General features: G+C 67.5%; 61 protein-coding genes and 1 riboswitch (1 of these 62 only partly in view). Of the genes, 25 read left to right on the forward strand and 36 right to left on the reverse strand.

Translation table 11 applies throughout. The features are described from left to right. The first annotated feature begins 266 nt into the window (after positions 1-266). Both GV792_RS29875 and GV792_RS23860 read left to right on the forward strand, forming a co-directional pair. Positions 267-1,586 carry a hypothetical protein gene (locus GV792_RS29875; RefSeq protein WP_163826584.1) on the forward strand — a complete coding sequence of 440 codons (1,320 nt, stop codon included), beginning with the start codon at positions 267-269 and terminating at the stop codon, positions 1,584-1,586. Between the two features lie 4 nt (positions 1,587-1,590). Next, complete coding sequence (locus tag GV792_RS23860; protein ID WP_163826586.1) at positions 1,591-2,373, forward strand: ESX secretion-associated protein EspG; 783 nt, start codon at positions 1,591-1,593, stop codon at positions 2,371-2,373. 126 nt (positions 2,374-2,499) lie between these two features. Here the strand turns inward: GV792_RS23860 and GV792_RS23865 are convergent, their stop codons facing one another. Further along, positions 2,500-2,925 (reverse strand): DUF4189 domain-containing protein, encoded by a 426-nt coding sequence (locus tag GV792_RS23865; RefSeq protein ID WP_163826588.1) that lies wholly within the window; start codon positions 2,923-2,925, stop codon positions 2,500-2,502. A gap of 278 nt (positions 2,926-3,203) precedes the next feature. Here GV792_RS23865 and GV792_RS23870 point away from each other — a divergent pair, with 278 nt between their 5' ends. Together GV792_RS23870 and GV792_RS23875 are read left to right on the forward strand one after the other, a co-directional pair. After that, complete coding sequence (locus GV792_RS23870; protein ID WP_163826590.1) at positions 3,204-3,647, forward strand: DUF4254 domain-containing protein; 444 nt, start codon at positions 3,204-3,206, stop codon at positions 3,645-3,647. Between the two features lie 204 nt (positions 3,648-3,851). Beyond that, a complete protein-coding gene (locus tag GV792_RS23875; RefSeq protein ID WP_163826592.1) occupies positions 3,852-4,697 on the forward strand; it encodes a helix-turn-helix domain-containing protein in 846 nt (281 codons plus the stop codon). 91 nt (positions 4,698-4,788) lie between these two features. Here the strand turns inward: GV792_RS23875 and GV792_RS23880 are convergent, their stop codons facing one another. Both GV792_RS23880 and GV792_RS23885 read right to left on the reverse strand, forming a co-directional pair. Then, the gene (locus GV792_RS23880; protein ID WP_163826594.1) at positions 4,789-5,976 is read right to left on the reverse strand and encodes an MFS transporter; all 1,188 of its coding nucleotides are present in this window, start codon (positions 5,974-5,976) and stop codon (positions 4,789-4,791) included. Between the two features lie 174 nt (positions 5,977-6,150). Further along, positions 6,151-6,558 (reverse strand): winged helix-turn-helix transcriptional regulator, encoded by a 408-nt coding sequence (locus GV792_RS23885; protein ID WP_163826596.1) that lies wholly within the window; start codon positions 6,556-6,558, stop codon positions 6,151-6,153. Positions 6,559-6,620: 62 nt separating this feature from the next. Between GV792_RS23885 and GV792_RS23890 the strand changes: the two genes are divergently transcribed. Both GV792_RS23890 and GV792_RS23895 read left to right on the forward strand, forming a co-directional pair. Further along, positions 6,621-7,475, forward strand: a complete 855-nt coding sequence (locus GV792_RS23890; RefSeq protein ID WP_163826598.1) for an NAD(P)H-binding protein — start codon at positions 6,621-6,623, stop codon at positions 7,473-7,475. A gap of 52 nt (positions 7,476-7,527) precedes the next feature. Beyond that, on the forward strand, positions 7,528-8,511 hold the full coding sequence (locus GV792_RS23895; protein WP_163826600.1) for a hypothetical protein: 984 nt from the start codon (positions 7,528-7,530) through the stop codon (positions 8,509-8,511). Between the two features lie 52 nt (positions 8,512-8,563). Here GV792_RS23895 and GV792_RS23900 read toward each other — a convergent pair whose 3' ends face one another. Both GV792_RS23900 and GV792_RS23905 read right to left on the reverse strand, forming a co-directional pair. Continuing rightward, positions 8,564-9,385, reverse strand: coding sequence for a class I SAM-dependent methyltransferase (locus GV792_RS23900; RefSeq protein ID WP_163826726.1), 822 nt, complete (start codon positions 9,383-9,385; stop codon positions 8,564-8,566). 141 nt (positions 9,386-9,526) lie between these two features. Then, complete coding sequence (locus GV792_RS23905; protein ID WP_163826602.1) at positions 9,527-10,132, reverse strand: TetR/AcrR family transcriptional regulator; 606 nt, start codon at positions 10,130-10,132, stop codon at positions 9,527-9,529. 115 nt (positions 10,133-10,247) lie between these two features. Between GV792_RS23905 and GV792_RS23910 the strand changes: the two genes are divergently transcribed. Beyond that, a complete protein-coding gene (locus GV792_RS23910; protein WP_163826604.1) occupies positions 10,248-10,805 on the forward strand; it encodes a dihydrofolate reductase family protein in 558 nt (185 codons plus the stop codon). A gap of 67 nt (positions 10,806-10,872) precedes the next feature. Here GV792_RS23910 and GV792_RS23915 read toward each other — a convergent pair whose 3' ends face one another. The 6 genes from GV792_RS23915 to zapE all read right to left on the reverse strand — a co-directional run bounded on the left by GV792_RS23915 (position 10,873) and on the right by zapE (position 16,297). After that, positions 10,873-11,328 carry a hypothetical protein gene (locus GV792_RS23915; RefSeq protein WP_163826607.1) on the reverse strand — a complete coding sequence of 152 codons (456 nt, stop codon included), beginning with the start codon at positions 11,326-11,328 and terminating at the stop codon, positions 10,873-10,875. After that, positions 11,325-12,599, reverse strand: coding sequence for a DUF58 domain-containing protein (locus GV792_RS23920; protein ID WP_163826608.1), 1,275 nt, complete (start codon positions 12,597-12,599; stop codon positions 11,325-11,327). The genes GV792_RS23915 and GV792_RS23920 overlap by 4 nt, the downstream gene beginning before the upstream one ends. Further along, positions 12,596-13,558: an AAA family ATPase gene (locus GV792_RS23925; protein ID WP_163826610.1), complete on the reverse strand. Its 963-nt coding sequence runs from the start codon at positions 13,556-13,558 to the stop codon at positions 12,596-12,598. The genes GV792_RS23920 and GV792_RS23925 overlap by 4 nt, the downstream gene beginning before the upstream one ends. A 28-nt stretch (positions 13,559-13,586) precedes the next feature. Next, complete coding sequence (locus GV792_RS23930) at positions 13,587-14,084, reverse strand: hypothetical protein (RefSeq protein ID WP_163826612.1); 498 nt, start codon at positions 14,082-14,084, stop codon at positions 13,587-13,589. Next, positions 14,081-15,004, reverse strand: coding sequence for a DUF4129 domain-containing protein (locus GV792_RS23935; protein WP_163826614.1), 924 nt, complete (start codon positions 15,002-15,004; stop codon positions 14,081-14,083). The genes GV792_RS23930 and GV792_RS23935 overlap by 4 nt, the downstream gene beginning before the upstream one ends. A 174-nt stretch (positions 15,005-15,178) precedes the next feature. Further along, entirely contained in the window at positions 15,179-16,297 is a 1,119-nt protein-coding gene (zapE, locus tag GV792_RS23940; protein WP_163826616.1) for a cell division protein ZapE, read from the reverse strand. A 145-nt stretch (positions 16,298-16,442) separates the two neighbouring features. Here zapE and GV792_RS23945 point away from each other — a divergent pair, with 145 nt between their 5' ends. After that, entirely contained in the window at positions 16,443-17,057 is a 615-nt protein-coding gene (locus GV792_RS23945) for a TetR/AcrR family transcriptional regulator (RefSeq protein WP_163826618.1), read from the forward strand. Between the two features lie 44 nt (positions 17,058-17,101). Here the strand turns inward: GV792_RS23945 and GV792_RS23950 are convergent, their stop codons facing one another. The 8 genes from GV792_RS23950 to GV792_RS23985 all read right to left on the reverse strand — a co-directional run bounded on the left by GV792_RS23950 (position 17,102) and on the right by GV792_RS23985 (position 25,015). Further along, entirely contained in the window at positions 17,102-17,533 is a 432-nt protein-coding gene (locus GV792_RS23950; protein WP_175584730.1) for a type II toxin-antitoxin system VapC family toxin, read from the reverse strand. Further along, positions 17,499-17,777: a type II toxin-antitoxin system Phd/YefM family antitoxin gene (locus GV792_RS23955; protein ID WP_163826620.1), complete on the reverse strand. Its 279-nt coding sequence runs from the start codon at positions 17,775-17,777 to the stop codon at positions 17,499-17,501. The genes GV792_RS23950 and GV792_RS23955 overlap by 35 nt, the downstream gene beginning before the upstream one ends. Positions 17,778-17,907: 130 nt before the next feature. Then, positions 17,908-19,089 (reverse strand): lipid-transfer protein, encoded by a 1,182-nt coding sequence (locus GV792_RS23960; protein WP_163826622.1) that lies wholly within the window; start codon positions 19,087-19,089, stop codon positions 17,908-17,910. Beyond that, positions 19,090-19,515 carry a MaoC family dehydratase gene (locus GV792_RS23965; protein ID WP_163826624.1) on the reverse strand — a complete coding sequence of 142 codons (426 nt, stop codon included), beginning with the start codon at positions 19,513-19,515 and terminating at the stop codon, positions 19,090-19,092. It lies immediately after the preceding gene. Beyond that, positions 19,512-20,462: a bifunctional MaoC family dehydratase N-terminal/OB-fold nucleic acid binding domain-containing protein gene (locus GV792_RS23970; protein WP_163826626.1), complete on the reverse strand. Its 951-nt coding sequence runs from the start codon at positions 20,460-20,462 to the stop codon at positions 19,512-19,514. The genes GV792_RS23965 and GV792_RS23970 overlap by 4 nt, the downstream gene beginning before the upstream one ends. A gap of 24 nt (positions 20,463-20,486) precedes the next feature. Then, on the reverse strand, positions 20,487-21,650 hold the full coding sequence (locus GV792_RS23975; protein WP_163826628.1) for an acyl-CoA dehydrogenase family protein: 1,164 nt from the start codon (positions 21,648-21,650) through the stop codon (positions 20,487-20,489). Then, a complete protein-coding gene (locus tag GV792_RS23980) occupies positions 21,635-22,696 on the reverse strand; it encodes an acyl-CoA dehydrogenase family protein (protein WP_163826631.1) in 1,062 nt (353 codons plus the stop codon). The genes GV792_RS23975 and GV792_RS23980 overlap by 16 nt, the downstream gene beginning before the upstream one ends. Positions 22,697-22,756: 60 nt before the next feature. After that, complete coding sequence (locus GV792_RS23985; protein ID WP_163826633.1) at positions 22,757-25,015, reverse strand: acyl-CoA dehydrogenase; 2,259 nt, start codon at positions 25,013-25,015, stop codon at positions 22,757-22,759. 203 nt (positions 25,016-25,218) lie between these two features. Between GV792_RS23985 and kstR the strand changes: the two genes are divergently transcribed. From kstR to GV792_RS24020, 7 genes are all read left to right on the forward strand, one after another. After that, positions 25,219-25,875 carry a cholesterol catabolism transcriptional regulator KstR gene (kstR, locus tag GV792_RS23990; protein WP_163826636.1) on the forward strand — a complete coding sequence of 219 codons (657 nt, stop codon included), beginning with the start codon at positions 25,219-25,221 and terminating at the stop codon, positions 25,873-25,875. 107 nt (positions 25,876-25,982) lie between these two features. Beyond that, positions 25,983-28,556, forward strand: coding sequence for a trehalose-phosphatase (otsB, locus tag GV792_RS23995; RefSeq protein WP_163826638.1), 2,574 nt, complete (start codon positions 25,983-25,985; stop codon positions 28,554-28,556). A gap of 162 nt (positions 28,557-28,718) precedes the next feature. Then, a complete protein-coding gene (locus GV792_RS24000; protein WP_163826640.1) occupies positions 28,719-29,612 on the forward strand; it encodes a metal ABC transporter solute-binding protein, Zn/Mn family in 894 nt (297 codons plus the stop codon). Positions 29,613-29,874: 262 nt separating this feature from the next. Further along, positions 29,875-30,741 (forward strand): metal ABC transporter ATP-binding protein, encoded by an 867-nt coding sequence (locus tag GV792_RS24005; RefSeq protein WP_163826730.1) that lies wholly within the window; start codon positions 29,875-29,877, stop codon positions 30,739-30,741. A 29-nt stretch (positions 30,742-30,770) separates the two neighbouring features. Next, entirely contained in the window at positions 30,771-31,649 is an 879-nt protein-coding gene (locus GV792_RS24010) for a metal ABC transporter permease (protein ID WP_175584739.1), read from the forward strand. Positions 31,650-31,756: 107 nt separating this feature from the next. Then, positions 31,757-32,929, forward strand: a complete 1,173-nt coding sequence (locus GV792_RS24015) for an acyl-CoA dehydrogenase family protein (protein ID WP_163826643.1) — start codon at positions 31,757-31,759, stop codon at positions 32,927-32,929. A gap of 52 nt (positions 32,930-32,981) precedes the next feature. Continuing rightward, a complete protein-coding gene (locus GV792_RS24020) occupies positions 32,982-33,791 on the forward strand; it encodes an enoyl-CoA hydratase/isomerase family protein (RefSeq protein ID WP_163826645.1) in 810 nt (269 codons plus the stop codon). A gap of 71 nt (positions 33,792-33,862) precedes the next feature. Here the strand turns inward: GV792_RS24020 and GV792_RS24025 are convergent, their stop codons facing one another. From GV792_RS24025 to carD, 6 genes are all read right to left on the reverse strand, one after another. Beyond that, a complete protein-coding gene (locus GV792_RS24025) occupies positions 33,863-34,141 on the reverse strand; it encodes a DUF4190 domain-containing protein (protein WP_163826647.1) in 279 nt (92 codons plus the stop codon). Between the two features lie 136 nt (positions 34,142-34,277). After that, entirely contained in the window at positions 34,278-35,249 is a 972-nt protein-coding gene (gene rlmB / locus GV792_RS24030) for a 23S rRNA (guanosine(2251)-2'-O)-methyltransferase RlmB (RefSeq protein ID WP_163826649.1), read from the reverse strand. After that, positions 35,249-36,655 (reverse strand): cysteine--tRNA ligase, encoded by a 1,407-nt coding sequence (cysS, locus tag GV792_RS24035; RefSeq protein ID WP_163826651.1) that lies wholly within the window; start codon positions 36,653-36,655, stop codon positions 35,249-35,251. Before cysS ends, rlmB begins: the two co-directional genes overlap by 1 nt. Before the next feature lie 97 nt (positions 36,656-36,752). After that, positions 36,753-37,217, reverse strand: coding sequence for a 2-C-methyl-D-erythritol 2,4-cyclodiphosphate synthase (gene ispF / locus GV792_RS24040; protein ID WP_163826732.1), 465 nt, complete (start codon positions 37,215-37,217; stop codon positions 36,753-36,755). Between the two features lie 2 nt (positions 37,218-37,219). Further along, positions 37,220-37,927, reverse strand: coding sequence for a 2-C-methyl-D-erythritol 4-phosphate cytidylyltransferase (ispD, locus tag GV792_RS24045; RefSeq protein WP_163826653.1), 708 nt, complete (start codon positions 37,925-37,927; stop codon positions 37,220-37,222). A 3-nt stretch (positions 37,928-37,930) separates the two neighbouring features. Continuing rightward, positions 37,931-38,419 carry an RNA polymerase-binding transcription factor CarD gene (gene carD, locus GV792_RS24050; protein WP_058853337.1) on the reverse strand — a complete coding sequence of 163 codons (489 nt, stop codon included), beginning with the start codon at positions 38,417-38,419 and terminating at the stop codon, positions 37,931-37,933. A 397-nt stretch (positions 38,420-38,816) separates the two neighbouring features. On the opposite strand from carD, the gene GV792_RS24055 reads away from it, so the two are divergent. Then, positions 38,817-39,545 carry a hypothetical protein gene (locus GV792_RS24055; protein WP_309138590.1) on the forward strand — a complete coding sequence of 243 codons (729 nt, stop codon included), beginning with the start codon at positions 38,817-38,819 and terminating at the stop codon, positions 39,543-39,545. Between the two features lie 88 nt (positions 39,546-39,633). Continuing rightward, positions 39,634-41,004, forward strand: coding sequence for a DNA repair protein RadA (radA, locus tag GV792_RS24060; protein ID WP_163826655.1), 1,371 nt, complete (start codon positions 39,634-39,636; stop codon positions 41,002-41,004). 6 nt (positions 41,005-41,010) lie between these two features. Here radA and GV792_RS24065 read toward each other — a convergent pair whose 3' ends face one another. Together GV792_RS24065 and GV792_RS24070 are read right to left on the reverse strand one after the other, a co-directional pair. Further along, positions 41,011-41,682, reverse strand: coding sequence for a hypothetical protein (locus tag GV792_RS24065; protein WP_163826657.1), 672 nt, complete (start codon positions 41,680-41,682; stop codon positions 41,011-41,013). Positions 41,683-41,804: 122 nt separating this feature from the next. After that, positions 41,805-42,428, reverse strand: coding sequence for a carbonic anhydrase (locus tag GV792_RS24070; protein WP_163826659.1), 624 nt, complete (start codon positions 42,426-42,428; stop codon positions 41,805-41,807). 101 nt (positions 42,429-42,529) lie between these two features. Here GV792_RS24070 and GV792_RS24075 point away from each other — a divergent pair, with 101 nt between their 5' ends. Further along, positions 42,530-43,447 carry an A/G-specific adenine glycosylase gene (locus GV792_RS24075; protein WP_163826661.1) on the forward strand — a complete coding sequence of 306 codons (918 nt, stop codon included), beginning with the start codon at positions 42,530-42,532 and terminating at the stop codon, positions 43,445-43,447. A 42-nt stretch (positions 43,448-43,489) separates the two neighbouring features. Here GV792_RS24075 and GV792_RS24080 read toward each other — a convergent pair whose 3' ends face one another. After that, entirely contained in the window at positions 43,490-44,269 is a 780-nt protein-coding gene (locus GV792_RS24080; RefSeq protein ID WP_163826663.1) for an alpha/beta fold hydrolase, read from the reverse strand. Positions 44,270-44,348: 79 nt separating this feature from the next. On the opposite strand from GV792_RS24080, the gene GV792_RS24085 reads away from it, so the two are divergent. The 3 genes from GV792_RS24085 to GV792_RS24095 all read left to right on the forward strand — a co-directional run bounded on the left by GV792_RS24085 (position 44,349) and on the right by GV792_RS24095 (position 45,883). Then, positions 44,349-44,669: an antibiotic biosynthesis monooxygenase family protein gene (locus GV792_RS24085; protein WP_163826665.1), complete on the forward strand. Its 321-nt coding sequence runs from the start codon at positions 44,349-44,351 to the stop codon at positions 44,667-44,669. A gap of 36 nt (positions 44,670-44,705) precedes the next feature. After that, a riboswitch (cobalamin riboswitch) is annotated at positions 44,706-44,858 on the forward strand. A 30-nt stretch (positions 44,859-44,888) separates the two neighbouring features. Next, positions 44,889-45,092, forward strand: a complete 204-nt coding sequence (locus GV792_RS24090; RefSeq protein ID WP_163826667.1) for a CbtB domain-containing protein — start codon at positions 44,889-44,891, stop codon at positions 45,090-45,092. Then, positions 45,083-45,883, forward strand: coding sequence for a CbtA family protein (locus GV792_RS24095; RefSeq protein ID WP_163826669.1), 801 nt, complete (start codon positions 45,083-45,085; stop codon positions 45,881-45,883). The genes GV792_RS24090 and GV792_RS24095 overlap by 10 nt, the downstream gene beginning before the upstream one ends. Positions 45,884-45,978: 95 nt before the next feature. Here GV792_RS24095 and GV792_RS24100 read toward each other — a convergent pair whose 3' ends face one another. Genes GV792_RS24100 through GV792_RS24115 form a run of 4 tightly spaced genes read right to left on the reverse strand, consistent with a single transcriptional unit; the run spans position 45,979 to position 47,965 of the window. Next, on the reverse strand, positions 45,979-46,422 hold the full coding sequence (locus tag GV792_RS24100; RefSeq protein WP_163826671.1) for an OsmC family peroxiredoxin: 444 nt from the start codon (positions 46,420-46,422) through the stop codon (positions 45,979-45,981). Positions 46,423-46,479: 57 nt separating this feature from the next. After that, positions 46,480-46,935 (reverse strand): SRPBCC family protein, encoded by a 456-nt coding sequence (locus GV792_RS24105; RefSeq protein ID WP_163826673.1) that lies wholly within the window; start codon positions 46,933-46,935, stop codon positions 46,480-46,482. A 59-nt stretch (positions 46,936-46,994) separates the two neighbouring features. Beyond that, positions 46,995-47,315 carry a DMT family transporter gene (locus GV792_RS24110; RefSeq protein ID WP_163826675.1) on the reverse strand — a complete coding sequence of 107 codons (321 nt, stop codon included), beginning with the start codon at positions 47,313-47,315 and terminating at the stop codon, positions 46,995-46,997. Positions 47,316-47,317: 2 nt separating this feature from the next. Beyond that, complete coding sequence (locus GV792_RS24115; RefSeq protein ID WP_163826676.1) at positions 47,318-47,965, reverse strand: FMN-dependent NADH-azoreductase; 648 nt, start codon at positions 47,963-47,965, stop codon at positions 47,318-47,320. 109 nt (positions 47,966-48,074) lie between these two features. Here GV792_RS24115 and GV792_RS24120 point away from each other — a divergent pair, with 109 nt between their 5' ends. Beyond that, complete coding sequence (locus tag GV792_RS24120) at positions 48,075-48,683, forward strand: TetR/AcrR family transcriptional regulator (protein WP_163826678.1); 609 nt, start codon at positions 48,075-48,077, stop codon at positions 48,681-48,683. 3 nt (positions 48,684-48,686) lie between these two features. On the opposite strand, the gene GV792_RS24125 is transcribed toward GV792_RS24120, so the two are convergent. Both GV792_RS24125 and GV792_RS24130 read right to left on the reverse strand, forming a co-directional pair. Then, the gene (locus GV792_RS24125; protein WP_256668148.1) at positions 48,687-49,559 is read right to left on the reverse strand and encodes an ABC transporter permease subunit; all 873 of its coding nucleotides are present in this window, start codon (positions 49,557-49,559) and stop codon (positions 48,687-48,689) included. Next, complete coding sequence (locus tag GV792_RS24130; protein ID WP_163826680.1) at positions 49,556-50,455, reverse strand: ABC transporter ATP-binding protein; 900 nt, start codon at positions 50,453-50,455, stop codon at positions 49,556-49,558. The genes GV792_RS24125 and GV792_RS24130 overlap by 4 nt, the downstream gene beginning before the upstream one ends. A gap of 171 nt (positions 50,456-50,626) precedes the next feature. On the opposite strand from GV792_RS24130, the gene GV792_RS24135 reads away from it, so the two are divergent. Together GV792_RS24135 and GV792_RS24140 are read left to right on the forward strand one after the other, a co-directional pair. Beyond that, positions 50,627-52,459, forward strand: coding sequence for a histidine kinase (locus GV792_RS24135; RefSeq protein ID WP_309138591.1), 1,833 nt, complete (start codon positions 50,627-50,629; stop codon positions 52,457-52,459). Next, positions 52,456-53,118: a response regulator transcription factor gene (locus GV792_RS24140; RefSeq protein WP_163826682.1), complete on the forward strand. Its 663-nt coding sequence runs from the start codon at positions 52,456-52,458 to the stop codon at positions 53,116-53,118. Before GV792_RS24135 ends, GV792_RS24140 begins: the two co-directional genes overlap by 4 nt. Positions 53,119-53,132: 14 nt before the next feature. On the opposite strand, the gene GV792_RS24145 is transcribed toward GV792_RS24140, so the two are convergent. Next, positions 53,133-53,537, reverse strand: a complete 405-nt coding sequence (locus GV792_RS24145) for a MerR family transcriptional regulator (protein ID WP_163826684.1) — start codon at positions 53,535-53,537, stop codon at positions 53,133-53,135. 64 nt (positions 53,538-53,601) lie between these two features. Between GV792_RS24145 and GV792_RS24150 the strand changes: the two genes are divergently transcribed. Next, positions 53,602-54,507: an NAD(P)-dependent oxidoreductase gene (locus GV792_RS24150; protein WP_163826686.1), complete on the forward strand. Its 906-nt coding sequence runs from the start codon at positions 53,602-53,604 to the stop codon at positions 54,505-54,507. 77 nt (positions 54,508-54,584) lie between these two features. On the opposite strand, the gene GV792_RS24155 is transcribed toward GV792_RS24150, so the two are convergent. After that, positions 54,585-55,275, reverse strand: the final stretch of a protein-coding gene (locus GV792_RS24155) for an ATP-dependent Clp protease ATP-binding subunit (protein ID WP_163826688.1). 1,865 nt of this gene lie beyond the right edge of the window; 691 of the gene's 2,556 nt are visible here — the last part of the coding sequence; its start codon lies off the right edge, out of view; the stop codon is at positions 54,585-54,587.

A 55,275-nucleotide genomic window follows, 5' to 3' on the forward strand; every position in this document is an offset into this window, starting at 1 on the left:
ACGGCCCGCCCCCACCCCCAACAACCCCCGGCTGCTCGGGTGGTGACCCACCTCGCACACCTTGCGCTCCCCCGAGGACCTACGACCTGTGCGACATCGCCACACCATGTGCGAGGCCATATACCTAGCCCTGGGCTTCAGTGCCGAAAGCCTGTGTGCCAGGCCCGTAGCCATATGTGTTGATACCGGTACGCCGTGGGCCACTAGAGGGGGCGCACGCTGGTTGGTAGCGTGTATCGACCAAGGCACTATCAGGGCGGGGTGGGATGAGCGACGACTACGAGGAGTACCGGCGCAAGGTCATCGATGCGCAGCGTCAGTGGAACTACGACCGGTCGGCGATCTATTTCGCGCAGGCATTTGTCGCTTCGAAATTCGATGGCCAATACGAGGATCCACGGATCAAAAGTCCGGATGATTACGACACTCTGACTCTCGCCCAAATGGTGGAGAAGGTCAACGGCATGAAGCCGGAGCTGGTCGAGGCTGCGGGGACGGCTTGGATGCAGATCAGCAAAGACATCAAGGACGCGGCCGCCGCGTTCAACACCGAGTTCCAGAAGACTGTCGGCGGCGAGGGCAAGAACCCGGCTTGGGGTGGTGCTTCCGGCGCGAAGGCTGTCGAGGCCGTGAATAACTACGCGGAACGCACCGAACCCCTCGGCACTGCCGCCCACCTGATCGGCATCAAGCTGAACGAAATGGTGACCGGCCTGCATCAGACCAAAGCCCTGATGCCCACCGCCGAACCGCCGAAAGACCTGGACGGCAAGGTTCTCCCGCCCGACGGGATCATGAAGGAAGGCGACTACACCACCGAGGAAGCCGAGGACGAGGGTCGGCGCATTCTGCGCACCGTCTACGGGCAGGTCGCGAATCAGACCGACCACAACGTCCCGGTGCTTCCCGCCGCGCCGAAGGTCGTGGATGACGGTGGTGGCCAGCCCTACGTTCCGCCCGGCACCGGCGGCGGCGGTGACGACAACAGCGGCGGTGGCGGCGGAACCGGCGGGGAGAACGGCGGCGGTACCACTTCCGGCGAAACCGGCGGCGAGGAGACCGGCGGCGAGACGACCACGGAATCGGACGACCCAAGCACAACTGCGGCCGGGACCGATACGCAGAGCACGCCCCAAACCACCAGCACACCAACGGATACGAGTAAGGCCGCGACCACCGGTTCGACCGGCTCGCCCACCGGCACCGGGTATGTCCCTGGCGGGTCGGGGCGTTCGGGTGGAGGTTCCGGGTTCCCCGGGCGCGGCGGCGGAACCGGCGGCGGGTCGTCCAGCGGCGGCGGCACCCCTGGCGCGGGGCGCAGCCTGCCCGGCGGTGGTACGCCACAGGGCGCATCGACACCCGCTGCGGCGTCGGCCGGGAAGTCCGGCGCGGCCGGGGCCGGTCGGATGGGCGGTATGCCGATGGGCGGTATGGGTGCCCCTGGGCGCGGTGGCGGTCAGGATGACGAGAAGTCGGGGCAGTCGGCGATCAAGGAGTACCTGATCACGCAGCAGAACGGCGACGAGCTCACCGGGTTGGATTCGATGCCGAAGACGGTGCCGCCGGTGCTTGGCGCCGAAGGGTGATCCGATGAGCGAATGGCGTTTCACCGGACTGCAATTCCAGATCCTCTGGTCCGCTTACGGTTCCGATCGGCTCCCTTATCCGCTGCGGTATCGGCCGGTCGCGGACAGCTTCGAGGATCTGCGGAGGCAGCGTGAGGCGGCGGTGGCGCAGCTGCTGGACGGGTTCTACTCGGTCGAGCTGATGCGGGTGCTCGAGGTGTTGCGCGAACCCGAAGCGCGGGTGGAGATCAAGGGGTTCGGCGAGAAAGGGTCGGGGACGACCTACCGGTTCCACGGTGCGGTGAACGGTTACTCCGGTGCCGCGCTGGTGCAGCTGGCGGGGACCTCCGATGACATCGGTGGTGACGTCATCGTCCGTGGTTGTGCTGCCGATGACCTTGCGGCGCAGGCGCTCGCCGCACTGCCGACCGCGCAGGCGGGGACCGCGCCGCCGGTGGAGGTGCGGCGCGAAGATCTGAATGCGGACCGCTCACGGTATGTGCGCAGCCAGGGCGAAGCCAGCCTCACCCAGCAGTTGGACCGGGTGTTCAAACGCACCCGCAAGGCGTTCGGCGAGGTCATGGTGTTCCCCGGGGCCGCCGTCGATTCCAGGCCCGCGTTCGGGCGCAGCTTCTGGTGGATGGACTACGAGGACGGGCGCTACTACGTCAAAACCGGTGATCCGATCATCGCGAAACCGGCGAGTCCGGCGGCGCTCGGCAATGAGATCGGCCGGCTGATCTCGATCACCCAGCGGTTCTATCGGGAAGACCGCGACCACGACGAATACCTGCGGTCGCGCCGATAAGGCTGCTCAGCGGGGCGCGGACAGGGCGCCCATCGATCACGACCCGAGCGGGCCGCCGGTATCACCGCGATCTCATATGCGGCGAGCCCGGACCCAACCGGGTCCGGGCTCGCCGATGTACGCCTGTCAGCGGGCGTTGGCGGTGCAGACGACCTCGACAACCTTGGCGCCACTCAGGTCGGCCGAGCCGACGTTGGCCAGCAGCGCGGTCGGGTGGACCTCCGCGAGCTTCCGGAAGGCGGCCTGCTCGGCCTGTTCCCGGTTCGCGCCGGACGCCGCGGCCACACCTTCCTTGTTCTCCACCAGCGCACCGCAGCCGTTGGCCCAGGAAATCAATACCTGGCAGTCGGACTGGCCACAGTTGGCGAGCGCCGCGCCGCGCGCAGCCTCGTCACTGGCCTCGTCGACACTCACGCCGTACAGCACGGTCTGGCCACTGAACGCGATCGCCGCGTACTGCCCCGCCGCACTCGCCGAGCCCGCGCCGAGCACCGACCCGGCCGCAAGGCCGAACGCCACCATGGAAAAGCCGACCTTGTTCATCACGCTCATCGATTGTTCTTTCCGCTCGAACAAACCTCCGGAACCGGAGTCGCAGTATCTTTACAACTTTCTGAGAAGTTGGCAATTCATATCCCGAATTCTCCACACACCGGTATCATCTCGGCCCTGTTTAGTTCCGATCCGCTGTGCTACCGCTGTGGTACCGGCCGGTCACCGACAGCTTCGAGGATCACGCAGACACCCTGCAGCGGGCATCGACCAGGGAATACGCGCAAGGCTCGGCACATCGCGGTTCGGTCTCGACCGAAGCGTGTTTCGTTGGCGCGGTGTCGAATCACCCTCTGCCCGAGAAACATCGACTCCTGCACGCCTGCCGCACCCAGATGTACACCGACCATCCGATGCTGCGACTGGCATATCAGCTGACCGCATTGCACGAACGCCGGCTGTGCGGCTCGCGCGAGACGATCGGCGACCGGGAGGCAATCGACGATATCGATACCGAACGGCGACGGCTGGTCCGCGATATCGACAGCTGGGTCACCGCCCAACTGCCACCGACCCCCGGCTCCGCCCGGCTGCACACCGAAACCCTCGGCGCGATCGTCGACCGACTGGCGCGATACACCGCCGACGCCTACGCGGCCCTCGCGGACGCGTCGAACGACCTCGGCGACGCCTGGGAACGGCTGGCCGAACTCGCCGTGGGTTACGACGACCTCGCGTCGGAACTGGTGGCCGGGCGGCGGCGGCTACCGGGGGCGCCATAGCGGCCAGCCAGATGCGCCGCCGCATGCCGGAAGGGTCCGCGTTACGCCGAACCATGTTGCACAGCCATGCGATTTAATCGGTGCGTCTCGCTCAACAACTCCGGCGCCCTGGTCGGGAAGGGCCGACGAGGGTGCGTCGGCGACCGCCCGGCTAATGCCGGACACCCTTGGTACCGTATTTCGGCAAGAGTTTCGGTATGAGGGATGGGCACGTTGGCGCAGGTCGATGCGGGTCGCGGCGGGCTGGAGGATGTGCTGGCCGGACTCCAGTGGCGGTTCGCCGGGCGGGATGTGTTCACGCTAGCGGCCGGACAATTGGTGTATCCGGGCGGCGAGTCGAGTGCGCTTGTCGTGACCGAAGGGCTCGTTCGCGTCGAAGGCCTCGGTGACGCAGACGATCTGACGCACGGGGATTTCCTGTTCGTGCCGTGCGCGCGGCGGTATGCGGTCAACGCGCTGTCGGAGGCGACGGTGCTGTGTGTGCGGCTCGCGCCGGTCGGGTCCGGTAGCGCCATGGACGCGCTGCCGTCGCGGGTGCTGCTGACCGATTTCGTGCAGCACGCGCCCCTGGCCGCGACCATGATGCAGCACCTCGTGGAGCAGTGCCCGGACCCGGAAGGGGTGCAAGGTGATCGGGTCGCCACCTTGATGGCGTCGATGGCGATCGAATCCTGGCATGCGCGCGGATGCGCACCGAAACGGTGGCTGTTGCGGGTGAACGAGCCGGGAGTGGCGCGGGCGGTGGCGGCCATGCACGCCGATCCAGGGCAGGAGTGGACCGTCGAGGCGCTGGCCCGCGTCGCGTTGGCCTCGCGGTCGGGATTCGCCGCACGATTCCAGGCCGCGACCGGGCTCACGCCGGGGCGCTATCTGACGCGACTGCGGATCGAGCGGGCGCAGCGCTTCCTGATCGAGCAGGACGCCGCGATCGGCACCGTCGCTCGACGCCTCGGCTACTCGTCGGAGACCGCATTCGGCCGGGCATTTCGCAGGCATACGGGCCACACCCCGTCCGAATGGCGGCGTGCGGCCCGTGTGCCCACGGTGTGATCGGTTTATGTGAGGCGGCGCGGCTCAGCGGGCCGTCCTCGGACCGAGTAACGGCGTGCGGAGCGCGTGCCCACGGCGTAGGCGGGATGCGTCAGGCGGCACGGCTCAGCGACCGCCGGAGCGCGACCCCGCCGAGCAATGCCGCCGCGGCGGCGAGAACGAAGGTCGCGGTCGGGCCGAGACCGTCCACCCCACGCCCACCGATCGCGGAACCCGCGATGATCGCGAGCTGGAAACCGCCGACCACCAGACCACTTCCGGCCTCCATCCGATCCGGCAGCACCCGCGACACCCACACCTGCACCAGGTTGAGGATGCCACCGAACGCACCTCCCCAGAGGATCACCGCGACATAGGCGAGCGGCGCGAGCGCAGCAGAAGCGATGATCGCGACCAGCGACAGCCCGATCGCCACCGGAACCGCCACCAGCAGAATGCCCAGGTGTCGATCAGCGAGCGACCCCAGCACGAAATTGCCGATCAAGCCGCCGACACCGAACAGGGCGAGCAGCACGGCGATCGCGGTGGGACCTGCGCCGAGCAGCTCATCGAGAGCCGGACGGATGTAGGTGTAGCCGGCGAAATGCCCGCCGATGACCGCGACCAAGCCGACCAGCCCCAGCATCACGCCCGGCGCCCGCACCGCGCCAGCCATCGCCGACCAGCCAACTCCCTGCGTCGGCGTGATCGGCGGCAACGCCACCCGCACCGCGACCGCCGCCACCACCGACAGCACCGCAGCGACCACGAACACCACGCGCCATCCGGCATAGGTGCCCAACAACACGCCGAGCGGCACACCGGCCACCGTCGCGACCGTCGTCCCCGCATTCACGATCATCATCGCCTTGCCGAGCCGAGCGGCGGGCACCAGCTGCGCCGCGATCACCAGCGCCATCGACCAATATCCGCCGACCGCAACGCCGAGCAGCAACCGCGCGATCAGCAGCAGCACGATATTCGGCGCGAGTGCCACCACGATGTTCGATACGGCGGCAGCGATGGTGAGCGCCACCAGCAGCGTGCGGCGATCGAGGCGCGGGAACAGCGAACCCAGACCGAGGGCGGCCAGCAGCGCGGTCAGTGCCGTCGCGCTCACCGAAAGCCCGACCACGCCCTCCTGCACACGCAGATCGTTCGCGAGCGCGGTCAGCACCCCTGGAGGTAGGAATTCGGCCGTCACGAGGGTGAAGCTGCCGAGGAACATGGTGAGCAGGGCCGGCCAGGCCCGGCGGATGGACTCGGGTGCCGAAGTTGTGGCGGTGAGCGTTGTCGTCATGCCAGATGCAACAGCCGCGCCGCGGCCCGCACGCGCCCCAAACGCCAGGGCAGTCGACTCAAACGCCAAGGGTTCGGCGCGCGAGTGGACCTGGCTGCGGGGCTCTCGGTCAATGCCGCAGTCGTCTGCCGCTCGGCCGGGTCGTACGGGCGGCACTGGTGCGGCGCGGTCGGATCAGCTGCGCGGGTTCGAGCCTGACGTCGAGCCCGATTGGAACTCCACGATCGCCTCGGCGTTGGTCGCCACCCAGCCCAGCAGCCCACGGAGTCGCTCCGCGGCTTCCTCGCCCATCGGGGTGAGGGTGTAGGTAACGCTCGGTGGGGAGGTGGGTTCGACGCTGCGTTCGGTGAGGCCGAATTCGGTGAAGCTGCGCAGGTTCTGCGACAGCATCTTCTCGCTGATGCCGCCGATGCGGTCGCGCAGGACGTGGAAGCGCAAGGGGCCGTCGCACAGGGCCGACAGAATCAGGACGCCCCAGCGGCTGGTCAGCTTGTCGAGGACGGTGCGGGCCGGGCAGTCGCTGTCGAATACGTCACTGCGGGCCGGAGCGGCACCCGTGCCTGCCCGGAAACCTACCTCCATGGCATGAGCTTACCTTCAGGTAGGGCCTTACCGATCGTAAGCTTCCTGCGTACGTTCGGCGCATGACGCGAACACAGCGAGTTCTGGTGATCGGGGCGACCGGGCACGTCGGTGGGCAGGTCGTTGCGCAGCTCGCGCCGACCGGGGTGGCCGTGCGGGCGCTGGTCCGCGATCCGGCCGCGGCATCACTGCCGGCAGGAGTCGAGATCGCGCACGGTGATCTGGGTAGCCCGGACACTCTGGCCGCGGCGCTGGACCGGGTGGACTCGGTGTACATGACGTGGCCGATGCTGTCCGCCGACGTCGCCGATTCGGTCGTGGAGGTGATCGCGGAGCACGCGCGGCGCATCGTGCTGCTGTCATCGGCCGCGGTGCGCGACGACCTCGTCGAGCAGGACAACCCGATCGGCCGGGCGCACGCGATCATCGAAAAGCCCCTCAGGGAATCCGGCCTGGAATGGACTTTCCTGCGACCGCATGGCTTCGCGACCCTCACCCTCGAGTGGGCGCCGCGGATCCGCACCGGCACTGTTGTGCGCGGGGCGTACGGGGCGGCGGCGATGACCCTGCTGCACGAGGCGGATATCGCTGCCGTCGCGGTGCGGGCGCTGACCAGCGACGGGCATGCCGGAGCGCGCTACGAGCTGACCGGTCCAGCGCCGCTGAGCAGAGTCGAGCAGGTCACGGCTATCGGTGCGGCACTGGGGCGTCCACTGGAGTGGGAGCAGATCACGCCCGCACAGGCCAAGTCGGAAATGGAGTGGATCGCACCGGAATACGCGGACATGATTCTCGATGGGCTCGCGTCGATGGTCGAGGCACCAGGGCAGCCGACCTCGACGGTGCGGGACGTCACCGGATCGCCTGCGCGGACATACGCGCAGTGGGTCGACGACCATATCGCGGACTTCCGCTGAGCGGACGGCCGATGCACATGCCATGATCGTCGGATGACACCGAGAAAGGCCCATGGCGCCTAACCGCCCGCTGACGCTCGCGGCGGAACTCCCCGAGCGATATGGCGAATTCGATGTTCTCGCTTCGACTATCGACCATCAAGGTCGGTTGGTCGCATTGCTCGTGGATCCCCGGCGACATACCGCGCCTGGACAGCATTGGCGTCTGCCGGTTGTGCGCTATGACGCGGTCGCCGTGATCTGCGACGGACGCGCTGTTCACGAGATCGCGCTGCGGGATCTCGATCAATGGTTCTCCGAGATCGATACCGTCGGCGACGGTGTCGTGATCGCCGCTGCACGCTGCCATCCCGTCGACATCGACTACGAACGGTGGCTGGATTCGATTCCCGAGGAAGAGTTCCGGCTACCGGCGAACCTGCGGATATTCGATGCCGATGGGAAGGCGTTGGCGGCGTTCTACATCGGGGACGCGATCGAGCAGCTCATGAGCGATCCCTACGGCCGCATCTGGACCGGGTACTTCGACGAATCGAGCTACTGGGCACCCAACCCGGACGGCACCCGCTCGCACGTATCCATGCCCGGCCTCGCCCGCTGGGACAGCTCCGGTACACCGTGGTTCGCGCCGCCGCACACGCCGGGTGTGGTGTGGATGGACTGCTATGCGATGAATGTCGGGCGGGACAGCGTCTACGCCTGCCCGTACACCGACTTCCCGCTGGTCGAGATCGATTCCTCGGACACGGCCGTCGTGACACCGAATCCCGTCACGCGATGCGGCGGCCTCGCCGTCTCGGGCCCCGACCTCGCGTTCCTGGACCAGCGGCGCGACGGGGAAGGGTATCGCTGGGAAATCCGGCGGGCGTCCCGGGGGAACGGGACCATCACCGAAACCACCCGCGAGCCTCTGCTCCTCCCGGGCGGGCGGCAGCCCAACGGGTGGGCGCGCGGAAAGATCGGGCGCGACGAGACGCTGTGGATGCGCGAGGACGGGGACGAGCGGCGGTGGTACCGCTACGAACTCGAGGGGTAGACGCATCCCATCTGGCGAGCTATTCGTTGCCGGGTCAGACACCCGGTAATGACTAAGACCTGCGGGCGGTGAGTAGCAGGTACTCCCATTCCATCCGGCCGTTCGTATCGCGGAAGCGGTCGGCGACGTCGTCCAGCGCCTGGTCGAGGGCGGCCACACGATCGGGATCGTTCGCGAGGCTCTGATAGACCGCGATGGTCGGGCCGTAATGCGACTTGAAGTATTCACGGAAAGTGGTCCGGTCCGAGAAGGCGTCGACCAGGACGGCCTGCCGGACAGCCACGACATCACGCACCCGATCACCGAGGAGACCGCGAACGTGATCCTCGTTTCCCCACAGTGGCGGCGGTTGCGCGCCGGGCGGCGGAGGTGGGGCGTAGGGCTTCATGGTGGCGAACATCTGGCCGATGAAGCCTTCCGGCGTCCAGTTGATCAGGGCGATAGTGCCGCCCTGGCGGCAGACCCGGGTCAGTTCGTCGGCGGCGGCCTGGTGGTGCGGGGCGAACATGACACCGACTGCGGACACGACGGCATCGAACTCACCGTCGGCGAACGGCAACGCCTCCGCATCGGCCTCCCGCCACTCGAGCTCGGCGCCGCTGCGTGCGGCCAGGCGCTGCCCGGCGGCGAGCAGATCCGGAGTGAGGTCACTGGCGACGACCCGCGCACCGGCGAGCGCCGCCGGAATCGCCACATTCCCGGAACCGGCAGCGACGTCGAGTACCCGATCACCCGGCCCGACCCCGCTGGCCTGCACCAATGTCGGTCCCAGGTCGGAGATGATCTCCGTCGCGACCGCGGTGTAGTCGCCGAGGGCCCACATTTTGCGGTGCTTGGTCTTCAGCTCGCGGTCTGCGGTGATGTGCTCATTCATGTCCTTCTCCCATCCGATGATGGTTTCCAGCATCTCGCTACCACCGCCGCAGTTCCAGACCCCGCCGGAAACCATCACCTGGTTATGGCCAGGCTCGATCCGTCGCGGTAGTCGACGCGGGCGGTGATCAGGACTATGGCGTCAGGCCCTGTTGGTCGAAGAGGGATCGGCGATAGCCGCGAGGGCGGCGTCGATGACGTCGTCGAGGCGATGGGGATCGAGTTCTGCCCGTGCGGTCACGTGCAGGCCGGTCATCAAGGCGACGAGTAGCCGCGCCTGTGTTGCGCAGTCGATGTCGGCGCGGACCTCGCCGGATCGCTGGGCCCGGCGCAGGGCCGTCTCGATGCCCTGTTCCAAGGCTTGCAGGCCCGAGTGGACCAGTTCACGAGCCTGCTCATCATTCGGCAGGAGCTCTATCGCCGAGTTGCCGAGCATGCAGCCGCGACCGGGGGTGACGGCGGCGGCATCCAGCACAGCTTCCAGCAGGGCGCGGACGGCGTGAAGTGGTGAGCCCCCTGCGATGAGCTCGGCGGCGGCGCGCGAATCATCGACGTAGTCGCGGAGCGCACGCAGGAACAAGTCGTGCTTGCTGCCGAGGGCGCTGTGCAGGCTGCCAGGGAGTACGCCGAGCTCATCGGCCAGCTCGCGCATGGACGTCGCCGCGTAGCCGCGGCGCCAGAAGAGTTCTTTCGCCCCTCTGACGACTGCTTTTTCGTCGAAGCCGCGGGGACGACCGGTCCGTGTCACATGGTCGAGCCTACTACTTATTGACTGTGCGACCAAAAACTGCGAAGGTCTTTTTGGTCACCCAATCAATAAATCCGCCGCGGGGCGATCTCGCGGCAAGTGAAGGAGCACACCGATGCGGGACATCTTCTTGCACATCAACGTCTCGTTGGACGGCTACATCTGCGATGCGGCGGGCGATATCGACTGGGCCTTCGCCGACGCGGAGTTCCAGCAGTACCTCGACGACCTACTCGGATCCATCGACGGAATGATCTTCGGCCGGGTCGCCTACGAACAGCTCGCCGCCTATTGGCCGACCGCCGGGGACGAGGCGACGGCCACGCAGCGGAAAATGATGCACGAGCTGCCCAAATTCGTGCTGTCGCGGACGTTGAAATCCACCGACTGGCACAACTCGCACCTGCTCGGCGCGGACCCGTTCGCGGCAATTCGTGAGCTCGCGCAGCAGCCGGGACGGCCCATCGCGTTGTTCGCCGGCGGGTCCGCCGCCACAGCCCTACTCGAAGCGGGTCTGCTCGATGAACTCCGACTCGTGCTCAACCCCGTCCTGCTCGGCGGAGGCACCCGTCTGTTCGATGGCAGTTACCCGAAGACGAACTGGTCGTCGACCGAGACTCGCCAATTCGCCGGAGGCGCCACACTACTCAGGTACGAGCGAGCGAACCGATGATCGGTGGGAGGTCCCGGCAGACCAGTCGGCCCACGTAGTCCTCTGCCCCGAATCCCCGGATTTCCGCTCACCTGGCGGCGATTCGGGGTTCGGTCCCGTTGGCCGAGCGGCGGGCGAGGCTGTGGATGAGCAGGCTGAACAGCAGGATCACCAGAATCGGGGCGGCTATCGGTGCCCACGCTTGGTGGTAAGGGAGGAGGGCCGCGGCTGCGGCGATGACGGTGAAAGCGACGGCGCCGGTCACCGAGGGGATCGTCGTCGGAACCACGCCTACCGGAGCGGTGACAGTGGCGGTGTTGAGCAGGTAGGCGGTAGCCACCAGACCTGTTGCGGCGGCGGCGAGTACACCGGAATCGGCCAAGGCGAGGACGCCGACGGCGAGCAGGACGGCGGCGACGGCGGCGGGGCGGAACCACCAGCCCGCGGCGACAAGGGCCATGGCCGGCACACCCGCCCATGGCGTCATCAGAGTGATCGAGCCGATCAGCAGGACACCGGAAAGGACGGCGAGGAAACGGATCATCGGCGCACCCGGACGGTTCGGCGGTGCTGGGGAAGCAGACGCATGATCTGGTCCAAACGGGTGTCTTCCGGCCACGACACGATGTCGACGCCGACCGTGCCCATATCGCGGTACATGGTGGCGCGCTCGAGCTGCCACATCCTGGCCAGCGTCGGATCGAGGCCCTCGGCGAACGGGGTACCGCGCAGCACATCCACCACCACTACGACATGGCCGCGTTTGCGCAGGTCGATCAGGGCGAGCGCGAACTGGGTGTCGAGCAGGGTGGAGAAGGCGATGATGATCGCACCCAACGGAACCGCGGCGTGCGGGGCCAGGGTGCCGGTGGTGGGGATGTGTTCGTCGCCGACATCGAGGACGGTATCGACGATGCGGTAGAACTGCCGGCGCCCGATATCGGGGCGCAGCCAGCGCGGATCCTGGCCGAGGCAGACGACGGCGGTGCGGTCGCCGGCCTGCAACGTCGACTGCACCACCTGCGCGGCGCCGCGTACCGACAGCTCCAGCGAATCGGTCGCCGGGCCCGGCGCCTGTAGCGAAGTATCGATCAGCACCACGACATCGGCGGACCGGTTCGTGAATCGCTCGGTGACATAGAGGCGGCCCCGGCGCGCGCTCACCGCCCAGTTCACGGTCCGCAACTGATCACCCGGCGCATAGGCGCGAATATCCGCGTACTCGACACCGGGGCCGTGCTTGCGGGTCAAGTGCACGCCGAGACGTTCGGGGAGTTCCGTGCGCGGCAACCGCATTCGCTGCGGATCGGTGATCGGATAGACGAACAGCTCCCCTGCGGGCCGACGCACCGTCGCCACGGCGAGACCGGCCGGACTCAATGCCGATACCCGCACACCTACCGGATAACGCCCCCACCGCTTCGCCGATAACGCCAACCGCAACCCGGCCGGCGCCGCACCGGAATCGCTGGCCTCCTCGACGAGGGTCTCCAACCCCGGAGTCGGCTCCGGGGTGCACCGCAGCAGGGCATGACCTTCCTCGACGAACGCGGCGACCGTCAGCACCACGTCCTCGGTCTCGAAGCAGCGCTGCGTCGGGCCGCCATCGATCTGGATGCGAGTACGCGACTGCTGCCACGGCGCGGTCGCGAGCACCCCGAGCAACGGCGCCGCGAACACTACGAGCTGCCAGCTGTTCGCCGCGATCGCCAGCACCAGCGCGATCGCAGCGCATCCCGCCAGCATGTAAACCAATGGTGCTGGGCGCCACTGTAATTCAGCCTCGAGCGCGGTGCTCGAGTCGCGATGCCTCATGGCGTGGCAGCTCGCGGGACAGGCAGGCGACGCAGCAGTTCGGAGATCACATCCTCGCCCCGGATCCGGCGCACCCACATCTCCGGACGCAGCGTGATCCGGTGCGCCATGGCCGGAATCGCCAGCGCCTTCACGTCCTCGGGTATGACGTAGTCGCGGCCGAGCAGCAGCGCACGCGCCCGCGACATCTGCACCAGATCCAGTTCCGCGCGCGGACTCGCACCCACCTCCACCTGCGGATGCCCACGAGTGGCTGTCGCGAGCGCGACGACATAGCCAACCACATCGGGATGCACGGTGACGAACTCGACCGAATGGCGCATCTCCATCAGCCCGTTCGCATCCACCACCTGGCCCACCTTGGGCTCGGTCGCGCCGCGTTCGAGCCTGCGCCGGATCATCTGGGTTTCGTCCCGCTCGGACAGATAGCCCAACTGCAGTTTCATCGCGAATCGGTCCAGCTGCGCCTCCGGCAGCGGATAGGTGCCCTCGTACTCGATGGGGTTGTCGGTGGCGAGCACGATGAACGGCTGTGGCAGCGGGAAGGTTTCACCGTCGATGCTGACCTGCCCCTCGGCCATCGCTTCCAGCAGCGCGGCCTGAGTCTTCGGCGGGGTCCGGTTGATCTCGTCGGCCAGCAGCATATGGGTGAACACCGGGCCGCGACGGAAGGTGAAGCGTCCGGTGGACATGTCGTAGATGGTCGACCCGAGCAGGTCCGCGGGCAGCAGATCCGGTGTGAACTGCACCCTGGCGAAGTCGAGACCGAGCGCGGCGGCGAACGATCTGGCGATGAGCGTCTTGCCGAGGCCGGGCAGGTCCTCGATCAGCACGTGCCCACCCGAGAGCACCGCGATCAAAATGAGCTGCAACTCGTCTCGTTTGCCGACCACGACACGGGATAACTCCCGTAACACGGCCTCACTGCGTTGGACGGTCACGTCCAAAGGCATGGTCATTTGTCTACCCGCACTTGCTCAACCCGTTTCACATTCTCTGCAGGCGGCGCAGGATCTCGTCCAGCGCCTCCCGTCCCGGTGCGCGACCGACCTGATCGCGCAGTTCCGAGTTCGCCGGATCCACCCAACACCACAGTTCGGGACCGAACTGGTGGATTCCGGCGGCCTCGATCGCCTTGCGGTTCTTGGCGACCCGCACTCCGGCCGACAATTCGAACTCCTTGGCCAACAGGGGACGTAGGTAGCGGTCCCAGTCCGCGCGGGTGCCGTCCGCGCGGTCGGCGAGCATCTGGGCCCTGGCATGCCAACGGTGCAACATTTCGGCGGGACCGTTCTCGATGTCGTCGGGCAGGTCGACCTCGCGCGGACCCGAACGCCCAAGCAGCGACCACACCAACCAGGCCAACGCGACGGCCACCGGAACACCGGCCGCGGCGAGCATCGCCTCGCGGGCACGGCCGAGGGTGACCAGTTCGATCACGATCACGACAAGCACCGCGGCAATGACCATGCCGAGCCGCGTCATGAGCGCACCACCTCCCCCTGGAGATCGGCGAGCACGATGCGCAGCAACTGTTCGGCACGCATGCGCTGCCATTCGAGCATCGAATGCGGGCTGAACCTGGCCTCCTCGAACAGCGCGACCAACTCCCGTGCCGACGCATCGTGCAGGGCGCCGCGCTCGAACGCGCGGGCCAACACCTCCATCGGAGTGTCAGAAGCCAGCGGTGCGGCCGAGCGGGCCGCGGACAGGCCGCGTTCCATGGCGACATAGCAGGCGATGATCGCCGTACGTGGGTCCTGACCGGGCGCGCTCATCGCGGCCAGGCCCATTTCCGCGGCGCGGGCGAGGGAATCAGCGGCCGTTTCCACGGCGGGAGCAAGCGGTTCGGGTTCGGGTCCGGGCTTGCGGCGGGTGGTTATCGCGACCACCACCAGCCCGGCGATGGCCACGACGACGAGGGTGACGGCGGCGATGATGGCGAGGACCAGGGCCGTGCCCGCCAGTTCGGCGGGTTCGGTCGCGGTGGACGGATCCGCCGGTGGCGTTTCGCCGGAGTTTGTCGGTGTGGCGGTGGTGCCTGTCGGGGGTGCGACGGTGGATTCGGTCTCGGGCTGCAGGCCGACGAAGAAGATCGCCGAGGTGATCGCGAACAACAGCGCCACCGCCGCGATCATGGCGAGCACGATCAGCCCTGCCCGGCCCAGACGCCAGGGTTGGCGGTCGGTATCCGGATCGGGTTCGGGCATGGCGAGCGGCAGACGATGCTGGCTGGCGATGACGCCTGCGAGCAGGATGACGATCGAGACCGTCAGCAGGACCGGCATGAGCGCAACGGCGAGCGCGGACGGAGCCGAAGGACCGTCCTCGGATTCGGTGAGGCCGGGCAGATAGCCGCGCAACGCTATGACGGCGCAGACGAGCAGCGTGATCACGACGATCACGCGCGATATCGGCGCTCGCGACCCGACCACTGCGTTACCCCATACCTGTGTACTGCCCAAAACAGCCACATAGTTACATGCCGAACGGTCCGCTCGGGAGGGAATCGATTACTTCGGAGTACGTCCGTTTTAAGCGCCTCGTCCCAGGTCGGAGTGGGGGCGCCGGTCATCGACTCAGCTAACCGACAGCGACCGCCGCGTTTGTGACAACTCACCAAGCCTGCTCGCCGCCCTGGCGATATCGGGGACGCTGTGTGCACCGTCGACAAGATCGGCGACAGGGGCGTCCGCGTAGACGGTGAGGGGCCGATCGGCGTCGTAGAGGACGTCGACCAGGTTCACCAGACGCATCGCCCAATCGGGTGGGACCTCACGCAGCAGCGGGACGCCGAGGAGGGTCCAGGTGTGGAAGCGCTCGGCCAGGTGGACGTAGTCGGCGGCGGAGGTCGGGGTGGCGCACAGGTCGGCGAAATCGACGGTGATGGCGTCGGCGTCGGCCGATCGGGCACGGATCGTCCGGTTACCCACCGCGACCTCGATCCGCGGATCCGAATCGGTCGTCTCGACGACCTCGCGCGCTCGCGCTCTGCCGCCCCAGTCGGCCGCTTCGGCCGAGGTTCGGTCCAACCTGTTCCCCCGCGAGCTCGGCGGCTCGGGCCGCGCGCCATTCGGTCCGGTCGAGCTCGCAGGACAACCGCCGAGCCAGTCGGAGACCGGGTCCGGGCCGACGATGTAGCGACCCGCCCGGAATCCGGTGGCGGCGCCGCCGGTGATGGTGCGGTAATCGAGCGGTCCGTCCAGGGTGAGCACGTCGAGTTCGGCGACGATGCGGTCGATGGTTGGGACGAAGTGGTCGTGGAACAGGGGGTTCGGGAGCAGTTCGGACGGTGCGTAGTTCGAGGTGACGACGAGCGTGAGATGGCGGGCGAACAGAGCGTCGAGCATGCGGGTGATGAGCATGGCGTCGCCGATGTCGTGCACGTGGAATTCGTCGAAGCACACCAGCCGGGCCTTGCCGAGCAGGGTGTCGATGGCGGTGTCGATAGAGCCGCTGGCATGCACCTCGGTATGCAGTGCCGCGAAGAAGGTGTGGAAGTGGAAGCGGCGCTCGAGATTCGAATCGACGGTGGCGAAGAAGCGGTCCATCACCATGGTCTTTCCGCGGCCGGGGCGTCCGTGCAGGTAGACCCCGCGATGACGTTTCAGCGGGCGGCGGCGCCGATCCAGCAGACCGTCCAACCAGGTGGCCGCTCGTCGTTGATCGGCATCCAGCCGGATCGAATTCGCTTCCATCACGCCTCCCATTTCCTCTACATTTGTAGAGTAGCGGGTCGAGAAGCCCGGCAAGAGTTACCTTGACCACTGCACCCGCGACGGCCGCATGCGGTTCCAGCACCGCACCTCGGAGACGGCACACAACGAAGACAGAAGGGCGACGATGTCCAGCACAGATCGGCGCATGCTCATCGTCGACGCCGCAATCGAACTGGTCGCCGCCCAGGGCATTCGCGCGCTGACACACCGCGCCATCGATACCGCGATGGCGCTGGCCCCCGGTTCCACCTCGTATTACTTCCGCACGAAACGCGCGCTGCTCGAGGCGATGGTCACCCACATCACCGAAGTCACTCGCGCCGATTTCGCCACCACGTTCACCGAGCTCCCGCCGACGGACCGCCCGCGTGAAGTTGTGCTGAACGACATCGCCGAGGGTGTCGGCACCTGGCTGGACCGCATGCTGGCCCACCGCCGCGCCCATCTGGTGGTCCGCTACGCCCTCACCATCGAACTGAGCGCCGACCCCGAACTCCACAGCCGCCTCGTCGGCAGCCTCTTCTCCCAGCCCCGCGCCCGCGAACTGTTCGAGCACCTGGACGCCGAGGAACCCGACACAACCGCCGCCGACTTCATCGCCGTCATCGAGGGCGCGACCTTCGACCGCCTCGCCGGAGCGCGGGCTGCCCTGCCGGCGGGCACACCCGCCAGTACCGCTCAGTTGACCGGCCTGCTCGCGGCCTACCTTCGCGGCGCGCTACCGGGCCGATCACCCTGACACTCCGGAATCCGGCCGATTGACACACCACGGGACGGCCGGGCTCACACTTCGACGACGTCGACCATGCTCTCCAACCCCCTGAAGTCGGCACCATTACGTGTGTACAGCGCGAGGCCACGAGCCGACGCGGTCGCCGCGATGAGAAGGTCCATTCGGCGCGGCATCGGATTGCGGCCCGCGGCGATGGTCAAAGCCACCAGAGTCCCGTATCGAGTCGCCGCAGACTCATCGAACGGAAGCGGGTCGAACTCGACAATGGCCGCCGCCAACTGCTCGGTTCGGATTGCCCGCGAGGATGCGTCACGCGCCATGGCGACACCCTGTTGCAGCTCCGCCAGAGTGATCGCGGTGATCTCGGGCAGCACCGGCAGTACATCGGGATCCAGCACGCCGAGGTCCAGATATGTGCAGGTATCGAGGACACCCGTTTCCCGGCGGTCAGCCACGCGAGCGCTGCCACGGGTCGTCGTCATCGACGCGATCCTCGGTCCCGAAGAATTCGTCCGCCTCTTGCCGCATGGCCGCATAGTCGACACGCGGCAATCGCCGATGCCGCGCAACCAGCTCATGTGCCGTTATCCGCCGCCGTCGAGCGACCGGCCGCACCTCGGCCACCTCGACCCCATTGCGGGTCACCACATACGTTTCACCGGCCTCGACCGCGTCCATAACAGCAGCCGAGTTGTTCCGTAGCTCACGCTGGGTGATCGTCTTCATCCCACCAGTGTAGCCACGTGTAGCACACCGGGCTACATGTGGCGGAACCACTGGGCCGCCAGTGACTCGGTCACCGGAGCGGTACCCAGTCGCGGCGATCGACGGCCACGCCGGGTACCGCACTGACAACTCAGTTGGCGGACAACACCAACCCCGAGGTCGGGACGCCCGTGCCCGCGGTGACCACAATGTTGGTCAGGTCGTCGACTTGGTTGACGGAGGTGCCACGAATCTGGCGGACGGCTTCGGCGATGCCGTTCATTCCGTGGATGTAGGCCTCACCGAGCTGGCCGCCGTGGGTGTTGAGGGGCAGGCGGCCGCCTAGTTCGATGGCGCCGTCGGCGATGAAGTCCTTGGCTTCGCCGCGGGCGCAGAAACCGAGCTCCTCCAGCTGCATCAGCACGAACGGGGTGAAGTGGTCGTAGAGGATGGCAGCCTGCATGTCCTCCGGACGCAGGCCGCTCTGCGACCACAGTTGGTCGCCGACCAGGCCCATTTCCGGGAGTCCGGTCATGGCATCGCGGTAGTAGCTGGTCATGACGTACTGGTCGGCGCCGCTGCCCTGGGCGGCAGCGGTGATGACGGCCGCGCGGTTGGGCAGATCCTTGGCCCGCTCCACACTCGTCACCACGATGGCCACGCCACCGTCGGACTCCTGGCAGCAGTCCAGCAGATGCAGTGGTTCGGCGATCCAGCGCGAATTCTGGTGATCCTCTAGCGTGATCGGCTTGCCGTAGAAGAAGGCATCCGGATTCACCGCGGCATGCTTACGGTCGGCGACGGCGACGCGGCCGAAATCGGCACTGGTGGCGCCATATACGTGCATATACCGGCGCGCGACCATGGCGACCTGCGCGGCAGGCGTGCCGAGCCCCTGCGGGTACGACCAGCCCGCATCCACACCCGATGAGGTGGGCGCGGCCGCCAACGCGGTGGAGAACTGACCGAACCGCGACTCCGACCGCTCGTTGAACGCCCGGTACGCCACAACGACATCCGCCACACCGGTGGCCACGGCCATGGCGGCCTGCTGCACCGTCGCACACGCCGCACCGCCGCCATAACCGATGTGGCTGAAGAACTTCAGCTGCGGAATACCCACCGCACGCGCGACCGCGGCCTGGGTGTTGGTGTCCATGGTGAAGGTGGTCAGGCCGTCGACATCGGCCGGTGTGAGCCCGGCGTCGGCGAGTGCCGCGGTGACCGCCTCGGCGGCCAGCCGAAGTTCGCTGCGGCCGGAGTTCTTGGAGAAGTCGGTGGCGCCGATACCCACGATCGCCGCCCGGCCCGACAGGGCCGACTGTGCACTCATCTAGGCACCTGCTTCCGAAGGCCGAATGGCGATAACAGTGGTGGCGACGATGTGGTCACCGAGGCTGTCGCGCCCGGTGACGGCGATGTGGATGTCGTCGCCCTCGATGGCGGTCACCTTGCCGGTGAGGGTGAGGGTGTCGCCCGCGTAGAGCGGCACACCGAGGCGCAGCGCGATCTTCTTCACGACCGTGCGCGGGCCCGACCAATCGGTGACGAAGCGCTGCACCAGACCGGTATCGGTGAGGATATTGACGAATATGTCCTTGGAGCCGCGCTCGACCGCCTTGTCACGGTCGTGGTGCACATCCTGGAAATCCCTTGTGGCAAGAGCGGAGCTGATGACGAAGGTGGGGTCCGCGTGGATCACCAGCTCCGGCAATTCGGTACCGACCGCGATGGTGGCCGGTTCGATGGTGGCGGTCATGCGTCGATCACCTTCCAGAACGGCAGGGCCGTCTCGTCGTCGAGTTTCTCGAAGTCCACCTGCACCGGCAGCCCGACCTCGACCTTGTCGGGGTCGATCCCGCGGAGCTCACCGAGCATGCGCACGCCTTCGTCCAATTCGACGAGCGCCACCACGAACGGCAGCTGCCTGCCTGGCACCTTCGGTGCGTGATGCACGACGTAGCTGAACACCGTGCCGCGGCCCGAGGCGACCCGATAGCCGGTCGGTTCGGACTTGTCCTGCCAGATCGCTGGGATCGGCGGATGCCGCAAAGTGCCATCGGGCAGCTGCTGGATCCGCAGCTCGCCCACCAAGGTTCCGGCCCAGAAGAATTCGGTATCCCGCGAGACCAGTGGCCGCACCCGGTTGGCGGTGTCGGGCTCCGGCTCCTTGGCGTGGGTACCGGTGCCGGGCGCGAACTTCAGCATGCGGAACAGCATTTCGGTGACCAGCTCGTCACCGACGTACCAGCGCGTCTGGAAGGTGATGAACCAGCCCTCGCCGAGCCCGGTGCGCTTGGGCCCGGTGATATCGGTGAGCGCACTGGTGACGGTGACCCGCTCCCCCGGCACCAGGTACCGGTGATAGGTCTGCTCACAGTTGGTGCCGACGATCGAAGTGAAACCTGCCTCGTCGAGCAGCTCGATGGTGGCGTTCATCGGGTCATCGGCGGCACGCTGACCGTGCAAGCCGGGCATGGTCCACACCTGCGCCATCGCGGGCGGGGCGACGATGCCCGCGAAACCCGCAGCGCGGGCGGCCTCCTCGTCGGCGTAGATCGGGTTGTTGTCGCCGATCGCCTCCAGCCAGTTGTTGATCATCGGCTGGTTCACCGGGTCGCGGCCCGCGCGATGCGAGGACTCGCCCGTCGCGATGATCCGCTCGCCGGCCGCGGTGATCTGTTCCGGAGTGAGTGTTTCCGGCACGCGCTGCTCCTTTGTTCTCGTTGGCTATCTCGGCACGCGCGGCAGGCGCAGACCGGCGGAGGCGACGAGTTCACGCATGACCTCGTTGACGCCGCCACCGAAGGTGACGACCAGGTTCTGTTTGGTGCGCCGGTCCAGCCAGGTCAGCAGTTCGGCGGTGGCCGGTTCGGCGGGATCTCCGTAGCGGCCGACGATCTCCTCCACCAGCCGCCCCGCTTCCTGGAGCGATTCGGTGGAGTAGATCTTGGTGGCGGAAGCGTCCGCGATGACCTGGGATTCATCGCCGCTGCCGTGGGTGGCGGCGACCTGCCAGTTCAACAGTTCATTCAGCCGCACCATGGCGTGGATGCGGCCGAGGGAGCGTCGGATGTCGGGCTCGTCGAGCAGGCCGAGCGGGCGAGCCCACTGGACGACCTTGTCGTAGAGCTGCTCGATCTTGCCGGACGGTCCGAGGCTGACCCGCTCGTGGTTGAGCTGGGTCGTGATCAGCTTCCAGCCCCGATTCTCCTCGCCGACCAGCATGTTCGCCGGGACGCGGACACTGTCGAAATAGGTGGCGTTGGTGTGGTGGGCGCCGTCACAGGTGATGATCGGCGTCCAGGAGTAGCCGGGGTCCTTGGTGTCGGCGATCAGGATCGTGATGCCGCGATGGCGTGATTCCACCGATCCGGTGCGGCAGGCCAGCCAGACGTAGTCGGCCTCATGCGCGCCGGTGGTGAAGATCTTCTGCCCGTTGACGATCCAATCGCCTGACTCGTCACGCACCGCGCTGGTGCGCAACGACGCCAGATCGGTACCGGCCTCCGGTTCGGAGTAGCCGATGGCGAAATGGATGTCACCGGACAGGATGCCGGGCAGGAACTTCTGCTTCTGTTCCTCGGTACCGAACTGCTGCAACGTCGGGCCGACGGTCAGCAGAGTGACCAGCGGCAACGGCACATCGGCACGGACGGCCTCGTTGAAGAAGATCTGCTGCTCGACCGGGCCGAAACCCTGGCCGCCGTACTCCTTTGGCCAGCCGACACCGAGCCAGCCATCGCGGCCCATCCGGCGCACCACCTCGCGGTAGGCGTCGCCGTGCCGGTTCACCGCCATGGCGGCTTCTTCTTCCGGGGTGACGAGATCGGCGAAGTAGGAACGCAATTCGTCGCGCAGCCGCCGCTGCTCGACGGTCAGATCGATGAACATCTGGCCCCCAATCGGTCGAGGCGCAGGGACTCCCCGCCCAGCCAGCGGGCGATGTCTTTGGCCTGGGAGTAGTAACGGTGCATCGAATGCGTCACGTCGACGCCGATACCACCGTGCAGGTGATGGCACTTCTGCATGACGCGCGGCAGTTCCGCGGCCACGGTGTAGGCGAGTACATCCAGATCGTCGTCGATCCTTGACTCGTGTTCGGGACTCGGTTCTTCCTGAGCCAGCGCCCAGTTCGCGGAGACGGCGGCGGCATGCAGGGTGCGCGAAACCACGTAGATGTCCGCGATCTGCTGGGCCACCGCCTGGAACTCCGCCAGCGGCCTGCCGAACTGCTGACGAGTGCGCACATGCTCGGCGGTGAGCTTCAGCGCGCCATCCAGCAGGCCGTCGGCGACGGCTCCGATCGAGGCCAGCGCCGACCGATGCAGATCGGCGAGACCCTCGGGCAGCAACCAATCGGCCGGAATCTCGACCGAATCGAACCGCAGGGTGAATTCGGGCATCGCCCCGGAGACCGGTGATGCGGTGCGGGTGATGCCGTCCGCACCGGAATCCACCACGGCCACACCGGCATCGGTGGGCACCAGGATCCAGCGCGCCTGCTCGGCGTAGGGCACACCGACCTTGTGACCGGTGATGCGCACCTTGCCGCCATCGGCGACGGCCTCGGTCTCCGGCTTCGTCGTGAAGGGGGCACCCGGCTCGTGTAAGGCCGCCGTCAGGATGGCGCCCTCCGCAACCGCGGGGAACACCGCCTCCGCCACCGAATCCGGTGCACCGAGCAAGGCGAGCACGCCGAACCCGAAGGTCGGCAAGGCAGGCACCGCGACGGCGTCGGTGGCCAGTTCGGTCAGCAGCACCGAAACCGCGGCCACGCCCATCTCGTCACCACCGAAACGCTCCGGCAGGGCCACCGCGGGCAGCCCGGTATCCACCAGGGGCTGCCACAATTCGACGTCGCGTGCCGATTCACGCTCCAGCAAACTCACGACGACCTCGGCCACGGCGTCCTGGGCCTCGTCTCTGGTGAAGTCCACGCTTATCTCCAGTCGTTCGTACTCGAAGCCCAAGGCCACATGTGCTGTTCGCGCATCCGGCTACCCCGCATCCCGCGGCAGCCCGAGGATCCGCTCACCGGCGAGGGTCAGCAGGATCTGCTCGGTGCCGCCAGCGATCGACAGGCAGCGGGTGAGCAGGAACTCTTTGGTCGCCTCGGTCTCCAGCGCGCCTGCCGCGCCCGTCACTTCGACAGCGAATTCGGCGACGGCCTGCCGGTGGCGCACACCGACGAGCTTGCGCACGCTGCTCTGCGGGCCCGCGTCGGCGCCGGCCAGAATCCGCGCCGCACCCCGCTGCTCCAGCAGCAGACCGGCGATCGCGTCGGCGACGAAACCGCCGAGACGATCATTGATCAACTCGGCGCCAGGGCCGGTCGCGGGAAGTTTGTCGACGAGTTCCTCGAGCACCTGGCCGATACCCTTGCCGCCCATCGCGATCCGCTCGGCAGACAGGGTGGAGCGGGAGATCTTCCAGCCGTTGCCGAGTGCGCCGACCACGCACTCGTCGGGCACGAAGACATCGTCGAGGAAGACCTCGCTGAACTTCGCCTCACCGGTGATCTGCACCAGCGGACGGATCTCGATGCCCGCGCTGCGCATATCCACCAGGAAGTAGCTGATGCCCTTGTGCTTGGGCGCCTCCGGATCGGTGCGGGCCAGACAGATGCCCCAGTTGGCGGCGTCGGCCAGCGAGGTCCATACCTTCTGGCCGCGCAGCATCCAGCCACCGTCGACCTTGGTGGCGGTGGTGCGCAATGCGGCGAGATCGGAACCGGCCCCCGGCTCGCTGAACAGCTGACACCAGATGACGTCGCCGTGCAGGGTCGGCCAGACGAACCGCTCGATCTGCTCGGGGGTGCCGTGTTGCAGCAGGGTGGGCACCGCCCAGCCGCCGATCGCCAGATCCGGCGCCTCCAGTCCGGCGCGGGCGAGTTCCTCGGAGATGACCAAACCCGTCATCGGGTCGGCGCCGCGGCCGTAGGGCGTTGGCCAGTGCGGCATGGCCAGGCCGGCCTCGACGAGGGCCGTGTGCTGTTGCTCGATGGGCAGTGCCGCGATCTTGGCGACCTCGGCGGCGAGGCCGCTGACCGCCTCGCCCGTTTCCAGCGAAACAGCGGCGACGTTGCCGACAGCCGCCGCCACACCCACCGCGGCGCCGATCCCTTCACCGGACGATCCGGTGTCGGCGGCCACGTCGGCGAGGATGCGATCGGCACCGGTGGTCCGGCGTGCACCCGCCCTTGTGAGTTCGGTGACGCGGGCGCGCCAGTACCCGGCGCCGCCGAGCAACTGCCGCAGCGCCACCGCGCGGCGCAGGTAGAAGTGGGCGTCGTGCTCCCAGGTGAAGCCGATGCCGCCGAGGACCTGGATACAGTCCTTGGCGGTGTCGACCGCGGCGTCGAGCGAGATGGCGGCGGCGATGGCCGTGGCGATCGGGAGTTCGGCGCCGGAACCGGCACGAGCATCGTCGGCGGCCGCGGCGGCGTCGGCGGCGGCCGCGCGGATCAGTTCGGTCCGGCACAGCATCCACGCGCAGATGTGCTTGACGGCCTGGAAGGTGCCGATCACCTTGCCGAACTGCTCGCGCACCTTGGCGTATTCGACCGCGGTCTCCAGGCACCAGCCGGCCACACCGGCCAGTTCGGCGGTGGCCAGCAGCACGATCAGGTCTTCGACGGCGAAGGCGGGCGCGAACACGTCGGCGGTGGGCACCGGCACATCGGCACAGCGCACCCGGGCCAGCGGGGTGCTCGGGTCCAGCGGCTCCAGCGGTTCGATGGTCAGACCCTCGGCGTCGGCGGGAACCAGACACCAGCGCGAACCGTCGGCAACGCGCACCGGCAGCAGCACCGCGGTGCCGGGGGCGGCGCCGAGCACCGTCTCCCAGACGCCGGTGAGCACCAGGTCGCCGTTCGCGCTCTCCCGTACGGGTGCGACAGCGGCTAAAGTGCTTCCCGACTCGACAACGGTGTCGAGCGCGACACCGCACGGCTGTTCCTCGTCCAGTCGTCCGCCGGTCACCACACCGGCCAACGCGGTGGTGAGCACCGGTCCGCCGACCAGATCGTGCGCGGCCTGCTCTACCAGCACGGCGAGATCAGTGATCGATCCACCCGCGCCGCCCGCATGCTCGTCGACCGCGACCTGGAAGATCCCGAGTTCGGTCAGCGGACCCCAGTACGTGCGCCAGAAGCCGGTCGTGTCGTCCCGCATTGTTGCAATCGGACGTACCGCTGCAGCCCATCCGCTCATCGACTCCTGAACGGCTTTATGCTCGTCAGTGGTGGCGATGGTCACAGTACATACCGCCTTTCCGGCGTGACTCCCACACCTAGAACATGTTCTAATATCCTGGCCGGGCGTAAGTCAAGCGTTGCTTTCGTCCAGCAGGATCGAATGCGCACGACCCACCGACCCGAGCGGGTCCGGCGCGAGTGGCAGCCCGCGAATCCACGTGGGCACCGCACTCCGCCGCGCCCGACACGAAAGGACCTGCACCAATGGCCAGCCCCTCCCGTTCGCAGCCGGCCGACTCGAACGGGGCGCCCGCATCGGGCACCCGAGCCGCCGTGACCACGCTCAGCGAGGACGAGCTGAGCTCCACCGCGCAGCGCGAACGCCGCAAGCGCATCCTCGATGCGACGCTGGCACTGGCCTCCAAGGGCGGATACGACGCGGTGCAGATGCGCGCCGTCGCCGAACGCGCGGACGTCGCGGTCGGCACGCTGTACCGCTACTTCCCCTCCAAGGTGCACCTGCTGGTGTCGGCGCTGTCGCGGGAGTTCGAGCAGATCGAGGGCAAGCGCAAGCCCCTGGCCGGGCAGACCCCGCGCGAACGGATGCATCTGCTGCTGACCCAGATCACCCGGATGATGCAGCGCGACCCGCTGCTCACCGAGGCCATGACCCGTGCGTTCATGTTCGCCGACGCCTCCGCCGCCGCCGAGGTCGACCGAGTCGGCAAGGTGATGGACCGGGTCTTCGCCCGTGCCATGAACGACGGCGAACCCACCGAACGTCAGCTGGCCATCGCCCGCGTCATCAGCGACGTGTGGCTGTCGAACCTGGTGGCCTGGCTCACCCGCAGGGCTTCCGCGACCGACGTCACCGAACGCCTCGAGCTGACCGTCGACCTGCTGCTGGGAAACAACTCCTGAGCAAGCGATGCTGCACGGGCATCGCCGCGTGACGGTGATGAGAATTCAACCCAGTATTGTCATGCGCGCCCCCTGAAAAAAACTCCTCCGTCCATAAGGTTGGATGCGTGAGCGCACAGGATCTGCCACTGGAACTTCGCCGTGCATTGTCGACAGTCGCGCGGGTGCCACGACTTCTGGTCGCATCGGATTACGACGGGACGATCGCCCCCATCGTGTCCGATCCGGCGAAGGCGTACCCGCACGGCGAGTCGGTCCGCGCATTACGCGCGCTGGCCGGATTGTCGGGCACCACGGCCGCCGTCATCTCCGGCCGAGCGCTGCGAGATCTCGCGGCGCTCTCACGGCTGCCCGTCGAGGTGCAGCTCATCGGTAGCCACGGCTCCGAATTCGATGTCGGCTTCGTGCACGCCATCGATAACGACGCCAAACAACTGCTGCAAGAACTGACCACCGCACTGACCCAGATCTCCGCCGAGAATCCGGGCGTGACGGTCGAGACCAAGCCGGCCAGTATCGCGTTGCACGTGCGCAACGCGGGCCCGGAGATCGGCCGGCGCGCGCTGAACCAGGTCCGCCAGGGCCCGGCCTGCTGGGTCGGGGTTCAGGTGACCGAGGGCAAGGCCGTCATCGAGCTGGCCGTCATCCCCACCGACAAGGGCAGCGCCCTCGACACCATCCGGCATCAGGAAGGCGCGTCGGCGGCGGTGTTCTTCGGCGACGACGTCACCGATGAGAAGGCCTTTCGCATGCTGTCGGGCCCGGATGTCGGCATCAAGGTCGGCGAGGGTGAGAGCCTGGCCAAGTACCGGGTGCCCAATACCGAGTCCGTCTCGTATGCGCTTGCCTTCCTGCTGGAGGAGCGCCGTACCTGGCTCGCGGGCGCCAGCGCGCCCCGCATCGAACGGCTGAGCATGCTGTCGAGCCCGCGCTCGGTGGCGCTGCTGACCCCCGACGCGACCGTCACCTGGTTCTGCCATCCCGAACCTGATTCGGCGGCGGTCTTCGCCCACCTGCTCGGCGGCCCGCAGGCCGGGCATTTCAGCGTCGCGCCGGAACGTCCGGGGCTACCGCTGTCGCAGCGCTACATCGACGGCACCATGACCGTCGAAACCCGTTGGGCCAAGCTGCAAGTGGTCGACTACCTGCCGCACGATGTGGCGCCCGACCGCACCGATCTGACCCGCGTCATCACCGGTGACACCAGGGCCGTGGTGACCTTCGCGCCGCGTCCGGAATTCGGGCAGGTGCCGGTCACCATCGAGGCCGAGCCGAACGGTCTGCGGGTGCGCGGCACCAACGACCCGACCGTACTGCGCTCCCCCGGCGTCGAATGGCAGATCAAGACCGACGGCGTGCACAGCTCCGCGACCGCCGTCATCGACCCGTCGCAGGGGCCGGTCGTGCTGGAACTGCGGTGCGGCACACCCGATCTCGCGCCCGCGATGACGAGCGAACCGGAGCGCAGGCGTATCGCCGAGAGCTACTGGTCGACATGGGCGGCCGGGCTCGAGTTGCCGCCGCTCAAGCCGGATCTGATGAAGCGGTCCGCGCTGACGTTGCGCGGTCTGGTGCACGCACCGTCCGGTTCCATTCTGGCCGCGGCCACCACCTCGCTGCCCGAGGACATCGGCGGCGTCCGCAACTGGGACTACCGCTACTGCTGGCTGCGCGATGCCTCGATGACGGCGTCGGCGCTGGTCTCGCTCGGCTCGCTGTACGAGGCCGAGGAATTCCTCGGCTGGGTGCATCGGGTGCTGGAGACGCTGCCCGGCCCCGAGCGCCTGCACCCGCTGTACACGCTCTACGGCGAGACGCTGCCACCCGAGGCCGTTATCGACCAGCTGCCCGGCTACGCCGGTTCGCGGCCGGTGCGTGTCGGCAACGCCGCGAACATGCAGGTGCAGCTCGACGTCTTCGGCCCGATCGTCGACCTCATCGCCACGCTGGCACACGCCCGCGAGCAGAAGGGAATCAGCGATCCACGCCAGGCCCTGCCGGATCAGGACTGGGAGCTGGTCGACGCCATGGTGTCGGCCGTGCAGCGGCGTTGGCACGAACCCGACCACGGCATCTGGGAGATCCGCGGCAACCCGCGCCACCACGTGTACTCGAAGGTGATGGGCTGGCTGACCATCGACCGCGCGCTCACCCTCGCCCAGAAGTTCGATCGCCCGATCCATCCGGAATGGGCGGCGCTGCGCGACCAGATCGCCGACGAGGTCAAGACCAAGGGCTGGAACGACGATGTGCAGTCGTTCACGGCCGCCTACGACGGCACCGACCTGGATGCGGCCACCCTGCACATCGGGTTGAGCGGGCTGATCGATCCCTCCGATCCGAGGTTCGCGGCGACCGTCGTGGCCACCGAGGCCGAGCTGCGCAGCGGATCCACCGTGTACCGGTACCACCACGACGACGGTCTGCCCGGCGGCGAGGGCGGATTCCATCTGTGCGCGGCCTGGCTGGTGGAGGCATACCTGTTGATCGGGAAGCGTTCCGATGCCGAGGCGCTGTTCGCCCAGCTCGTCGACGTAGCCGGGCCGACCGGCCTGTTGAGCGAAGAGTACGACCCGGTTGCCGAACGCTCGCTCGGCAACCATCCGCAGGCCTACAGCCACCTCGGTCTGCTGCGCTGCGCTCAACTGCTGAGCCAGCCGGTGGACGCGCTCGTCAGCTGATCTGTCGTTCGGCCCACGTCGGTGGCCGGCTCCGCGCCGGTCGCTGACGTGGGCCGATCCCCGTCGAGGGAACACAGATCACAGGGATTCGGTTCGTATCCGCAGAATCGCCCTGATAAAGTAAAACGGGAACGATTTCCATTAAGCTTTCCGGGAGCCCGCGTGAGAACCAGATTTGCCACCACCTTCGCAACGGTCGCGGCGGGTCTGGCTACCACGCTGAGCCTCACCGCGTGCGGCAGCGCCGCCGACGGCACCTCCGGTAAGCCGTCTGTGGTCGCCTCCACGAACGTCTGGGGCGATATCGCGGCGACCGTCGCCGGTCCGGATGCCGCGGTCGAATCGATCATCACCGATCCCGCCGCCGACCCGCATTCACATGAGACGTCAGCCGTGGAATCGGCCAAGATCATGGACGCCGACCTGGTCGTCTACAACGGCGGCGGCTACGACGAATTCATGGAAAAGGCCGTGGCGGGCAAGGACAAGCGCGCCGTCGACGCCTTCGCCTCCCGCGCCGACGACATCCGCGACGATGACAACGAGCACGTCTGGTACGACGTCGACACCGTCGCTGTGGTCGCCGACAAGATCGCGGCGGCCCTCGGCGAGATCGATCCCGAGCACGCCACCGCCTACACCGATCGGGCCGCGGCGCTGCGGGACCAGCTCAACAGCATCCGCTCCTACACCACGCCGTTCGCCACCTCTGACCCCGGCACACCGATCATGCAGACCGAACCGCTCGCGCACTATCTGCTGCTCGACGCGGGCACCGAGGATCTCACCCCGCGCGAATACCAGGAAGCGATCGAGCAGGAAACCGACCCGGCTCCGGCCGCGGTGGCCGCAGCCCGCGATCTGGTGACGAACAAGCAGGTCCGTTTGATGGTCTACAACGTCCAGACCGAGGACAAGACCAGCAAGGAACTGCGCGCCCAGGCCGAGGCGGCGGGAATTCCGGTGGTCGAGGTGACCGAAACCCTTCCGGCCGGTGTCGATTACGTCACCTGGCAGACCGCCAATGCCCGCGCCATCGCCTCGGCAGTGGACTGACGCCATGGGAACCGAACGCCGGATCGTGCAGGTCGATCACGTGGGTGTGGAGGAACCGGAGCTGTCCGGAGCCTCCGATGGGTCTGCGCTGCCCGCGGCGCCCGACAGCACTGCGATTGCCGACGACGCCGCGCCTGCCGCCGACCACATCGGCCGGACCGGCGGCGCGGGGCCGAGTGCCGCGTCAGGGACTACGCGGAGTCTCGATGGGCCGAGCCGGCCGACCTCCGCCGAACCGAGTACCGCGAACGAATCCGAGGGTGTGGCAGCGCATTCCCGAGTACCCGCTATCACACTTGATTCCGCGCGACTGTCGTTCGGTGATCGAACGTTGTGGCAGGGACTCGATCTCGAGGTCTCGCCCGGTGAGTTCATCGCGATCCTCGGGCCGAACGGGTCCGGGAAGACGTCATTGCTGAAGGTGCTGCTCGGGCAGCTCGGGTTGAGTTCCGGCACCGCCGAAATCGCCGGGGTGCCCGCGCGGGCGGGGCATCCGGATATCGGCTATATCCCGCAGCAGAAGACCATCGACGCCGGGGTGCAGTTGCGCGGCACCGATCTGGTCGGGCTCGGGGTGGACGGGCATCGCTGGGGGCTCGGCTGGCGTAGTCGCCGCGAGCGCAACCGCAAGGTCGCGGCGGCAGTCGCCGATGTGGGGGCGCAAGCGTTCGCCGACGCGCCGCTGGAGAGCATGTCCGGTGGTGAGCAGCAGCGGCTGCGGGTGGCGCAGGCGCTGGTCGGCGACCCGCAGGTGCTGCTGTGCGACGAACCGCTACTGAGCCTGGATCTGGCCAATCAGCGACTGGTGTCGGAGCTGATCGACCGCCGCCGACGCACCCACGACACCGCCGTATTGTTCGTGACCCACGAGATCAACCCGATCCTGCCGCTGGTGGACCGGGTGCTCTACCTGGTGGACGGCAAATTCCGGATCGGCACACCGGACGAGGTGATGACCTCGGACGTGCTCTCGGAGCTGTACCAGACCGAGGTGGATGTGCTTCGGGTGCGCGGGCGGCTGGTCGTCGTGGGGACCGGGGACACGATGGATGCGCTCGGGGCGGCTGGGGCGCACTGCCATGGCGAGCCCGGGACTCCGCACGCCAGGCCGAGTGAGGTGCGGGCGTGAACGAGAAACTCGCCGAGGTGGTCTCGAAGATGTTCGACTTCGACACCACCATCGACCTACTGGCCTACGACTTCGTGCAACAGGCCGTCCTGGCGGCGGCGCTGCTCGGGCTGCTTGCCGGCGTGATCGGGCCGTTGATCATCAGCAGGCAGATGTCGTTCGCGGTGCACGGCACCAGCGAACTGTCGCTGACCGGTGCGGCGGCGGCACTGCTCGCCGGAATCGGAGTCGGGCTGGGTGCGATCGCCGGATCGGTGGTCGCGGCGGTGCTGTTCGGTGTTCTCGGAACCAAAGCCAGGGAACGCGATTCAGTGATCGCGGTCGTGCTCTCGTTCGGTCTCGGGCTCTCGGTGCTGTTCCTGTGGTTGGGTCCCGACCGTGCCGGATCGAAGTTCTCCCTGCTGACCGGGCAGGTGGTCAGCGTCGGCAACAGCGGACTCGGCCTGCTGGCGTTCTGCACCATCGGTGTGCTGGCGGTTCTCGCCTTCGTCTACCGGCCACTGCTGTTCGCCAGCTCGGACCCCGAGGTCGCGATCGCGCGCGGTGTTCCGGTGCGCGCACTGTCCATCGTCTTCGCGGTGCTGCTCGGCATCACCGCCGCATTCGGCGTGCAGATCGTCGGCGCACTGCTTGTGCTGGCCCTGCTGATCACTCCGGCCGCCGCAGCGGCCCAACTCACCGCGAGTCCGGCCAAGGCGACTGTACTGACGGTGGTGTTCGCCGAGATCGCTGCGGTCGGCGGCATCCTGTTGTCGCTGGCGCCCGGCGTTCCGGTCTCCACCTTCGTCACCGGGCTCTCGTTCCTGATCTACGTGGTGTGCCGCGTGATCGGCACCCGCAGGCGTCGGACGGCGCGTGCGCCGAGATCGAGCGCGGCGACTCCGGTAGCCGTGACGCAAGGGGCTTGACCCGCGGCATCCCGATCGCACCATCGATTGAAGGCGCCCGCCTTCAGTCTGGTCGCTGGGGTTTCGTATGCTCGTCACACCTGCCGCCGAACGAATGGTGACCACTGATGATCGACTTCAGCATTCCCGCAGACCTCGCCGCCGAACGCGATCGAATCCGCCGGTTCGTCACCGAGAAGATCGTGCCGTTCGAGCGCGATCCAAGGCTCACCGCGCACGGCCCGACCGACGAGTTGCGGCAGGAACTGGTCGAACTGGCGCGGGCGGAGAAACTGCTGACCATCCAGGCGCCCGAGGCGCTGGGCGGGCGTGGACTCACCCACGTCGAGCAGGCGGTGCTCTACGAGGCTGCCGGCTGGTCGACGCTCGGCCCGATCGCGATGAACTGCGCCGCGCCCGACGAGGGCAATATGTTCCTGCTGTCCAAGATCGCGAACCCGGAGCAGACCGAGCGCTACCTGATGCCGGTGATCAACGGCCACCAGCGCTCGGTATTCGCCATGACCGAACCGGACGGCGCGGGCTCGGATCCGAACCAGCTGGCCACCACCGCCACCTTCGACGGCGAGAACTTCACCATCGAGGGCCGCAAATGGCTGATCACCGGCGCGAACGGCGCCAAAACCTGGATCATCATGGCCCGCCTCGCCGCCAACCCGCATCTGCCGGAAGGGCCGACGCTGTTCCTCACCGACGGTGATCAGCCGGGCATCGTCATCGAACGCACGATGAACACCATGGACCGCAACTACGTCGCCGGACACGGCGTTGTCCGCTTCGACAAGCTCACCCTGCCCAAAGACGCGCTGCTCGGCGAGGCCGGCCAGGCCCTGCGCTACGCCCAGCTGCGACTGGCTCCCGCGCGGCTCACCCACTGCATGCGCTGGCTCGGCGCGGCCGAACGCGCCCATTCCATCGCCGTCGAGCACGCCAAGACCAGGACCGCCTTCGGTAAGCCGATCGGCGAACACCAGGGCGTGTCGTTCATGCTGGCCGACAACGAGATCGCGCTGCACCAGTGCAGGCTGACGATCTGGCACGCCTGCTGGCTGATGGATCAGGGCGAGAAGGCACGCCATGAGAGCTCGGTCGCCAAGGCGTTCGTCTCCGAAGAACTGTTCAAGGTCACCGACCGCTGCGTGCAGGTGCTCGGCGGCATCGGCATCAGCGATGAGACGGTCGTGGAGATGATCTTCCGCGATATGCGCGCCTTCCGGCTCTACGACGGCCCGACCGAGGTGCACAAGTACGCGATCGGCCGCAAGATCCTGCGCCCCTGAGCACCACGCCGAGCTCCCACCGGCCGGGGCACGGTCGTCTACGATCCAAGGCATGAGTTCGGAATTGCTCGTCGATGTCTCCGCGGGCATCGCCGTCCTCACCCTGAATCGCCCCGCCAAGCAGAACGCCTTCACTCCGGCGATGATCGCCGAGCTGAGCGCGGCATTGCAGCGCTGCGATATCGAGGACGCCATCCGTGCCGTCATCATCACCGGCACCCCACCCGCGTTCTGCGCGGGCGCCGACCTGTCCGACCGGGTCGGCGAGGTCACCGGCACCATCGATCCGCCGCCGTTCCGGGTGCGTAAGCCGGTGATCGCGGCGGTGAACGGACATGCTGTTGGGATCGGGCTGGCGTTGGCGCTGCAATGCGATCTGCGGTACATGGCCGACGATGCGGTGTACGGGCTGAGTCAGGTCCGGCGCGGTGTCCTCGCCGACGGATACGCGCACTGGACGCTGCCCCGTCTTGCGGGCATCGCCAATGCCGCCGACATCATGCTGACCGGCCGCACCTTCGACGGCGACGAGGCCAAGGCGATGGGCCTGGCCAATGCCAGCCTGCCGGGTGCCGAGGTCCTGCCGACGGCACTTGCTGTCGCGCACGATATCGCCAATGGTTCGGCGCCGCTGACGGCCGCGCTGTCCAAGCGGCTGCTGTGGGAGGGCTTGGATATGACGCCGTCGGTGGTCGGGCGGCTGGAATCGGAGCTGAACCAGCACGTCAGCAAGGGCATCGACGGCGGTGAGGCGATGGCGGCGTTCCGAGAACGCCGCCATCCCGACTGGTCGGGTTCGGTCGCCGAAGAGTGGCCGGCCTGGGACCATCCGGACGAGCCGGAGCATCCGAGCCTGCACTGAGCGCTAGGCGTACCTCCGCATGCGCTGCGGCCGTGCGCAGCCTGCGAACTGACTGCGTCCGGCTGCGTCCGTTACGCGTTTCCGCCGATCATGACCAGCAGGAACAGCAACGCCCAGATGATCATCATGATGGTGCCGATGACGCCGAGGATGTAGCCGATCATCACCTGAGCACGACCACTCAACGCACCACCGGAGGCATTGATCTGGTCCAGTGCCTGCTTGCCCAGCGCCCAGGCCACCGGCCCGAGAACCCCGCAGCACATCAAACTCACAACGCCGAGGACCAACACCAGCGTCGCCCGCGGATGCTCGATCGTCTGACCGATGGGCTGATTGGGTATCACCACGAGCCGAATTGTACGGGGGTAGAGCGCATTTCTCCGTCGGCGCTCCGCGTTTCGTCTCGATCGACGAGCAGGCGCGGCGTGTCGCGCGGAGTCGGCGACCGATCGTGAGCCGGGCGAACCCGGCCGCACAATGGATTCAGACCCGCCGCTGACGAGCGACTTCCGCGAGAACGACGCCCGCGGCCACCGAGGCGTTCAGCGATTCCACCGGGCCCGCCATCGGGATGCTCAAGATGGAGTCACAGCTCTCCCGAACCAGGCGGGACAGGCCCTTGCCCTCCGAGCCGACCACGACGACCGTCGGGGCCGTACCGTCGAACTCGTCGAGGGTGGTGTCGCCGCCCGCGTCGAGGCCGACGATCTGGTACCCCTTGGCCGCGAAGTCCTTCAGCGTGCGAGTCAGGTTCGTGGCACGGGCGACGGGCAGCCGGGCCGCAGCGCCGGCGCTGGTACGCCACGCCACCGCGGTGACGCTCGCGCTGCGCCGCTGCGGGATCACCACACCCTGTCCACCGAAGGCCGCGACCGAGCGGATCACCGCACCCAGGTTGCGCGGATCGGAGATGTTGTCCAGCGCGACGAGCAGTGCGGGCTGACCCGAACCGCGCACACCCTCGACCAGATCGTCGGGGTGGGCGTAGCGGTAGGGCGGCACCTGCAAGGCGAGACCCTGATGCAAACCGTTGGCGCTGAGCCGATCCAGATCGGTGCGCGGCACTTCCAGAATGGAGATGCCCGCGTCGGCTGCCATCCGGACGCTCTCGGTCAGCCGCTCGTCGTTTTCGGTACCTACCGCCACATACAGCGCCGTGGCGGGCACGCCTGCGCGCAGACATTCGACGACCGGGTTGCGGCCGAGCACCATCTCCGGCCCGTCATCGGTCTTGCGCCCGGCCGGACGGGTCTGACGGCCACCCGAACCACCCTGCGCCGCTTTGGCTTTCGCCGCAGCGCGCTTGGCTGCCGGATGGTACTTGCGCGCCTCCGCGGGCGGGGTCGCACCCCTGCCCTCGAGTCCGCGCCTGCGCTTGCCGCCGGAACCGACAACCTGGCCCTTCTTGGTTCCGCCCTTGCGGATAGCGCCTCGGCGCTGCGAATTGCCTGCCATCAGTCGGCCTTTCCTGGCTGTGGGGTGACCAGCGACCATTCCGGGCCGTTGGGAGTATCGGTCACTTCGACACCCGCGGCCTGCAACCGATCCCGGACCGCGTCCGCGGTGGCCCAGTCCTTATCGGTGCGCGCCTGCTGACGCCGCTCGAGTTCGGCCTCGATCAGTACGTCGAGTGCGGCGGTAGCGGCGGAAGAATCACCGGGGGTGTGCCACTGCGGGTCGAGCGGATCGACGCCGAGAATGGCAAGCATGCCGCGCACCTGGCTCGCATGCTCACGCGCGGTGTCGAGCACACCGGCGTCCAACGCCTTGTTGCCCTCGTGCACCACGTGGTGGATTTCGGCGAGCGCCTTCGGCACCGCCAGATCCTCGTCGAGGGCGGCGGCGAAGGCGTCGGTCCATTTGCCAAGGGGAACGTCACCGCCGCGTTCGGCCACCCGCTGCACGAAAGCCTCGATGCGCTGGTAGGTCTGCGCGGCATCGTGCAAGGCCTTCTCGGAGTACTCCAGCATCGAGCGGTAGTGCGCACCGCCGAGGTAGAACCGCAGCTCGACCGCGCGTACCTGCTTCAGCACATTCGGCACCGACAACGTGTTGCCCAGCGACTTGGCCATCTTCTCGCCGCCGAGGGTGACCCAGCCGTTATGCAGCCAGTACTGCGCGAAACCATCGCCTGCCGCCTTGGACTGGGCGATCTCGTTCTCATGATGCGGGAATACCAGATCCATTCCACCGCAATGGATATCGAACGAGGAGCCGAGATAGAACTCCGCCATCGCCGAGCATTCCAGATGCCAGCCCGGACGGCCGGGACCCCACGGTGACGGCCAGGTGGGCTCACCGGGTTTGGCCGCCTTCCACAGGGTGAAGTCACGCGGATCGCGTTTACCCTCGCCCGCGCTCTCACCCTGGTGCACGTCATCGAGACGGTGCCCGGACAGAGCGCCATATTCGGGGAAGCTGACCACATCGAAGTAGACGTTGCCCGCCGAGGCATAGGCGTGCCCGCGGTCGATCAACCGCTGCATGAGTTCGACCATCTGGGTGATGTGGCCGGTGGCGCGCGGTTCGGCCGACGGCGGCAGCACGCCGAGCTGCCGGTAGGCGTCGTCGAAGGCGCGTTCGTGGGTCGCGGCCCACTCCCACCACGGCCTGCCCGCGGCGGCCGCCTTGTTCAGGATCTTGTCGTCGATATCGGTGACATTGCGGATGAACGCGACATCGTGACCGCTGACCGTCAGCCAGCGACGCAGCACGTCGAAGGCGACGCCGCTGCGCACATGTCCGATGTGGGGTGCACCCTGCACGGTGGCGCCACACAGGTACACCGAGGCATGGCCGGGGACCAGTGGCGTGAAATCACGCATGGTCCGCGTCTCGGTGTCGAATAGGCGCAGAGTCACGGCAGTCGATCCTAGCTGGTATATGGGGTTGCACTGCGGGCGGAGTCATCTATTCCGACTGCTCCCGGCAGGTAAGGCGAGGGGTCGGAGGGCGGGACTAACGACAGTGCAGCAGTGCGGTCGCCATCGCGGCAACCCCTTCACCGCGTCCGGTGAGTCCGAGACCGTCGGTGGTGGTGCCGGACACCGAGACCGGCGCACCCAGCAGATCGCCGAGGACCTGCTGCGCTTCGGCCCGCCGCGGGCCGATCTTGGGGCGGTTGCCGATGACCTGGACCGCCGCGTTGACCACGTCATATCCGGCCTCGTCGAGCAGCCTGCGCACTTCTTTCAGCATGGCGGCGCCGGTGACGCCAGCCCACTCGGGGCGGCCGACGCCGAAAACCGCGCCGACATCGCCGAGGCCGGCGGCCGACAGCAGTGCGTCGCAGAGCGCGTGCGCGGCGACGTCACCGTCGGAGTGGCCGGCGCAGCCGTCGGCGCCGTCGAAGAGGAGACCGGCCATCCAGCACGGACGCCCGGGCTCGATGGGGTGGACATCGCTGCCGATGCCGACACGCATATTCATCGGACACCCGCCACGGGGAGGTCGGCGCCGGCCAGTACGGCCTCGGCCAGACGCAGGTCGAGCGGGGTGGTGATCTTGAAAGCGAGCGGATCGCCTGGCACGGTGCGGACCGGGTGGCCGAGGCGTTCGACGAGTCCGGCATCGTCGGTGGCAGCGATATCGGTCGCATAGGCGGCGCGCAGCAAATCGGCCGCGAATCCCTGTGGGGTCTGAATGGCGCGCAGGGCCGACCGGTCGGGAGTTCCGGTGACGTTACCGTCCGCGTCGACCGTTTTGACGGTGTCGACGACAGGTAGCGCGGGCACAACGGCCGGATGACCCGCGCGCAGCTCAGCGGCCACCCGGGCGATCAGCTCGGGTGGGGTGAGCGCGCGGGCGGCGTCGTGGACCAGGTAGTAGGCGGCCTGCGGTGCGGCCGCGATTCCGGCGCGGACCGAATCGGTGCGTTCGGCCCCGCCGACGACGACGCGAACGGGCGCGGAGGACGGCAGGAGGGCAACTGCGGTCTGCACCAGTTCGGCCGGAACCATGACAATTATCTCGTCTATGGCATTCGAGGCGAGCAGCCCGTCGACGGCGGATCTGACCATGGGTCTACCGCCGACCGCGACGAACGCCTTGGGTGTCGATTCACCCAGGCGCACGCCACGGCCAGCGGCAGGTACCAACGCGACCACGCGGCCGCGGCCGTCAGAGCTGTTCACGGGTCAGGAAGCCGCTGCGAGGACCTCGTCGAGCAGCGTCTCGGCCTTGCCGTCATCGGTTCCCTCGGCGAGCGCGAGCTCACCGACGAGGATCTGCCGGGCCTTCGCCAGCATCCGCTTCTCGCCCGCGGACAAACCGCGGTCCTGCTCCCGACGCCACAGATCGCGAACGACTTCGGCCACCTTGTTCACATCGCCGGAGGCGAGTTTCTCCAGGTTGGCCTTGTACCGGCGGGACCAGTTGGTCGGCTCTTCCGTATGCGGTGCACGTAGCACCTGGAAAACCTTGTCAAGGCCTTCCTGCCCGACGACGTCGCGGACGCCGACGTATTCCGCATTCTCTGCGGGAACCCGAACGGTCAGGTCACCCTGGGCGACCTTCAGGACCAGATACTCTTTCTGCTCACCCTTGATGGTGCGAGTCTCGATTGCTTCGATCAGCGCCGCTCCGTGGTGGGGGTAAACGACGGTGTCTCCGACCTTAAAAATCATGTGTCCCGTGCCCCTTTCGATGTTCACAGTTTAACATGCGGCTCGATAACGGCGCGATCAACTGTGCAGGTCAGGGCCACAACGGGCCAACCCTGGGGCTTGACAGAATCTGGGAGATGTGCATTACGTTGTGCCAGAACGAGTTATCTCCTGGCACTTTCCGTGCCGGGAAACCCAGCGGGACAGTAGCACTGCGCGCGCCCGCGCGCACAACTGTGAATCGTGACCACCCCGAGACAACCCCTCCGCGCGTCGCCTTCGCGCGCATCCGGGCACGCGCACACGTGAGCGCGCCGACAATCCGAACGCCAACACCTACTCCCCGCGCGCCCGGTTCGCGGCAGCAACTACTACAGTCCCTAGTTGGAGTGAGCCCGCTCGACATGGAGGACAACCCGTGACTGCCCTGAAAGCTGTGACCGCCCCGGCGGCAGGTACGACCCCGCGGCGTCGCATGACGATGGTTGCGGCCCTCGCGGCCGGCGCGGCGCTCGCCCTGACCGGCTGCAGCGCCGGCCAGATCTCGCAGACCGCCGACCAGGTGGCCGCGATCAACGGCAACCACGCGGAGGTCGGCAAGATCTCGCTGCGCAATGTGCACATCGTCTTCCCGCCCAGCGGCGAGCACACCAATGTCGCGGGCGGTAAGGCCCTGCTCGCGCTGTCGTTCGTCAACAACAGCGAGACGACCGCCGACGAGCTCACCAAGATCAGCACCGATCTGGGCGAAGTGAAGATCACCGCGCCCGACGGTGGGTCAACGGTGAAACTGCAGCCGCAGCAGACCGTCGTCGCCGCGGGCGCCGACACCACCACCGCCGCGTCCGGTGAGCACGGCGCCGAGGGCGAGCACGGCACCGAGACCACCACGGCCGCCCCGACCACCACCGAGGCGCCGAACCAGCCCGCCGCCGAGGGCGAGGACCCCGAGGCCGATCCGGCGCGGATCGAGATCACCGGCCTGACCAAGGACATCGTCCCCGGCCTCACCTACACCGTGACCTTCGACTTCAAGGAGAACGGCACCGTGCAGATGGAGGTGCCGGTCGATGCGGGCACCGTGGCCGAGCGGCACGAGTCGGACCTGTCCAAGGCGAGCGAAGGCGGTTCCGGCGGCGGACACTGAGCCCACCGGACCCACAGCTCAACGGCCGTCACACCTTCGGGTGTGGCGGCCGTTCTGCCCTGTCGGTCCTGATGCGTAGGGTGCGCGTGTGGCAAAGAGCAAGCCGGTGTTCCAGTGCTCCGCGTGCGGGCACGAGGTGGCCAAATGGGTGGGTAAATGCCCCGACTGCGGTGCGTGGGGCACCGTGGAAGAGGTCGCGCCCGCGGTGGCGGCACCGGCCGGGCGGCGAGCCATGCTGCCGAGTACGGCTGCCTCACCCATCTCACAGATCGACTCCAAGCTCACCGCGGCCCGGTCCACCGGTGTCGAGGAGCTGGATCGGGTACTCGGCGGTGGTGTGGTCGCCGGATCGGTGGTGTTGCTGTCGGGTGAGCCGGGGGTCGGCAAGTCGACGCTGCTGCTCGAGGTCGCCCATCGCTGGGCCGCCGCCCGTGACGAGCGGGCCCTGTATGTGACCGCCGAGGAATCGGCCGGGCAGGTCCGGCTGCGTGCGGACCGGACGGGCGCGGTGCACGAGCGGGTGTACCTGGCGGCGGAATCGGATCTATCGATCGTGCTCGGGCATGTCGAACAGGTGCGCCCGACGCTGCTGGTGGTCGACTCGGTGCAGACCATGCTCGCTCCGGACACCGATGGTGTCATCGGTGGCGTCACCCAGGTGCGCGCGGTGACGGCGTCGTTGACGGCGCTGGCGAAGGCGAGCGGTATCGCGGTGCTGCTGGTCGGCCACGTCACCAAGGACGGTGCGGTCGCTGGTCCGCGCACGCTGGAGCATCTGGTGGATGTGGTGTTGCAGTTCGAGGGCGATAAGAACTCGACGCTGCGCATGGTGCGCGGGATCAAGAATCGCTTCGGCAGCGCCGATGAAGTGGGCTGCTTCGAACTGCACGACGACGGCATCACCGGTGTCGCCGACCCGTCGGGGCTGTTCCTGCACCACCGCACCGATTCGGTGCCCGGCACGGCGGTCACAGTGGCGTTGGACGGTAAGCGCCCGCTGGTTGGTGAGGTCCAGGGGCTGACCGTCGACACCCAGGTGCCCGCACCCAGGCGCGCGGTGAGCGGGCTGGACTACAACCGGGTGGCGATGATCCTGGCGGTGCTACAGAGCCGCTGCGGCTTCTACGTGGGCAAGCAGGACATCTACGCGGCCACCGTCGGCGGTATGCGGTTGATCGAGCCCGCCGCCGATCTCGCGGTGGCATTGGCGATCGCGAGTTCGGCACGTGACACCGCGCTCGAGCCGGGCTGGGTGATCCTCGGTGAGGTCGGTCTCGCCGGCGAGGTCCGCCGGGTGACCGCGACCGCGCGACGCCTCGCCGAGGCCGAGCGGCTCGGTTTCACCACCGCGATCGTCCCGCCGGGAACGGACGCGAAATCATCGCCGATGAAATTGATCGAAGCGACGTCATTGCGCGGCGCGATCCGGCTCGCGGGCCTGAGTAAGGGCAAGGGTTAGCGCCCCTCAGGCGATGTTGAACGGCTCCGCCGCGCTGCGAATGGCGCCCAGTTGGGCGACGACGTTGTACGCGCCCGCCGGGACCTGCAACCGCTCCCCTGCGCATTCCGGCTGGGAGGTGTTGCCGGTCCAGGTGACGGTGAAGGCGGCCTGCTCGCCGGGCTTCAGCGTGCGCTCATCGGGTTCGCCGTCGGGGTAGCAGTCGGTGCTCGCCCACAGCCTGCGCTGACCGTCGAGGGTGTGCACCGAGACCTGCTGAAGTCCGGAACCCATATCGCGGGTGCAGGCGTCGGCGGAGATATTGGTGATCACGATGCCGAATACCGGCTGCTCACCAACCCGGTAGGTGGGCTGGGCGACGGTCACCTTCACCGCGAGCGACTGATCCGAGCACTGGCCAGCGGCGACCGGCGCACCACTGCTCGGCGTAGCCGGTTTCGACGATGTCGACTCGGCGGCGGCCGACGATTCCTTCTTGGTCGAGACCTGACCCGCGGGCTTGTTCGTCTCGGTCGACGAATTCGCCGCCGCCGTCGTATCGCCGGGCGAATCTCCGCCGCGCGATACCGTAACCACCAGCCAGATCACCAGCACGAGCGCGACGACCAGTATGCCGATGGCAAAAACACGACGCCGCCAATAAATCTCCGGAGGCAGCGGTCCATTCGGTTCCAGCACGACTCAACGGTAAGCGCACCGCTCGGCACAGCAACTCAGGGGCACGGCGTGTCGGGGGCTCAACCGTGTCGAGGACGACCCGCGCACCCACTGAGAGCTGGGCGTATCCGAGCGTTCGAGGGTCAGGCGACCTCGCCGATATCGCCGATCGAACCGTGCAGCTTCGCCTTGCCGTCGGCCAATGTGTAAGTGACACACGCGATCGCGCATCGGCCGTCGGCAACGCGCTCGGCGATGATCGACGAACGCTGGCGCAGCAGCTCGGCGGTCTCCTGGACGTGGCGTGCTTCGAACTCGTCGACGGTGGACAGTCCTTCCCGGCGACCGAGCAGGATCGACGGGGTGACGCGCTCGACGAGGCTGCGGATGAAGCCGCCCGGCACATCGCCACCGTCGAGAGCGTCGAGGGTGGCCTTCACCGCGCCACAGCTGTCGTGGCCGAACACCACGATCAGCGGCACGTTCAGGATTTCCACGCCGTATTCGATGGACCCGAGCACCGAGGAGTCGACGACGTGGCCAGCGGTGCGCACGACGAACATATCGCCGAGCCCCTGGTCGAAGATGAGTTCGGCAGCGACGCGAGAGTCTCCGCAACCGAAGAGGATGGCCGTTGGATGCTGGCCGCCGACGAGCTTGGCTCGGTCGGCCGCACCCTGATTAGGATGCTGCAACGTGCCGTTGACGAAACGGTCGTTGCCGTTGCGAAGGGATTTCCAGGCGCTGATCGGGTTCGTCTGAGGCATGTGTCCATTTTGCACAGATTGCGTGTTACCGACGAGTCGGTTTTCGTTACGGACCCGCAAACACCGTCTGGCCAGGCCCGAACGAGCGCTGTGAGCAGCACATGAGATCGACACCGAACGGAGCGCACAACCCGGTGGACGCCGACGCCCTGCTGGACTGGTACCGAATCACCGCACGTGACCTGCCGTGGCGACACCAAGGCGTGAGCGCCTGGCAGATCCTGATGAGCGAGATCATGCTGCAGCAGACCCCGGTGGCGCGGGTCGAACCGATCTGGCGGGAATGGGTGGCGCGCTGGCCGGTGCCCTCGGCCATGGCGGCGTCCTCGCAGGCGGAGGTGCTGCGGGCATGGGGCAAGCTCGGGTACCCGCGGCGCGCGCTGCGGTTGCACGAATGCGCGCGGGTGCTGGCAACCGAGCACGGCGATCAGGTCCCAGAGGATGTCGAGGTCCTGCTCGGCCTGCCCGGAATCGGCGATTACACCGCGCGGGCCGTCGCGTGTTTCGCCTATGGGCAGCGAGTCCCGGTGGTGGACACCAATGTTCGTCGAGTAGTCGCCCGCGCCGTACACGGCCGTGCCGATGCGGGAAACCCATCGGCGCGGGACCTGCGCGAGACCGAGGCGCTGCTTCCGGAACCGGTCCCCCGCGCCGCCACCTTCTCCGCCGCGCTGATGGAACTGGGCGCGCTGATCTGCACCGCACGCACCCCCGGCTGCGACGACTGTCCGCTGCCGCGGTGCGCGTGGATCGAGGCAGGCAGACCTGCGTCGCAGGTGGTGCGGCGGACACAGAAGTACGAGGGTACCGACCGGCAAGCCAGGGGACGGCTCATGGACGTGCTGCGCGACTCGTCCGGCCCGGTGGAACGGGTGCGGCTCGATATGGCCTGGACCCGCGATCCTGGTCAGCGGGATCGGGCCCTGGATTCACTGCTGGTGGACGGGTTGATCGAGCAGACCGCCGACGGGCTGTTCGCACTGGCGGGCGAGACCGGGCACACCGAACCAGGCAGCTGATCCGGCACCGCCGCTCCTTTGCGACGGCGAAGGGAGGCCCGCTTACGCGCCGTTGATCAGGCCTTCGTCGGTGCCGGCGGCCGCGAGCACGCGGTCGAGGAACCGGCTCACTTCGGCGCGATAACGCCCGGGTTGATCGTCGTGCACCAGATGGCCCGCGTCCGGAACCAGCACGTACTCGGCGCCAGGGTGCGCGGCCGCCATGGCCCGCATCTGACCGGGCGGAGTGATGGTGTGCTCGCCCTCGAGCAGGAGCGCGGGCACGCGGATCGTGCGCCACTGGGTCCAGAAGTCCCTCGTCCCCCATTCCTCGGAGATATCGCGGAATGTCGCCACCGAGCCGTGCAGGCGATAGCCGTCGGGGCCGTGCTCGAACGAGGCGAGAAAATAGCGTCCGGCGACCGGGCCGAAGAAGTCGAGCACCGCCGCCTCGTCCGGGAACGGCTGCGGCCAGGCCTCGATCATCGCGGCCCAGTGCGCGGCGGTCCGGCCGGTGAAATCAGGCGCCATATCCTCGACAACCAGCGCTTTCACCCGTTCCGGATACTGTGCGGTGAACATCCAGCCGTGCAATCCGCCCATCGAATGCCCGATCACCACCATCGGCTCGGTGATGAGTGCGGTCGCGGCCGCCAGATCGGCGACGAACGCCTCGGTACTCAGCTCGGCGGGCGCGGGCCTGCCGTGCCCGGCCGCGTCGAAGGTGTACACGTGCCCGAAGCCGCGCAGCCAGTCCAGGTGATCACGCCAGGTTCTGGCACTTCCCATCAGGCCGTGCAGCAGCACCAGCGGCGTGCCCGTCCCGCCCTCGTCGTACAACACGTCCGCGATTGTGCCGCACCGGTCGGTGATACCGACCGCACCTGCCGGTCGCCGCAGCGGGAAGGGGCACAATCGAGGCATGTCTGTTGTGAAGATCAATGCGATCGAGATTCCCGAGGGCGCGGGCCCCGAGCTGGAGAAGCGCTTCGCCCACCGGGCGCACGCGGTGGAGAACTCGCCGGGCTTCCTCGGCTTCCAGCTGCTGCGGCCGACCGCGGGCGAGAACCGCTACTTCGTGGTCACCCAGTGGGATTCGGAAGAATCCTTCGCGGCCTGGCGCGATGGACCTGCCCGCGAGGCGCACGCGGGCCAGCAGAACAAGCCTGTCGCGACCGGGGCCTCGCTGCTCGAATTCGAGGTCGTCCTGGACGTGACGGGCAAGGCCTCGTCCTCCAGCTGAGACCAACCCGCAACGGCAGCCGTCGCCACACTGTATTGACGACGGCCGCCGTTGGGTGTCACAGTTCGAAGGACAAACGCGAAGGTGACGCGGTAATCCGGTGTAAATCCGGAGCGGTCGCGCCACTGTGTTCCAGCCACCGAGCTCGGTGCCGGAAAGCCAGACACCGGCACCTCCGCGACCACTCGACGGGACGCGAGTATCCCAAGGAGGACTGGAATGGCCATCGTGCACTCCCCTGGCGCATCCGCCCGGATCACCGATTCCCTGGCAACCGTGCTCATCACGGTCGGTGTCGTACTGCTCGCTCTGCTCACGCTCTACCTGGTCGGATTCGATCAGGGCGCCATCTCGCGCAGCGGGATGTACATGCATGAGCTGATGCACGACGGTCGTCATCTGCTGGGCCTTCCGTGCCACTGATCGGAACTCTGCGCACCCTGTTGCTCCGTGGTCTGCTGGCCGGCTTGATCGCCGGTCTGTTGGCGGGCACCGTCGGCTATTTCGTCGGCGAACCCAAGGTCGAAGCGGCGATCGCCATCGAGGAGGCCAATGCGGCCGCCGAATCGGCACACGCCGACGGTGACGCGGCCGCCGACGGTGGCGGCCACAGCCATGGTGACGAGGAAGAACCGCTGGTCAGCCGCTCCGGTCAGAAGGCGGGCCAGTTCCTTGCGCTCGGGCTCGCTGGAATGGCGTTCGGCGCGATCTTCGCTGCCGTCGCGCATGTCGCGCGCCGCTACACCGCACTGTCCGGGCCGAAGCTCGCGCTCGGGCTCGGCATCGGCGGCTGGGCCGCGATCATCGCGGTGCCGTTCTTCAAATACCCGGCCAATCCCCCTGCCGTCGGTGATCCGGAGACCATCAACGACCGGACGCTGCTGTGGGTTGCGGCGGTCCTGCTCGGCCTGGTTGCGGTCAGCGCCGGTGTGTATGTGTGGAAACTGCTCGCCGGTCGGCTCGATACGCTGCGGCTGACGGCCGGCGTCGGCACGTTCGTGCTACTCACCGCGATCGGCTACATCGTGCTCCCCGGCGTGAACGAGGTCAGCGCCGACTTCCCGGCGAGCCTGCTGTGGGAGTTCCGGGTGTCCTCGCTGGCGGTATCGACGACGCTGTGGGCCTGCCTCGGCCTCGGCTACGCGCTGCTCACCGAGTTCGCCAACCGCACCGATACACCGGTGCCTGCGGCAGCAGCTGCCGTCGCGGACTGATCCGCATCGAGAAGCCGAAGGGCAGTGTCGGTCCTGGACCGGCACTGCCCTTTCGTCGTTATCGGGTCTGCCCGGCGGCAACCGGGCGATCCGGCTCAGGACTCCAGTGCGGCGTCCAGTGCGATGTTGTCGACGCCTGCCAGCGCCTTGCTGACCGGGCAGCCCGCCTTGGCGGCCTCGGCTGCGGTGATGAAGCCGGCTGCGTCGAGACCGTCGACGCGGCCGCGGACGGTGATCTTCACCCCGCTGATGCGGAAGCCGCCCGCCGGGTCCGGCCCGAGGGTGACATCGGCAGTGACATCGAGGCTTCGCGGTGTCGCGCCGGCATTGCCGATCTCGGCCGACAGGGCCATCGCGTAGCAGGACGAGTGCGCCGCGGCGATCAGCTCCTCCGGGCTGGTGGTGCCGTCAGCGGCGTCGGCGGCGCGCTTCGGGAACGACACGTCGTACTTGCCTGCACCCGAGCTGGCCAGCTCGACCTGTCCGGTGCCATCCTGCAGGCCGCCGGTCCATGCGGTGCGCGCGGTACGTGTGGGCATCACAGTCCTTTCCACAATGAGATTTCTAGCGTTCTCGCTCGAACCTACCCGCAGCGCTCAGCTCGCGGCAGCCGTTCGCTTGTCCAGCTGTTCCAGTACCGCCGGCCAGGCGGCACGATGCCGATCGCAGGCTTCCTGGTTCGGAAAACCGCTGTGCCGCAGTTTGATTCGAATACCACGCGGCTGGTGGACGAAATCCACTCGCACCACGGTCTCCGCACCCTCGGTGCCACCCTCGCCGCTGACCCAGGTCAGCTCGACGAGCCGATCGGGTTCGAGCCTCAAAAAGCGGCCATAATGCGGGACGGGCGTGCCCTGATTGTCGGCTTCGAAGTAGAAGGGTTCACCCACCTGCGGACGCATGCGGACCGATTCGGGTATCGCGAACCAGATATCGAAGCCCTGGGTCAACGCCAGGTACAACAATGTCGGTGAGGCGGCCATGACACGCTCGACAGTGAGCTCGTAAGGCCGTGCCGACAGGTCCGGAAAACGCACTTGCTGATCGACCATCAGACCGACCTTACCCGCGCTCGCGGGACCGTCGAACCGTTTGCCGGACCAGTCATCGATCAGCCGGGATTGGTCACCTTGGCCAGCACGATCCCGCCGACGATCAGCGACATCGCCAGAAACCGGCCCGCGCTCAACGGATCACGATGCACGACCATGCCGAGCACGATGGCACCGACAGCGCCGATACCGGTGAAAACCGCGTACGCGGTGCCAACCGGCAGCGACTGCATTGCCCGCGACAGCAGGTAGACCGCGAATGCCCCGAGTGCGAAGCACAGCAGCGTCGGCAATGGACGAGTGAAATTCTCGGTCGGTTTGATGCTCTGGGACCAGGCGATCTCCACCAGGCCCGCAAAACCGAGGATCAACCAGCTCATCGTCAGTACTCCCCTGCCAGCTCGCGCACCGTTGCCAGGGCGAGGTCATAGGACTGTTCATACTTGTCGCGCAGATGCGCCAGCGCCGGGTCGAGGCGTGAATTGGCCAGTTCCGCATTGACGAATACCGCGTCCCGCACCGCGAAATGGCCGGCGAAGAAATCGCGCAGATAGCGTTCCTGGTGGTCGAACTCGGCCTTGGGTGAGCCGGGTGAGTACGCACCGCCGCGCGCGGTGGCCACGACGAATCGGCGCTGCCCCAGCGACATTCGCGGGAAGGCCACCTGATCGATCCAGGCCTTGAGAGCGGCCGGGACCGAATAGTTGTACATGGGCGTGCCGATGAGCACGACATCGGCGGCGAGCAGCTCGTCCAGCAGTGGACCAGCGATCCGCCATGCCGCCCGTTGCGCCGGGGTGCGCGCCAATTCCCCGATGCGCTCCAGATCGGTATCGCCTTCGGCGAGCACCAGATCGCAGATCTCGGTCCAGCCCTGGTCGATGAAGGGCACCGAATCCACCGCGAGATCGCGGTATCGGTAGTCGCCGTCCGGGTTCCCGGCGCGCCATACGTCGGCGAAGGCGGCGCTCAATTCACGGCTGATCGACTGGCTCCGCGCGCTCGCGTCGAGGTGCAGCAGTGTGGCCATCGGATACCTCCCATTAACCGGACATTGCGTCCGCTTGTTACTGAGAGCGACTGTAGAGCACAAGTGGACATCTTGTCCACTTAATCTTCCTTCGGTTACAGTCGTTGTCATGGAACCCCCTGCTGACCTGCTCGCCATCGGTGCGGGCGGCCCACCGGAAGCGCCCGTCGAGCGCGCCGATGCCGCGCGCAATCGGGCCAAGGTACTCACCGCGGCGGCCGAGCTCTTCGCCGAACGCGATCCGCGCACGGTGACCATGGACGACATCGCCAAGGCCGCAGGCGTCGGTCGCGGCACCCTGTATCGCCGGTATCCGGACACCAATTCGATCGCCGTCGCTCTGCTCGACGAACACGAACGGGCGCTCCAGGAACGACTACTGCGCGGCGAACCGCCACTCGGCCCCGGCGCGGCCCCCGCCGAACGCCTGGCCGCCTTCTACGCGGCCATGCTCGAACTCCTGGAAACCCATTCCGGGCTGGTGCTCGGCGCCGAAACCGGCGGCGCGCGATTCGGCACCGGCGCCTACGGGTTCTGGTTCGCCCATGTACGGGCATTGCTGCGCGCGGCCGAGCTCGACCACACCGACGCGCTGGTCGATCCCCTGCTCGCCCCGCTGGCCGCCGAGGTCTACCAGCAACAACGCGCACGCGGCTTGACCCAGGCAGAGATCACCGTGGCCTTGCGGCAGCTCGCGCACGCGCTGCTCGGACGCTGACATTCAGACCAGATCGCGCCTGCGGATCAGCCAGACAGTGGCGATCACGAAAGCCGCCGTGTAAATCGCCAGCGCGATCACGGACTCGGTACGGGTCAGGATGTCGAGCACGCCGGGTGTGGGTGGACCCACGGTCGTGCGCATCGCGCCGGCCAGCGAACCCGCCGCGGTACCGGGCAGCCGATCGGTGACCACCTCGATCGGCCCGAAGATGCCCGCGACACCGCGCAGTAGGTTCTCCACCACCAGCACCCAGATCAGGCCGAGGCCGACGGCGAGGGCAGGCCCGCGGGCGATCGCTCCGATCAGCGCACCGGCCAGTGTCCACATCCCCAGAATCAGGCTGCCGCTGACGATTCCGACCAGCGAATGCCCAAGCGACGGCAGGACCAGCTGTTGCGATTCACTGCTCGAGATCAGTGACGCCGCACCGAGATCGACAGCGAAGGCAGCGACCACCAACCCGACCACCACCACCGCGAGGCAGATCAGCGTCCCCGAGATCGCGACGATCCGCGACGGCCCCTGAGTGAGCACCGTCTTCCAGGTCCCCCACCCGTAGCCGCTGCCGATCGTCAGCGCACCGAGGATCAGCATGAGCGCGCCACCGAACATGGCCATGCCCTGCGTGAACACCTCCGGCACCGCCGCGGGCAGCATCTGGTGCAGCAGTTGGTCTTTCGGCAGGCCATCCGACATCGCTGTCTGCTCACCGGACCGATAGGCCAAATAGTTGAACAGGTAGGCGAAGGTGAGGTTCAGCAGGATCCAGGTACCGATAATGATCCAGAACGCAGGCCATCTGATCAGCCGCAGGCGTTCGGCCCGCACACTGGCGATCAGATCCGACATCGTCGTCGCGGTACGCACACTCATTTCACGGCCTCCAGCCCGGTCATCTCGAAGAACACTTCCTCGAGGGATTTCTCGTCGACACGCAGTTCGAGCAGATCGGCGCCGGATTCGACCACCGCGCGCGCGACCTTGGGCGCCGCGTCGGCACCCGCCTCGACGCGGATACCGGCCGCGGTGAACATCACCGGCTCACCGATCACCGCGCGGATCGCGGGGAACACCAGCTCTGCGGGCTCGGCGCGGACCAACAGGGATGAGGCGCCACGCAATTCGGTCACCGTCGATTCTGCGAGCAATCTGCCGCCGGAGATGACGCCGACCCGGTCGCAGATCTCCTGCACCTCACTGAGCATGTGACTCGACAGCAGCACGGTGTGTCCGTCTGCGGCCAGATCGGTGATCAGCGAACGCATTTCCGCCATGCCTGCCGGGTCGAGACCATTGGTCGGCTCGTCCAGGATCAGCAGGTCGGGTCGGCCAAGGAGAGCGCAGCCGACCCCCAACCGCTGCTTCATGCCGAGGGAGTAGGCGCGGTAGCGGTCATCGGCTCGCCCGGTCAGCCCGACCCGGTCGAGCGCTTCGTCCACCTCCGCCCGCCCCAGCCCGCGATAGCGGGCCATGACCAGCAGGTTGTCCCGGCCGGAGAGATAGGGATAGAAGCCAGGGCCCTCGATCAGTACACCGATTCTGCGCACCACCGCGGGATCGCCCGGCCGGTGGCCGAGTACGGTGGCCGCACCCTCCGTCGGGGCGATCAATCCGACGAGCATGCGCAACGTCGTCGTCTTGCCGGCACCGTTGGGGCCGAGGAATCCGTAGATCTCCCCCGGCTCCACCCGCATATCCACCCGATCCACCGCGCGATGGGTGCCGTACCGCTTGGTCAGCTGAGTTGTCACCACAATCGAATCCGTCATGACCGAAACCCTCCTCGCCGCACGCCGCGATCACATCCGTCCCGCGACGCGGCTTCGAATACGTCCGGCGTCGTAGGAGATCGGGCGGAATCGGGGTGTGCGCGGCGCGTATCGGGGAAATACGTGTCGGTACGGATGGATTCCGGCTGCTGGGCGAATAGGGTGCATAACGTGCGGGAGTTCGGGATGGCGGGTCGGGGCCTGGTCGGATGGGACTGGGGGGTGGCGCTTGTCGTCGCTCTGGTGCAGGTGTTCGGCGGGCGCGGGGCCAACTTCGGACAGACCGGAGTGCGGTCCCTCGACGCCCTCGGCTACGCGCTGCTGCTGGTCGGGCCGGTAGCGCTGCTGTTCCGCAGATATGAACCGCTGCCGGTCCTGTTCGTCACGCTCGCCGCGTGCGTGACCTATCTGTCGCTCGACTACGGCTACGGGCCGATCTTCCTGTCGCTGGTCATCGCCTTCCTCACCGCGGCGACCCGTGGATCACGGTGGTGGACCTACCCGCTGGTTCCGCTCGGCTACCTGGCGATGGTCTGGCCGCTGCCCGCGCTGCTCGGCCGGCCGACAGGGGTATGGCAGATCTTCGGGCTCATGGCCTGGCTGGCGGTGCTGGTCGGTATCGCCGAAGGGATTCGTCAGCGTCAGTCCGTACTCGAAGCCCGCAGGCAGCGCGCGGAAGCGGCCCGGCGCGATGAGGAGGCGCAGCGGCGACGGCAGGCCAGCGAGGAGCGGCTGGCCATCGCGCGGGAACTGCACGATGTGCTGGCCCACAGCCTGTCGCTGATCAATGTGCAGGCCTCGGTGGCGTTGGAGCTGTTCGACCGCAAACCCGAGCAGGCCGCGTCAGCGTTGGCTGCGATCAAAGGCGCGAGCAAGGACGCGCTCGCCGAGGTGCATACGCTGTTGCACACGATTCGGACCGGAAATCCGGTCGGTGGCGAGGCCATCGATGCCGAGCCGGAATCGCTGTCGGACCCCACCGAACGGGCTCGCCGGGGCCGACGGCGCCGGGCCCGAGCTCGACGGCGCAGTACCGAGATGCGCCGTGCGGCCCGCCGTGCGCAAGCGACCGGCGCGTCCACCGAGGCAGCGCCCCAGCGGGGCGATAAGCCGACGAGCGATGCCGAGATGGCGCCTACCGAACCACAGCCCGCTGCGCCGCGCACCCCCGCACCGACCATCGCCGATCTGGACGAACTGCTGCATCGCATCCGCGAAGCCGGGCTGACAGTGCATACCCGGGTGCTCGGCACGGTGACGCCGCTGCCGAGCGTCATCGATGTGGCGGCGGCCAGAATCATCCAAGAATCGCTGACCAATGTCGTCCGGCACGCACCGGGCGCCGACGCGACCGTCACCGTGCGCTACACCCCGGACTCGGTCGACTTCACCATCGACAACACCCGCCCCACCAGCGCACCCGTGCGCACCGGAACCACCGGCGGCAACGGCATTATCGGGATGCGCGAACGGGCCCATGCGCTCGGCGGCGCACTCACCGCCGGGCCGCGGCCGAGCGGAGGCTTCCGGGTGGCGGCACGATTGCCCGTTCGTGCGGTGTCGGCTGAACGTCCGGAACCGCGACGCGCCGACAGGGACTCCGCCGCCGCGCGCGGGTCGGCGGCCTCTGCCGAAGGCATCAATCCGCCTGCGGCCGGGGGTGCTGGGGCCGAACCCGCGTCGCCGGGCACCGGCGGTTCGGAACCGTCCAGCGACGCACGGCGCCCCAACGGCGACGGGACCACCGGCACGACGATGCCGGAGAATTCGGCTGCGAGCCACACCGACAACGACGTCGAATCCGCTGACTCCTCGCGTCCCGAGCCCGGCGGCGCCGACCGCGGTGATCGCACGGGCCACGCGTACGACCCGTCGCCCGGACTCGCCTCCGCGGCGCGAAAGGCTGCCTGCTCGGACAGCTCATCGACGACGGTGCGGGCAGGTGTGGGTGGACAGGTACACCAGGATGCGGCCGACGGCCATGGCGAAGCGGAGCTGCGATGACCATTCAGGTGCTGGTCGCCGACGATCAGGCACTGGTCCGCGGCGGGTTCGTCGCGCTGCTCGACGCCCAGGACGGTATCGAGGTGGTGGGCGAGGCCGATAACGGTGAGCAGGCCGTGCGAATGACGCGCGCGCTCACCCCCGATGTGGTGCTGATGGATATCCGGATGCCGATCCTCGACGGCCTGGCCGCCACCCGCATGATCGCCGACGATCCCAAACTGGCCGAGGTGAAGGTGGTCGTGCTGACCACCTTCGAGCTGGACGAGTACGTCTTCGAGGCGATGCGCTCCGGGGCGACCGGATTCCTGGTCAAACACACCGAGCCCGCGGATCTGGTGCGCGCGGTCCGGGTGGTCGCGGCCGGTGACGCGCTGCTGTCACCCGGCGTCACCCGCCGCCTGATCGCCGAATTCTCCGAGCACGCCAAACAGCCGCCGCCCGCGACCTTTTCCGAGCTCACCGACCGAGAACGCGAGGTCCTCACCCTGGTCGCCGAAGGCCTCACCAATGCCGAGATCGGTGAGCGACTGTTCATGAGCCCCGCCACCGCCCGCACCCACGTCAGCCGCATCCTCACCAAACTCGACGCCCGCGACCGCACCCAATTAGTGGTGCTGGCATACGAATCGGGGCTGGTGCGGCCCGGCTGGCAGTAGACCGGCTGTCGGCGTCAGCCTGCTGAAGCGCCCGCGGCGACCAGGCAATCATCGGGTTCGCCTGTGGCGGGTTGTGCGGCGGCGATGATCGAATCCAGGATCGAACGGGTGGCCAGCAAGTCGGCCACTGCCTTGTCGATCCGTTCCTGTTCGCGGTACAGGTCCGGCAGCATGCCGGGACAGGCGGGCGCCAGGACCGTGCCCTCATCGATCATGCACGGGAGTACATCAGCGATCATCCGGGTGTTGAGGCCTGCGGCCAGCAGGGTGCGGATATTGCGCACCACCCGGATGTCGTCCTCATGGAATTCGCGGTAGCCGCTCGGCTTGCGCACCGGGCGCAGCAGCCCCTGCTCCTCGTAGTAGCGCAGCAACCGGACACTGACGCCTGTGTGATGGGCCAGGTCTCCGATTCGCATATGCCGCTCCCCGCCTCACCCAGACTTGACTCTCACATCAATGTGAGACTTTGCCGTAACCGTCATGGCGACACAGCATTCGAACGACACGCAACCTGTCACTCTCGTTGGCCTCGGCCCAATGGGCCTGGCACTGGCCCACACCCTGATCCGCAAAGGTCACCCGCTCACCGTCTGGAACCGCAGCCCGGACAAGGCCGACGAACTCGTCGCCCGAGGTGCACGGCGGGCAGCCACCGTGGCCGAGGCGATCGACGCGAGCCCACTCACCATCGTGTGCCTGGCGGACTACCCGGCGATGTACAAGGTTTTCACCCCTGCCGTCGCGGCGCTCGCCGGACGCACCCTGATCAACCTCAATTCCGGCACACCCTCCGAGACGAAAGCGGCTGCCGCCTGGTCCGGTGAACACGACATCGACTACCTCGACGGCGCCATCATGGTGCCGCCACCGATGGTCGGCGAACCCGGCGCGGTGTTCCTGTACAGCGGCGCGACCGAGGTTTTCGATCGGCATCGTTCGACGCTGACCAGCCTGGGCGACCCACGTCATCTCGGCGACGCGGTCGAACTCGCGGTGCTGTACAACACCGCACTGCTGCACATGATGTACGCGACCATGAACGGCTGGCTGCAAGCGACCGCCATGGTCGGTTCGGCGCATGTGTCGGCACAGCAGTTCGCCGACTTGGCGCTCGACTGGTTCATGCCCACTGTCCTCGACCCCGCATCCCTCGCCGCGCGCGCCCCCGACCTCGACGCCCGCCGGTACCCGGGGACGCTCGGCACCATGGTGATGAACCTCAACGGCCTCGAGCACATCACCCGCACCAGCGAGGAACAGTCGGTCGATACCGAAATGCCAAGGGCAATGCAGCGAATCGCCGAACGGGCCATCGCCGAAGGGCATGGCGCCGACAATTATCTGTCCACGTTCGAGGTATTCAGGAAGGCCACTCCATTGCCGTGATCCGTCGTGCGCGGGACCACACAGCCGACAACGGGCCCGCCCCCACCCGGGGGACGGGCCCGTTGCCTATTCGCGTACTACTCGCCGGAGGCGGCCTCGGTGGTGCCTTCGGCAGCACCGGTCAGCACGACCTCGGGCTTCTCCTCGGCGCCGGCCTTGGTCAGCTTCGCCTTGCCGACAAAGGTGAACTTGGCGTCCTCGCCGGAGCCTTCGCCGTCCCAGCCCTCGACGTCGACCGAGACGGTCTGGCCCGGGCCGATCTCGCCGAAGAGGATCTTCTCCGACAGCTGGTCCTCGATCTCGCGCTGGATGGTGCGGCGCAGCGGCCGGGCACCGAGCACGGGGTCGAAACCACGCTTGGCCAGCAGGGCCTTGGCGTTGTCGGTGAGTTCCATCGCCATGTCTTTGTTCTTCAGCTGCTTCTCGACGCGGGCGATCATCAGATCGACCATCTCGACGATCTGCTCGGTCGTGAGCTGGTGGAAGACGATGACGTCGTCGATGCGGTTGAGGAACTCCGGCCGGAAGTGCTTCTTCAGCTCGTCGTTGACCTTGAGCTTCATCCGCTCGTAGTTCGAGCCCTCGGCGTTGGACTGGGTGAAGCCGAGACCAACGGCCTTCGAGATATCCGAGGTACCGAGGTTCGAGGTGAAGATCAGCACCGTGTTCTTGAAGTCCACGGTGCGGCCCTGGCCGTCGGTGAGACGACCGTCCTCGAGCACCTGCAGGAGGGTGTTGTAGATCTCCTGGTGGGCCTTCTCGATCTCG

It is taken from the genome of Nocardia cyriacigeorgica (genome assembly GCF_010868145.1).
GTDB classification, from domain to species: Bacteria; Actinomycetota; Actinomycetes; order Mycobacteriales; family Mycobacteriaceae; genus Nocardia; species Nocardia cyriacigeorgica_D.

Excerpts from the sequence above, each read along its gene's own strand:
- GV792_RS29875 (WP_163826584.1), top strand. The coding sequence starts at position 267 with ATGAGCGACGACTACGAGGAGTACCGGCGCAAGGTCATCGATGCGCAG.
- GV792_RS23860 (WP_163826586.1), top strand. The coding sequence starts at position 1,591 with ATGAGCGAATGGCGTTTCACCGGACTGCAATTCCAGATCCTCTGGTCC.
- GV792_RS23865 (WP_163826588.1), bottom strand. The coding sequence starts at position 2,925 with ATGAGCGTGATGAACAAGGTCGGCTTTTCCATGGTGGCGTTCGGCCTT.
- GV792_RS23875 (WP_163826592.1), top strand. The coding sequence starts at position 3,852 with ATGGGCACGTTGGCGCAGGTCGATGCGGGTCGCGGCGGGCTGGAGGAT.
- GV792_RS23880 (WP_163826594.1), bottom strand. The coding sequence starts at position 5,976 with ATGACGACAACGCTCACCGCCACAACTTCGGCACCCGAGTCCATCCGC.
- GV792_RS23885 (WP_163826596.1), bottom strand. The coding sequence starts at position 6,558 with ATGGAGGTAGGTTTCCGGGCAGGCACGGGTGCCGCTCCGGCCCGCAGT.
- GV792_RS23890 (WP_163826598.1), top strand. The coding sequence starts at position 6,621 with ATGACGCGAACACAGCGAGTTCTGGTGATCGGGGCGACCGGGCACGTC.
- GV792_RS23895 (WP_163826600.1), top strand. The coding sequence starts at position 7,528 with ATGGCGCCTAACCGCCCGCTGACGCTCGCGGCGGAACTCCCCGAGCGA.
- GV792_RS23900 (WP_163826726.1), bottom strand. The coding sequence starts at position 9,385 with ATGAATGAGCACATCACCGCAGACCGCGAGCTGAAGACCAAGCACCGC.
- GV792_RS23910 (WP_163826604.1), top strand. The coding sequence starts at position 10,248 with ATGCGGGACATCTTCTTGCACATCAACGTCTCGTTGGACGGCTACATC.
- GV792_RS23915 (WP_163826607.1), bottom strand. The coding sequence starts at position 11,328 with ATGATCCGTTTCCTCGCCGTCCTTTCCGGTGTCCTGCTGATCGGCTCG.
- GV792_RS23920 (WP_163826608.1), bottom strand. The coding sequence starts at position 12,599 with ATGAGGCATCGCGACTCGAGCACCGCGCTCGAGGCTGAATTACAGTGG.
- GV792_RS23925 (WP_163826610.1), bottom strand. The coding sequence starts at position 13,558 with ATGACCATGCCTTTGGACGTGACCGTCCAACGCAGTGAGGCCGTGTTA.
- GV792_RS23930 (WP_163826612.1), bottom strand. The coding sequence starts at position 14,084 with ATGACGCGGCTCGGCATGGTCATTGCCGCGGTGCTTGTCGTGATCGTG.
- zapE (WP_163826616.1), bottom strand. The coding sequence starts at position 16,297 with ATGGAAGCGAATTCGATCCGGCTGGATGCCGATCAACGACGAGCGGCC.
- GV792_RS23945 (WP_163826618.1), top strand. The coding sequence starts at position 16,443 with ATGTCCAGCACAGATCGGCGCATGCTCATCGTCGACGCCGCAATCGAA.
- GV792_RS23950 (WP_175584730.1), bottom strand. The coding sequence starts at position 17,533 with ATGACGACGACCCGTGGCAGCGCTCGCGTGGCTGACCGCCGGGAAACG.
- GV792_RS23955 (WP_163826620.1), bottom strand. The coding sequence starts at position 17,777 with ATGAAGACGATCACCCAGCGTGAGCTACGGAACAACTCGGCTGCTGTT.
- GV792_RS23960 (WP_163826622.1), bottom strand. The coding sequence starts at position 19,089 with ATGAGTGCACAGTCGGCCCTGTCGGGCCGGGCGGCGATCGTGGGTATC.
- GV792_RS23965 (WP_163826624.1), bottom strand. The coding sequence starts at position 19,515 with ATGACCGCCACCATCGAACCGGCCACCATCGCGGTCGGTACCGAATTG.
- GV792_RS23975 (WP_163826628.1), bottom strand. The coding sequence starts at position 21,650 with ATGTTCATCGATCTGACCGTCGAGCAGCGGCGGCTGCGCGACGAATTG.
- kstR (WP_163826636.1), top strand. The coding sequence starts at position 25,219 with ATGGCCAGCCCCTCCCGTTCGCAGCCGGCCGACTCGAACGGGGCGCCC.
- GV792_RS24010 (WP_175584739.1), top strand. The coding sequence starts at position 30,771 with ATGTTCGACTTCGACACCACCATCGACCTACTGGCCTACGACTTCGTG.
- GV792_RS24015 (WP_163826643.1), top strand. The coding sequence starts at position 31,757 with ATGATCGACTTCAGCATTCCCGCAGACCTCGCCGCCGAACGCGATCGA.
- GV792_RS24020 (WP_163826645.1), top strand. The coding sequence starts at position 32,982 with ATGAGTTCGGAATTGCTCGTCGATGTCTCCGCGGGCATCGCCGTCCTC.
- rlmB (WP_163826649.1), bottom strand. The coding sequence starts at position 35,249 with ATGGCAGGCAATTCGCAGCGCCGAGGCGCTATCCGCAAGGGCGGAACC.
- ispF (WP_163826732.1), bottom strand. The coding sequence starts at position 37,217 with ATGCGTGTCGGCATCGGCAGCGATGTCCACCCCATCGAGCCCGGGCGT.
- carD (WP_058853337.1), bottom strand. The coding sequence starts at position 38,419 with ATGATTTTTAAGGTCGGAGACACCGTCGTTTACCCCCACCACGGAGCG.
- GV792_RS24070 (WP_163826659.1), bottom strand. The coding sequence starts at position 42,428 with ATGCCTCAGACGAACCCGATCAGCGCCTGGAAATCCCTTCGCAACGGC.
- GV792_RS24075 (WP_163826661.1), top strand. The coding sequence starts at position 42,530 with ATGAGATCGACACCGAACGGAGCGCACAACCCGGTGGACGCCGACGCC.
- GV792_RS24085 (WP_163826665.1), top strand. The coding sequence starts at position 44,349 with ATGTCTGTTGTGAAGATCAATGCGATCGAGATTCCCGAGGGCGCGGGC.
- GV792_RS24090 (WP_163826667.1), top strand. The coding sequence starts at position 44,889 with ATGGCCATCGTGCACTCCCCTGGCGCATCCGCCCGGATCACCGATTCC.
- GV792_RS24100 (WP_163826671.1), bottom strand. The coding sequence starts at position 46,422 with ATGCCCACACGTACCGCGCGCACCGCATGGACCGGCGGCCTGCAGGAT.
- GV792_RS24105 (WP_163826673.1), bottom strand. The coding sequence starts at position 46,935 with ATGGTCGATCAGCAAGTGCGTTTTCCGGACCTGTCGGCACGGCCTTAC.
- GV792_RS24110 (WP_163826675.1), bottom strand. The coding sequence starts at position 47,315 with ATGAGCTGGTTGATCCTCGGTTTTGCGGGCCTGGTGGAGATCGCCTGG.
- GV792_RS24115 (WP_163826676.1), bottom strand. The coding sequence starts at position 47,965 with ATGGCCACACTGCTGCACCTCGACGCGAGCGCGCGGAGCCAGTCGATC.
- GV792_RS24120 (WP_163826678.1), top strand. The coding sequence starts at position 48,075 with ATGGAACCCCCTGCTGACCTGCTCGCCATCGGTGCGGGCGGCCCACCG.
- GV792_RS24125 (WP_256668148.1), bottom strand. The coding sequence starts at position 49,559 with ATGAGTGTGCGTACCGCGACGACGATGTCGGATCTGATCGCCAGTGTG.
- GV792_RS24130 (WP_163826680.1), bottom strand. The coding sequence starts at position 50,455 with ATGACGGATTCGATTGTGGTGACAACTCAGCTGACCAAGCGGTACGGC.
- GV792_RS24140 (WP_163826682.1), top strand. The coding sequence starts at position 52,456 with ATGACCATTCAGGTGCTGGTCGCCGACGATCAGGCACTGGTCCGCGGC.
- GV792_RS24145 (WP_163826684.1), bottom strand. The coding sequence starts at position 53,537 with ATGCGAATCGGAGACCTGGCCCATCACACAGGCGTCAGTGTCCGGTTG.
- GV792_RS24150 (WP_163826686.1), top strand. The coding sequence starts at position 53,602 with ATGGCGACACAGCATTCGAACGACACGCAACCTGTCACTCTCGTTGGC.